This window comes from Streptomyces sp. NPDC047049, assembly GCF_040643995.1.
Taxonomy (GTDB): Bacteria; Actinomycetota; Actinomycetes; order Streptomycetales; family Streptomycetaceae; genus Streptomyces; species Streptomyces mooreae.
In genome coordinates this window covers 112,485-170,155 of record NZ_JBEYVM010000015.1, presented here as the reverse complement: position 1 = coordinate 170,155, position 57,671 = coordinate 112,485, and the positions used below count along the sequence as shown (strand labels likewise).

The following is a 57,671-nucleotide window of genomic DNA, read 5'->3' as shown; positions in this document are numbered from 1 at the left end:
GGAGCTGGACGGCGCCACCGCCACCAAGCGGCTCCAGGAGATCTACGCCGCGCCGATCAAGGAAGAGCTGATCGGGCAGCGGATCAAGGAGGTGCGCGACGCCGGTGTGGTGACCGCCGCCGCGCTGTCGCCGCAGCGTACGGCGCAGTTCTCCAAGGCCGTCGTGGACGCCGGCGTCGACATCTTCGTGATCCGCGGCACCACCGTCTCCGCCGAGCACGTCTCCTCCGCGGCCGAGCCGCTGAACCTCAAGCAGTTCATCTATGAGCTGGACGTCCCGGTCATCGTCGGTGGCTGCGCCACGTACACCGCCGCCCTGCACCTGATGCGGACCGGCGCGGCCGGTGTGCTGGTCGGCTTCGGCGGCGGCGCCGCGCACACCACGCGCAACGTCCTCGGCATCCAGGTCCCGATGGCCACCGCGGTCGCCGATGTCGCCGCCGCCCGCCGCGACTACATGGACGAGTCCGGCGGCCGCTACGTCCACGTCATCGCCGACGGCGGGGTGGGCTGGTCCGGCGACCTCCCCAAGGCGATTGCCTGCGGCGCCGACGCCGTGATGATGGGCTCCCCGCTCGCCCGCGCCACGGACGCGCCCGGCCGCGGCCACCACTGGGGCATGGAAGCGGTCCACGAGGACGTGCCGCGCGGCAAGCGGATGGACCTCGGGGCGGTCGGCACCACCGAGGAGGTGCTGTTGGGGCCGTCGACGGTTCCCGACGGCTCGATGAACTTCTTCGGCGCGCTGCGCCGGGCGATGGCGACGACCGGGTACTCGGAGCTGAAGGAATTCCAGCGGGTGGAAGTTACGGTCGCGCCGTCCCAGCACGACAACCGCTAGGTTCCGCCCGCGGCGGCGTTTCCCGCCTTCGGCGGGTGGGGTTTGTGGGGTGGGGTCCCTGGTTGTGTGGTGGGTGCCGGGTTCGGGGCCTCCGGGGTGGGTTGTCGGACTGCTTCGCTTTACGTCCGACAACCCACCCCTCCGGCCCCGCCCCCTCCCGCCGATTGTGGGGCTCCACCCCGGTAGGGGGGAGGAAAAGACAAAGACCAGTAGCTCGGCCCGCACCATGATGCGGGCCGAGCTACTGGTTTTTAGAACCTTCACCCCCACCGGGCGGGGGTCGCCGTCCCGGGCGGGAGGTGGTGGGCCGGAGGGGCCTGTGTTGTGGACGTAAAGCGAAGCAGTCCACAACACAGGCCCCGGAGGTCCGCCACCGGCACCACCACGAACAGCAAGCGGCCCCCGCCCAACAAACCCCCCCGCCGAAGGCGGGAGACGCACGGCGCCGCAGCCGAAAATGCGGGGTTACAGCCGATGCGCGGCCCCCGTCGGAGTCGCCCCGCGAGTATCCAGCAGCAGCTGCGCCTTCACCGCCAGCCCCTGAAGGTCATACGTCCGGTGCGCCTGTACCAGCACCGTCAGGTCCGCGGCAGCCGCGGCTTCGTACAAGGAGTCGGCCCTGGGCACGGGCCGGCCTAGTACGGACCACTGGGGGACGTACGGATCGTGGTACGTCAGGTGCGCGCCGAGTTCCGTGAGGCGGGAGGCGATTTCGAGGGCAGGTGCGCCGGTCTGGTCGGCGATGTCCGGCTTGTAGGTGACGCCGAGCAGCAGGACGCGGGCGCCGCGGGCGGATTTGCCGTGTTCGTTGAGGAGGGTGGCGCAGCGCTGGATGACGTAGCGCGGCATCCGGCCGTTCACCTCCTGGGCGAGTTCGACCATGCGCAGCGGGTGGTGGCCCGGGGAACGGCCCTTGTGGGAGAGGCAGTTGGGGTCGATGGGGGTGGCGTGGCCGCCCACTCCGGGGCCGGGGCGGAAGGACTGGAAGCCGAACGGCTTGGTCTCCGCGCAGCGGATGACGTCCCACAGGTCGACGCCGATGTCGTGGCAGAAGACCGCCATCTCGTTCATCAGGGCGATGTTGATGTGGCGGTAGTTGGTTTCCAGGAGCTTGGCGGTTTCGGCCTCGCGGGGGCCGCGGGCGCGGACGACCTTGTCGGTGAGGCGGCCGTAGAAGGCGGCGGCGGCCTCCGTGCAGGCGGGGGTGAGGCCGCCGATGACCTTGGGCGTGTTGGCGTACCGGTGGGTGCGGTTGCCGGGGTCGTGGCGGCCGGGGGAGCAGGCGAGGTGGAAGTCGCGGCCGGCGGTGAGGCCGGAGCCCTCCTCCAGGAGGGGGCGCAGGAATTCCTCGGTGGTGCCCGGGTAGGCGGTGGATTCGAGGATCACCGTGGTGTGCGGGCGCAGCTGCGCGGCCAGCGTGCGGGCGGCGTCGGCGAGGGCGGTGAGGTCCGGTGCGCGGTCCTCGCCGGGGGGTGTGGGCGCGCAGAGGACCGCGGTACGGACCCGGCCCAGGGCGGTGGGATCAGTGGTGGTGCGGAAGCCGGCGGAGAGCAGGCGGCGGAGTTCGGTGGCGGAAAGCGGCCCGTCGGCGCCGGAGAGGGCGGCGGCGTGCGGGTCGGGGTCGTATCCGATGGTGCCGATGCCGGCGGTGGTGGCGGCCTGGGCGAGGGGGAGGCCGAGGTGACCGAGTCCGATGACGGCGAGGTCTGCGGGCATGCTGCGGCCGTCCTTCCCGAGCGACTGCGAATGAACGTGGGCGCATGACGTGAGCGGCTGGCGATCGCGCATAAGTAGACTAAGCGGATATTTGACCCAGAATAGGGATTGATGGATCAAGGCGGCGGGGTGTTGTCGCCATGAGCGGAGGGTGGATACCGGAACGCGGCGCGGACAGAATCGACGGACGGGGGGTGTGGCCCCGATCACAGCGGGAGGCAGCGGTGAAGACAGCGATACTGGGACCGGCGCAGCGGGCCGAGGCGCTCGCCCGAATGGCGGAGCGGGAGCTGGACGTTCTCGTGGTCGGCGGCGGAGTCGTCGGCGCGGGGACGGCTCTGGACGCCGCGACCCGCGGCCTGTCCACCGGACTCGTCGAGGCGCGCGACTGGGCCTCGGGCACCTCCAGCCGGTCGAGCAAGCTCATCCACGGCGGTCTGCGGTATCTGGAAATGCTGGACTTCGCGCTGGTGCGGGAGGCGCTGAAGGAACGGGGGCTGCTGCTGGAGCGGCTGGCGCCGCATCTGGTCAAGCCGGTGCCGTTTCTGTATCCGCTGCAGCACAAGGGCTGGGAGCGCTGGTACGCGGGCAGCGGCGTGGCGCTGTACGACACGATGTCCATCTCGTCCGGCCACGGCCGCGGACTGCCCCACCACCGGCATCTGTCCCACAGGCGTGCCCTGCAGGTGGCGCCCTGCCTGAAGAAGGACGCGCTGGTCGGCGCGCTGCAGTACTACGACGCGCAGATGGACGACGCGCGCTATGTGGCGACGATGGTGCGGACCGCGGCTGCCTACGACGCGCAGGTCGCCAACCGGGCGCGGGTGGTGGGCTTTCTGCGCGAGGGCGAGCGGGTGGTCGGCGCGCGGGTACAGGACGTCGAGGGCGGCGGCGAGTACGAGATCCGGGCCCAGCAGGTCGTCAATGCCACCGGGGTGTGGACGGACGACACCCAGGCGCTGATCGGTGAGCGCGGGCAGTTCCATGTCCGGGCGTCGAAGGGCATCCACCTGGTCGTCCCCAAGGACCGGATCCATTCGACGACCGGGCTGATCCTGCGGACGGAGAAGAGCGTCCTGTTCGTCATCCCGTGGGGACGGCACTGGATCGTGGGGACGACGGACACGGACTGGGATCTGGACAAGGCGCATCCGGCGGCCTCCAGCGCGGATATCGACTATCTGCTGGAGCATGTGAATACGGTGCTGGCGACCCCGCTGACCAGGGACGACGTGGAGGGGGTGTACGCGGGACTGCGTCCGCTGCTGGCCGGGGAGTCGGATGCCACCAGCAAGCTGTCGCGGGAGCACACCGTCGCCCATCCGCTGCCGGGGCTGGTGGTGGTCGCGGGCGGCAAGTACACGACGTACCGGGTGATGGCGAAGGACGCGGTGGACGAGGCGGTGCACGGCCTCGACCAACGGGTCGCGGAGAGCGTCACCGAGGACATTCCGCTGGTCGGTGCCGAGGGCTACCGGGCGCTGTGGAACGCGCGGGCCCGGATCGCCGCGCGCGCCGGACTCCATGTGGCGCGCATCGAGCATCTGTTGAACCGGTACGGCTCGCTGACCGAGGAACTGCTGGAGCTGGTGGTCGCCGATCCTTCGCTGGGCGAACCGCTGGCGGCCGCGGACGACTACCTGCGGGCCGAGGCGGTCTACGCCTGCACGCACGAGGGCGCCCGCCACCTCGACGACGTGCTGACCCGGCGCACCCGCATCTCCATCGAGACCTTCGACCGGGGCACCCGCAGCGCCCGCGAGGTGGCCGAGCTGATCGCCCCCGCGCTGGGCTGGGACAACGCCCAGATCGAGAAGGAGATCACGCACTACCGGAAGCGGGTCGAGGCGGAGCGCGAATCCCAGCGGCAGCCGGACGATCTGACGGCGGATGCGGCGCGGCTGGGGGCTCCGGACATCGTGCCGCTGTAGGCCTGCGGGCCCCCTGGGGGCCGGTGGAAGTCTCCTAGGGCCGCCGGGACGCGCAGAACTCCGCGGTCAGTACCGCGGTGCCGTGTGCCGGGTGGGCCAGGGTGTCGGTGTTGAGGCGGTAGCTGACGATGTGGCGGCCGTCGGCGGTGCCGGCGGTCCGGACGTAGGAGCCGTTGATGTCGCCGTTGTGGCCCCAGACCGTGACGCCGCAGGGCAGCCTGGTCGCGTACAGGCCGAGGCCGTAGGCGCCGCCGGTGCCCTTCTCGTTGTGTATCTGGGCCATCTGGCGTGGTGGCAGGAGCCTGCCGCCGAGCAGTGCGGCGAAGAAGCGGTTGAGGTCGCCCAGGGTGGTGACCATCTCGCCGGCCGCGCCCGCCCGGCTGGGGTCCAGGGAGGTGGCGTCCACCCGCCGGCCGCCGGCCCGGGAGTAGGCGCGGCCGTGCGGCTCGGGCAGGACCGGGTCGGTACCGGGGAAGGAGGTGTGGGTGAGCCGGGCGGGGCCGAGGATGCGGCGGCGGATCTCCGTGGCGTACGGGTGTGCGGTGACCGCCTCGATGACCAGGCCGAGCACGAGGTAGTTGGTGTTGGAGTAGGCGTAGTGGGCGCCCGGAGGGGACACCGGCGGGTGGCTGAGGGCGATCCGCAGCAGCTCGGCCGGGGTGTGGCTGTCGTAGCGGTGCGCTCCGAAGCCCTTGCCGAAGAGCTGCCGGGAGAGCCGGGGGTCCTGGGTGTAGTTGAACAATCCGCTCGTGTGGTCCAGCAGCTGGCGGATCGTCACCCTGCGTAGTTCGCTGCGGTCGCCGTCTCCCGCGGCCGGCACGCCGGGCGGGAGGTGCGCGGCGGCGCTGTCGTGCAGCGACAGCCGGCCCTCGGCGACGAGTTGCAGGACGACCGTCGCGACCAGGGTCTTGGTGAGGCTGCCGGCCCGGAAGTGGTCCCGGGGGCGCATCGTGCGGCCACTGCGCAGATCGGCCACGCCGGCCGTCGCGTAGCGCGCGTCGGGGTACCCCGCGCGGGTGGTGAGGGAGGCCGCGCCCGGGGCTCCGTCGTCGACCAGCCGGTGCAGCGCGTGCCGCGTCGTCGCGGGCGGCCGGGCGGGTGCCTCGCGGGTGCGGGCGGCCGGGCGCGGCGTTGCGGTGCAGGCCGTCAGGGCGAGTACGGTCAGGGCGGCGAGAGCACCCGAACGGAGCAGCGCGCGGTGGCGGCCGGCGACCGGCGGCGCGGGGGGAAGCCCGGCGGTCACGGCCGGGCGAGGCGAGCGCTTCGGCATCGGGACTCCCGTTCGTCGGGGCCATCATGACGGGTACGAGCTGTCGTTCCGCATAGACCCGGGCCTTCCGCATGGCCGCGGATGAGGGAGAATGAAGGCTCTGCCAGGGTGGGTTGTCCGAGTTGGGCCAGTTTGGTGATCGATGGGACGTCGAAGCTGCCAACTCGGCTGGATTGCAGAGGGGATGCAGTGGGCGACGAGGTCGAGATGGACGGCAAAGGGGGCAGGCTGCTCGCCGGGCGGTACCGGCTCGCCGATGTTCTCGGCCGGGGCGGCATGGGCACCGTGTGGCGGGCACGCGACGAGGTCCTGGGCCGCACGGTCGCGGTCAAGGAGCTGCGCTTCCCGGGCGGGGTCGAGGAGGACGAGAAGCGTCGTCTGATCACCCGCACCCTGCGCGAGGCCAAGGCGATCGCCCGGATCCGGAACAACGGCGCGGTGACGGTCTATGACGTGGTCGACGAGGACGACCGCCCGTGGATCGTGATGGAGCTGGTCGAGGGCCGCTCGCTGGCCGAGGTCGTCCGCGACGACGGCCCGCTCACCCCGCGCCGCGCCGCCGAGGTCGGGCTGGTCGTGCTCGATGTGCTGCGCGCCGCGCACGCCGAGGGCATCCTGCACCGCGATGTGAAGCCGTCCAACGTCCTGATCTCCGACGACGGCCGGGTCGTGCTGACCGACTTCGGTATCGCCCAGGTCGAGGGCGACCCCTCCGTGACCTCGACCGGCATGCTCGTCGGTGCCCCCTCCTACATCTCCCCGGAGCGCGCCCGCGGCCAGAAGCCGGGCCCGCCGGCCGACATGTGGTCGCTGGGCGGCCTGCTGTACGCCTGCGTCGAGGGCGTTCCGCCGTACGACAAGGGCTCCGCGATCGCCACGCTGACCGCGGTGATGACCGAGCCGGTCGAGCCGCCGAAGAGCGCCGGCGAACTGGAAGAGGTCATCTACGGCCTGCTGGTGAAGGACCCGGCCGCCCGGCTGGACGACGCCGGCGCGCGGGCGCTGCTGGAGGACGTGGTCCACGCTCCCGAGGCGAAGACGCCGGAGCCCCCGATGGACGCGACCCGGGCGATGGCGCTGCCGGCGGTGCCCCTGGAGCGGGCGGAGCCGAAGGCCGCGCCGAAGCCCAAGGCGAAGACGAAGCACACCCCGAAGCCGAAGGCCGCGCCGAAGTCGCGCATGGCGCGGGGGGCGCAGTCCGCCGCCGCGCCGGTGGCGGAGCCGGCGGCCGGGAACGCGAGCACCGGCGGGGGTGGCACGGCGGATGCCGGCACCTCCGCGGGGGCCGGCACGTCCGCGGCTGCCACGGCGGGCACGAGCGCGGTCGGTGGAAGCACGGCCGGCAAGAGCAAGGCCGGCGGCAGCAAGGGGAGCAAGGGGGCCGGTGCCGGTGAGGCCGCCTCGTCGAGCGCGCCGGCGCGGACCGGGCGTCCGCAGTCCACGGCGGCCGGTGCGACGGCCGGTGCGGCGGCGGGCGAGGCGACCGGCTCCGGCGCGGCGGATGCCGGCAATACGGCGGTTTCGGCCGGCCCGGTCGCGGCCCGTCCGGCGGGCGCCCGGCCGGGGTTCGACGCCGAGGCCGCCAAGGAGAAGGTGCGCGGCGCCCTGCAGTCCGTCCGCAATGCCGCCGCCACGATGGCGGCAGCCCGTGCGGACTCCAGATCCGGCGACGGGAGCCGTCCGCCGGCGCGCGCGTCGGTGACCGACGTCGTGCCGCGCCGCACGCTGATCATCGTGGCCGTGGTCGTCGTCCTGGCGGTGCTGGGCACGGTGCTGGCCGTCTCCCTGGGCGGCGACGAGTCGGCGCGGAAGAGCGGCAAGGCGTCCGGCAAGCCGGGCACCTCGTCGTCCGCGAGCCGGGCGAAGCCGTCGACGGACGCGGCCGACACGAGCGGGGACCAGGCGAAGGACCCGGCGAAGGGCCAGGACGCGGCGAGCGAGCAGCCGCCGAATCTCACCCCGGCCGAGGACACCGGCGGCGAGGACGACAACGGTGGCAAGGGCGGCAAGGCCGTACCGAGCGGCTTCACCGAGCTCTCCAACGACAAGTTCCACTTCCGGATGGCGATGCCCAAGGGCTTCCACCAGACCGACACCGCGGGGGAGGGCTCCGGCGCCATATACAGCGCTTCGGGCGGGTTCCCGCGCATCCAGATCGACTACAACGCCGAGCCCGGCACCGATGCGGCGGCCTCCTGGCGCAGCCTGGAGCCGGCCGTGCGCTCCTCCAGCGACGACTACCACCTCATCGGCATCAAGTCGGTGAAGTGGCGGGACTATCCGACCGTCGCCGACTGGTCGTTCACCCGTCGGCAGAGCGGCGAGAAGGTACGGGTCCTCGACCGCGGCTTCCGGGCCGATGACCACCACGGCTACGCCATCATGATCACCTGCAAGGCGGATGCCTGGTCGGACAAGCCCTGCCAGCAGATGATCAAGACCGCGTTCAGGACGTTCGCGCTGAAGGACTGAGCGCCGAAGGACTGAGTAGCCGGCGGATGGAGCGGGGACGGGGCGTGCCCCGGCCGGGGGGCCGGGGCACGGGCCGGACGGAGAACGGAGCGGGTGCGCGCGGAGAGGTTGCGCGTCGTTGTGCCGAGCGGCCCGCAAGCTCCGATGCGGGCACGTATCGTGAGACAGCGAAGACCGTACGCATCCGCAATCGGCGGGAAGACGACCGGAAGTGACCGGAGGCGCCAGCGCCGACGGGCGGCTCCGGCGCGACGGTAGACACAGTGCGCGCTGCGGGGAGGCGTCGTGGACGAGTACGCGGGAAGGGTGCTCGCCGAGCGTTACCGCCTGCCGTTGCGGCCCCTCGGCGACGACGACTTCACCGAGACCCGGGCGTTCGACACCTTCAGCGGGCAGGAGGTGCTGATCCGTCAGGTGCCGCTGCCGGAGGTCGTCGAAGCGGAGGTCGTCGGGGCGGAGGTCGTGGGGGCGGCGACGGCAGGGCCCGGCGAGCGGGCGCCTGGCGAGCGGCGGCCCGGCGGCGGCCGCGTCGGTGCCGGGCGGGGGACGGCGGGGAGCACGGCCGGGGTTGCCGACCGCAGCCCGCGCGATCCTGCCGTACGGCGCGCGCTGGAGGCCGCGACCACGGCCGCGCAGCTGGCCGACCACCCCCGGCTGGAGCAGGTCTTCGACGCCTTCGCGCAGGACGGCAGCCTCTGGATCGTCGCCGAACTCCTCACCGCCCGCCCGCTGTCCGCGCTGCTCGCCGAGCGGCCGCTGTCCCCGCACCGCGCCGCGGAGATCGCCGCGGACCTGCTCACCGCGCTGCGGGTGCTGCACACCAACGGCTGGCTGCACCGCAATATCACCGCCCGTACGGTCCTGGTCTGTGAGGACGGCCGGGCCATCCTGACCGGCCTGGCGGTGGGCGCGGCGCAGGAGGCGCTGTGCGGAGGCGAGGCGTCCGGCGGGGGCGGGAGCGCTTGCGGTGCCCCGGCGGCGGAGCGGCCGGATGGCGACGGGACGGCGGCGGAGGGGCCCGCGTCCGACGGGCCTGATGCCGACGGGGCCGCCTCCGGCGAGGCCGCTTCCGACGGGGCCGCGGCGGACCGGCCCGCCTCCGCCGTGACCTCGTTGGCCAAGCCCCCGGCCGACGGCACCGGCGCCACCGCCACCGCATACGGCCGGCCCTCCGCCGGGCTCGCCGCCGAGCGGGCCCGGCAGACGCGGCTGACCGTCATCGGCCCGGTCACCGAGCGCTGGGCACCGGAGCAGGCCGGACCGGTCCACGAGAACTGGCAGTTGGCGCCGCCGGTTGGCCCGGCCACCGACCTCTGGGCGGTCGGTGCGCTCCTCTACCGGAGCGTGCAGGGGCAGCCGCCGTTCCCGGAGGACAGCGCCGTCGAACTGGCGCAGCTGGTCTGCTCGCAGCCGCCCGCGGTCGCCGAGGAGTGCGGGGCGCTGCGTCCCGTCGTCGAGTCCCTGCTGCGCCAGGACCCCGCCGACCGCCCGGATTTCGAGGAGCTGAGCGGCTGGCTGCGCTCGTTGATCCGTACGGCACCGGAGCCGGAGGCCGGCAGCCGGCTGGTGACGATGCCGGCGTCGCAGGGCGCCGATCCGCGGCGGCTGCCGATTGTGCGGCGCCGCGGTGAACTCGTCCGGAAGGGGCGCCACAAGAAGACCCGGGCGTCCCGGCGGGCCCGGTCGCAGCAGGCACCGGCCGTCGCCGGGGCGGGCGGGACGCCGGCCGCCGTGGCCGCACCGCTCGTCCCACCGGCGCCGGACCCGGAGCGGTCCGCCCCGTTCGCCGCGGCACCCCGTCCGCCCCGTCCCCCGAAGCAGCCCAAGCCGCTCCGGCCGCCCCGGCAGGTCCGGGCGGAGCGGCGTGCCGAGCCGGCTGAGCCCTGGGGGCACGGCGGGGCCGCTGACGGGGAGCTGTACGAGCAGCAGACGCTGGGCGAGGTCGGTCAGGTCGGTCAGGTCGGTCAGGTCGGCCAGGTCGATCAGGTAGGTCATGTGGGCCAGGGGGGCCTGGGTGACGTGTCGCGCCCGGGGCGCCCGGCGCGTGCGCCGCGCCCGCTCGGCCGGCTGCTGCTGACCGTGGTCCTGCTCCTCCTCGTCGGCGCGGTCATCTACGCCATGGCGTTCCTGCCCAAGTCCGGTGAGGACGCCAAGACCGGCGGGGAGGGCGCGGACCGTGCGGGCACCTCGGGCACGGCGCCCGCGTCGCCCGCTCCGCCCCAGGACAAGGGGGAGCGGGAGGGGGACGGCGGCTCGTCCGGCACCGGCGCGCCGCGGGCCACCGGCCCGGCGCGGGTCGCCAAGGGCTTCGAGGTCCGCACCGACCCCGAGGGCTTCCAGGTCGCGGTCCGCAAGGGCTGGCAGCGGCGCGGGGTGAACGACCGGGGCCAGGTGCGGTACGTCGGCGGGGACTACGAGCTGGTGGTGGTGCCCGGCCGCGACACGACGGCACACTCCGGCACCGACCCGATGGCGTACATGCAGAACAAGGAAGCCGAGCTGGCGCCGTACCGCTCCTCCGGCTGGGCCTCGGCCTCCGGTCTGCAGCGGATCGACGTCGGGAAGACGGCGATGGCCGAGGGCACCTTCTCCTGGCGCGACGGCAGCGGACGCGAGGTGTATGTGCGTAACCTCGCGATGATCCACAACGGCCGCTACCACCTCGTCCTCGTCATCGGCCCGGACAGCGGGCGGCACGAGGTGGACGAGCTGTACGAGCAGGCGACGAGCGCCTACCGGCCGCGCTGAGGTGGTGGGCCGGTGGCTCGGCCGTTGGCCGTCACCCGCTCAACTCCCGCTCCAGCGGAGTCCGGATGCGCGGGGTGACCCGGACGTCCCCGAGCCAGGCCGCCAGCCGGGCCGCCTCGGCCGACACCGCCGCGGCGGCTTCGCCGCTTCCCCCGGGCTCCCGGCTCCGCCCGCGCAGGGAGGTGCCCGCACCGTCCGTCAGCAGCCGCCAGACGATCTCGCCGTCCGCGCGCTGGGCCCAGCCGCCGATGATCCGGCCGCACCACCACACCGTCGGCCCGATGTTCCCGCTGCGGTCGAAGAGCTGCGGTACGTGGGCCGGGTCGAGGTACCAGTCGCGGTTCCTCCAGCCCATCGCGGTGGGGTCGAGGGCCGGCAGCAGGGCGGCCCAGGGTTCGGGCGCGGCGACCGGTGCGAGGTCACCGGGCAGCGCGACGCCCAGGGTGCCGTCGTCCAGGTCCACCTCGACGGCGCCGACGGCGGCGAGCGCCTGCCGGGTGGCGGTGAGCGTCCAGCCCGTCCACCACTTGAGATCGTCGACGGTCGCCGGCCCGTACGAGGCGAGCCAGCGGCCGGCGAGTGCGGCGCGTGCCTCGGGAGCCGGTGGCGCGGGCAGTTCGGTGAACGCGGTGCCCGGCCGCCAGCGGTAGGAGCTGCTGGTCCAGCCGCCGCGTGGCCGCCCGCGCCGGATGCGGCCCTCGGCGGCCAGTACCCGCAGGATCCGGCTGGAGACGGCGACCGTGGCCTGGTACGGCTTGCCGGGGGAGTTCACGATGGTGTCGCGCAGGTCGGGTACCTCGGCGGCGAGTTCGGCCGCGGTCGCCTCGCCGCGTGCGCTCAGCGCGGCCAGCGTCCTCGCCTCGACATCGGCCAGCCGCCGTTCGTCCCAGCCCGGGGCGCCCTCGGTGAGCCACTTGACCATCCCCGCCCGCTCCCTGGCGGCGATGGTCTTCGCGGTGGACGAGGCGACGACCGGGGCGAGGGCGGCGCCGACCGCGAAGAGCGTGCGGCGCATGCACAGCAGCCGGACCAGCGACCCCTCGTCGTACAGCGCGCGCTCCACATCGGCCGGGTCCGGAGCGGTCAGCCGGGCGCAGGCCGCCAGATGGACGGTCGCCGGATCGGTGGCATGCAGGCCCACGACCGCATCGGCCACCTCCTCGGTACGGCCCGCCCGGTACGCGGGCGCGAGCAGGTGCCGCCGCCCGAGGCGGGCACGGCGCGCGGCGGTGTCGATACGGGGTCGCGAGTGATTCATGGGGTGACCGTAGGGGGTGAAGAGGACAGCGGGTGTCCGCAGGGGAGCCCGCGGCGGACGCCCGGCCCACGCGAAGAGGGGCGGGTCACGGGGGCACCGGGGGCGGCGGGGCAAGGCGGTGTTTACGCCAGGCCCAGGTCACCTGGCGTCCGCCACCTCGCGCGGTCATGACACCTCCCGGCGCCGCCCGGCCGCGCCGAACCGCTCCCGCAGCTCCCCTTTGAGCACCTTGCGCAGGGTCGCCCCGCGCGGCAGGGCCGCCACTACCTCCAGCTGCTCCGGGAGTTTGTGCGGGGCGAGGCCCAGGGAGCGGAGGTGGGCCGAGACCGCGCCGAGCGTCAACTCCGCCGCCCCCGGCGGCTGTTCGACGACCGCGCAGACCCGTTCCCCGCGCTCCGCGTCCGGCAGTCCGATGACCGCGGCATCGGCCACGCCCGGATGCCGGTGCAGAAGTTCCTCGATCTCCTGAGCGGAGATGTTCTCGCCCTTGCGGATGATGACGTCTTTGAGGCGGCCGGTGATGACGAGGTGGCCGGTGGGGGTGAGGTGGCCGAGGTCGCCCGTGGGCAGAAAGCCGTCCGGGCCGAACGGGTCGGGCTCGTCGAGGTAGCCACGGCAGACGGCCGGGCCGCGCAGGGATATCTCGCCGGTGCCGGGGGCGATCCGGATCTCCATCCCGGCGGGTGGCCGGCCGTCGGTGGTGGCGAGGTGTTCGGGGTTGTCGTGCGGATCGCCCATGGTGACCATCGGAGCCTCGGTCATGGCGTAGCCGTGGGTGAGTTGGCAGCCCAGTACGGCGACGGCCTCGTGGTAGAGCCCTGGGGGTCTGGGCGCCCCGCCGCCGGCCAGCAGCCGTAGCGACGGCAGCATCCGGCGTCCCGGCGGCAGCTTGCGCGCCTCGGCGAGGAAGAGGGAGTAGAAGGCGGTGGAGCCGCCGGCGACGGTGACGCGGTGGCGGCGGTAGGCGGCGAGGGAGCCGGGCAGCGCGAAGTGCTCCAGCAGGACGGCCGGGATGCCGTGCAGCAGGAGCAGGATCGTGTACTCGGGGCCCGCGACATGGGCGTAGGGGAAGGCCATCGAGCCGATGTCGGTGGGGCGAAGGCGCAGCGCGTCGGCCAGGCAGAGGCCGGCCGTGCGCAGGCTGCGGTCGGTGTGCAGGACGCCCTTCGGGCCCGCGGTGGTGCCGGAGGTCCAGAAGATCCACCGGGCCTCGCCGGCGTCGGTGGGCGGCGGGGGCAGGACGGCCGGGTCGGCGTCGGGGAGGGTGTCGTACGCGTCGATGACGGTGAGCGGCCCGGGCAGCGCGGCGGCCAGCCGGTGCGCCATCGCGCGGTGGTCGAAGCCGCGCCAGGTGCCGGGGACGGCGAGGAACGCGGCACGGGTGCGGCGCAGCACCTGGCCCACCTCGTGGTCGCGGTAGAGCGGGATGACCGGGCTCTGGACGGCGCCGATACGGGCCAGGGCGAGGCTGAGCAGCACGGTCTCGATGCAGGTCGGGAGCTGCCAGACGACCCGGCTGCCGGGCCGTACGCCCCGCTCGTACAGGCCGGCCGCGACCCGTTCCGCGCGCCGGTGCAGGGCGCCGAAGGTGAGGTGCCGCTCGTGCCGGGCGGACGCGGCGCCCTGGATGAGGGCGGGTGCGCCGGGGGTGCGGCGGGCGCGCCAGTCGACCAGGTCCCAGAGCGTGGTGCCGGTCATCCGGCCCTCCCATAGAGCTGATGGAGCGTCAGATTCGAGGGTCGAGATTAGAGGCAGGCGCCTTGTCGGTCCAGAGGGGCGGGACTAGCCTGGTTTCTGACGGAGCATCAGAAACGGGTGGGGGTGGCGATGGACCTCACGTACACACCGGAAGAGGAAGACTTCCGGGCCGGGCTGCGCGCCTGGCTCGGCGAGGTGCTGCCGCGGCTCCCCGAGAAGCCCGCCGCGGCCGACTGGCCCGGCCGGCGGGCGTATGACACCGCCTGGCAGCGGATGCTGTACGACGCCGGATATGCGGGCCTGCACTGGCCGCGGGACGCCGGCGGGCAGGGTGCCACGCCCACCCAGCACCTGATCTTCCTGGAGGAGACCGAGCGCGCCGGGGCGCCCTACGTCGGCGCGAACTTCGTCGGGCTGCTGCACGCGGGGCCGACCCTCGCCGTCGAGGGCAGCGCCGCACAGCGCGCCCGCTGGCTGCCGCCGATCCTGCGCGGCGACGAGATCTGGTGCCAGGGCTTCAGCGAACCGGACGCCGGCTCCGACCTCGCCGCGCTGCGGACCAGGGCCGTACGCGACGGGGACAGCTATGTCGTCAGCGGCGCCAAGATCTGGACCTCGCACGCCGAGGTCGCCGACTGGTGCGAACTCCTCGTCCGCACCGATCCGGCCGCACCCCGGCACCGCGGCATCAGCTGGCTGGCGATGCCCATGGACGCACCGGGCGTGACGGTCCGGCCGCTGCGCACCCTGGCCGGTTCGGCGGAGTTCGCCGAGATGTTCCTCGACGAAGTGCGGGTGCCGGTCGGCAACCGCGTCGGCGCGGAGAACGACGGCTGGCGGGTGACGATGGTGACGCTGTCCTTCGAGCGCGGCACCGCCTTCGTCGGCGAGGTGGTGGCCTGCCGCCGGGTGCTCGGTGCGCTGGCCCGGGCCGCGCGCGCCAACGGCCGCTGGGACGACGCCGTGCTGCGCCGCAGGCTGGGCCGGCTGCATGCGGAGTTCGCCGCGCTGTGGCGGCTGATCCAGTGGAATGTCAGCGAGGCGATGGGGGCCCCGCCGGGCGCCGGAAGGCGGGGGAGCGGCGGTGGTGTCCCGGGAACCGGCGGCTCGGTCTTCAAGCTCCGCTATTCGCACGTCCGCCAGGAGCTGTACGACACGGCGGCCCAGGTGCTCGGGGCCGGCGCGCTGGACGCGGACCACGAGTGGGCGGCGGACCGGCTCTCGTCCCTCTCGTACACCATCGCGGCCGGCACCTCGCAGATCCAGCAGAACATCGTCGCCGAGCGGATCCTCGGCCTGCCGAAGGGGCGGTGACCGGGCCGTGGACTTCCAACTCACCGAGAACCAGCGGGCGTTGCGGGATGGCACCCGGGAGCTGCTGGCCGGACGGTTCGGCCGGGAACGGCTGCGGGCCGCGGTGGAGGAACCGGCACTGGACCGTGCGCTGTGGCGCGAGCTGGGCGCGGCCGGGTTCTTCGCGCTGCGGCTGCCGGAGGAGGCCGGCGGAGTGGGGCTCGGGCTGCCGGAAGCGGTGCTGGTCCTGGAGGAGGCCGGGCGCGCGCTGCTGCCGGGGCCGCTGGTGGCGTGCCAACTGCTGGCCGGGACGGTGGACGGGGTCGCGGCCGGCGAGAAGACCGTCGGGCTCTGCGAGGCGGAGCGGGAGCCGGTGCTGTGGGAACACCCGGCGGAGTGCGATGAGTTGATCTTGGTGGAGGGGGGTGCGGGTGACGGGGGCGGTGGGTCCGGTGGCGGGCCTGGGGGCAGGCTCGGGGGCGAGGTTCGGGGTGAGGTCAGGGGGAAAGTCCGGGGGGAAGTCCGGGGCGAACCCAGGGGCGCACACGGGTGCACGGGCGGGGCCTACCGGAGCGCGCCGGACCACGTGGTCTGCGCCCCCTTCGCCTCCGTCGATCCCCTCACCCCGCTCGCCCGCGTCGTGGAGCTGCCGCGTACCGCACCCCTGGCCCTGGACGTCCCCCGGCTCCGCCGTGAGGCCGCGCTGCTCACCGCTGCCCAGCAACTGGGCAGCGCGGCCCGCACGGTCGAGATGGCGGTGGGTCACGCCCGCGAACGCGAGCAGTTCGGTGCGCCCATCGGCTCGTTCCAGGCGGTCAAGCATCTGTGCGCACAGATGCTGGTACGGACTGAAATCGCCCGAAGTGCGGTATACGCGGCGGCAGTCACGGAGAGTGTTCTTGATGTCACGTCCGCGAAGCTGCTGGCCGACGAGGCCGCGGTGCGGAACGCACGCGACTGCCTGCAGGTCCACGGCGGAATGGGCTTCACCTGGGAGGCCGACGTTCATCTGCATCTCAAGCGGGCCTGGTTGCGGGCCGAGCGCTGGGAAGTGGCGTCCGAGGCGGAAGAACTGCTGGCCGCGGGCTTGATCGCCTGACGGTGGCGGCGTGCGGGTCGCGGCGGCGGTGCCTGGTGAGGTGTGCGGGTGCGTGGTGGCGTGCGGTGATGTGTGAGGTCCGGCGCTGTCAGGTCGTGACAGTGCGTATGCGATATGTCGGACTCGCTGGGTGGAAATGGTCACGGAGGGTCGATATCGGGTTGTGTCCTAGGCGTGACTCGTCACAGGGGGGAGCCGGCGTTTCGCTCGGGTACCCTCCGTGGGGTGCGAGTGGTTCTGTGGCGCAACGGGCCCGGTGTCGTCGGAGAGACGGCTCCGGGGTACGGACTGCGCGCCGCTCGCCCTTGGACGGGGGCCGATCGCCCCCCTTGTTCGACTCCCCGCAAAGTGCGTCGCACAGTATGCAGGATCCATACTCCCTTGCGCTGGAATATGCCCGAAGCGCTTGTTGGGGTGACTCAACGTCAACCATGCTGTGCTCCACCGGGGTCACGCACCGTGACTCCGTGGAGGCGCGAGGCGATGTTTCCGCCGGTTCGGATGGTGTGAGCGGTGCAGGTGCTTCAGGTTCAGTTGGACGTACGGCCCGACCCCGCGGAGGTGGGGAGGGCCCGGCGGTGGGCCAGGTCGCGGCTCGTGGGTTCCGGTATAGGGGCCGACGAGCCACTGGCGGAGACGCTGATCCTTTTGATCTCCGAACTCGTCACCAACGCCGTGGTGCACACCGGCGCGGCGGCCGAGCTGCGGATGTGTTTCTCCGGATCGGGTGCCGTGGTCGGGACGGTCCGGGTCGAAGTGGTGGACGCCAGCGCCCGCCCGCCACGCCAGCGGCACGCCGACGGCGACGACACCAACGGCCGCGGCCTGGAGCTGGTCGACGGCCTGGCCGACCGCTGGGGGTGGCAGCAGGAGGGCGGCGGCAAGCGGATCTGGTGCGAGGTGGACCGCAGCCGGCCACTGCTGCTGGCGTCAGGGTCCGATCTGGGGGCCTACGAAGCCTCGCGCGCGGCGCCGCGCGCCGTGACGCACCAGGCCTGACCGCTCCGGGCGGGTGCCCAGACATGGCTCTGCCGCTGGGTGCGATGCCGGCGATGGGTGCGACGAACGCGATGAACGCGACGGATGCGGCACCACGGGTGTAGCGGAATCAGTAACGGAATCAGTCCAGACCAGGTGTTGACGTGGCGTGTTCAGTTGATCACCCTTGAGTGAAGCGATGCGCCGCGAGGGGACGTCGAGGTCGTGGGGGGCCGGGCTTTCGGTCCAGGGCCTTGGCGAGTGCGGATCGCGGCCTGGCAGGGCCCCCGTGACAGCGGGGATGGGTGGCGGTCCGCGGTGCCGTGCTCGGGGCGCGCACGAGCGCATCGCCACCTGGCCGGCCGGGTGCCGTCGGGCCGCCGGCCGTGGGAGTCGGTGGCCCGGCGCGGCCCGGTCAGCGGATTGCGGAGTGCCGCGGCCCGGTCCCGGGCCCGAGGACTACGCGGCCCGGCCGCAGTCGTCGACGGCGTGGTCAGAGGATCGCCACGGGCGCGACCGGCGCCCCGGAGCCTCCGACGAACGGTTCGGCCACCGCGGAGAGCAGGAACGTCCAGCGTCCCGCCTCCGCGCAGGCCGTCGCCAGCTCCTCCAGATTCCAGTTCTGGCCCTGTGGCATGCCCATCTCGACGAGATCGAGCGCATGGACCGGCATCCACAGGTTCTCGACCTCCGGCGGGAAGATCTCGAAGGTCAGGGTGTCATTGGCGACCGCCGCGACATCGCGCGCGTGGAACCACTCCGGGGTGCGCAGCGACAGCCCGGGTGACGGGAACGCGTAGGCCTGCCGGTCGCCGGCCAGGTAGTGCCGCAGCTGCCCGGTCCGTACGAGGACGATGTCGCCGGCCCGTACCGCCGTCCCGGCCTGTTCCTCGGCGGCGTCCAGGTCTTCGGGCGTGATGGCGTGCCCGCCGGGCAGCTGCCCGGTGCGGTGGGCGCGGGCCACGTCCAGGAGGACGCCGCGGGAGACGATCGGGGTGGCCTTCTCCACGCCGAGGCAGCTCGCGCCGTGATGGGCGGTGACCGAGTCGGCGGGGCGGTTGTTGTAGAGCCGTCCCGAGTGGGAGACATGGGCGAGGCCGTCCCAGTGGGTGGCCGCCTGGAGGCCCATCGTGACCGCGTCGTCCGTCGTCGCGACCGTACCGGGGCCGAAGATCTCCTGGTTGATGGCGGTCATGGTGTGCAGCGGGTTGACCCGGCCGGGGATCACGCCGGTCTGTACGCCCTCCTGTTGCAGCGGGAGGGCGAGCGGGACGCGGCGGCCGCTGCGGACGCAGCCGGCGGCCTCCCGTACGACCTGTCCGGTGATCAGGTTGAGGGTCCCGATCTCGTCGTCCGGGCCCCAGCGCCCCCAGTTGTTCACGCGTTCCGCGATGTCATGGAACTCCTTCGGCAGGGGCATGGGCCCTCCTTCAGATGGCCGGGTTCGGTACGCCCCGGGTCTTGTGTTCGTCCGGTGTCTGCTCAAAAATCTAACGGTCCGTCAGAAACTGCGGGAAGGGTCACGGCATGGGGAACTTCTTGGCCGGCAAAGTGATCGCCGTAACGGGAGCGGGCCGCGGTATCGGCCGGGCGGTGGCTCTCGCCTGTGCGGACCAGGGCGCCAAGGTGATCGTCAACGACTACGGGGTCTCCGTCGACGGTGCCGGACCCAGCAGCGAGGTCGCCGAATCGGTGGTGAAGGAGATCGAGGCCGCCGGGGGCGAGGCGGTCGCGGTGGCCGACGACGTGTCCACCATGGCCGGCGGCCAGCGGATCGTGGACACCGCGCTGGCGCAGTACGGACGGATCGACGGTGTGGTGTGCGTGGCCGGGATCCTGCGGGAACGGATGCTCTTCAACATGTCCGAGGAGGAGTGGGACCCGGTGGTCGCCACCCACCTCAAGGGCACGTTCACGGTCTTCCGGGCGGCGTCGGCCGTCATGCGCCGGCAAGGCTCAGGCACCCTGGTGGGCTTCACCAGCGGGAACCACCAGGGTTCGGTGTCCCAGGCCAACTACGCGTCCGCGAAGGGCGGGATCATCTCGCTGGTGCGGAGCGCCGCGCTGGGACTGCACAAATACGGGGTGACGGCCAATGCGGTGGCTCCGGTGGCACGGACACGGATGTCGGCGAACGTCCCGATGAAGCTGACGGAGATCGGTGAGCCGGAGGACGTGGCGGCGCTGGTCGTCTATCTGCTGAGCGACCGGGCCCGGGAGATCACCGGGCAGGTGTACACGGTCGCCGGACCCAAGATCGCCGTGTGGGCCCAGCCGAGGGAGCTTCGCTCCGTGTACGCCGACGGGGGCGGCTGGACGCCGGAGCGGGTGGCGGAGGTGCTGCCGGGGTCGGTCGGGGCCGATCCCATGCCGATGCTGGCGCAGGTTTCGGAGATGGCGAGGGCGGCGGGGGCGGAGGCGCGGCCCAACGCGTAGGGGTTTCCTGCGGCTTTGGCCGTCCCGCCGTGGGGGTTGCTCGCCGTTCCGCTGCGCTTTGCCTCTGGCCCACGTTTTTGGCTTTGCCACCGTGGCGCCTGGCGGCGGGCCGGGTCCGCTGCGCAGGCCCGTCCCCTCCCGTGGGTGGAGAAGTGATCGTGGGTGGGGGCGGGTGAGGGAGGTCGTTGTGGACTTTGAGTTCGGGAGTGGGGACGAGGGGTTTCGGACGGAGGCTCGTGAGTGGCTTGCGGGGCATCTCGTGGGTGTCTATGCCGAGTTGGCGGGGCGCGGCGGGCCCGGGAGTGAGCACGAGGGGGCCGAGGAGCGGCGGGCTTGGGAGCGGGAGTTGGGGGCCGGTGGGTGGATCGGGCTCGGGTGGGAGGGGACGGAGGGGGCGTACGGGAACCGTACGGCGAGCCTGACTCAGCAGGTGGTGTGGGCCGAGGAGTATGCGCGGGCCAGGGCGCCGGGGCGGGTGGGGCACATCGGGGAGAACCTGCTGGCGCCGACGCTGCTCGCGTACGGGGACGAGGCGCAGCGGCGGCGGTTCCTGCCGGCCATCGCCCGGGGGGAGGAGCTGTGGTGCCAGGGCTACAGCGAGCCGGACGCGGGGTCGGATCTGGCGGGGCTGCGGACGGTGGCGGTCCGGGACGGTGCCGGCTACCGCGTCAGCGGGCAGAAGATCTGGACGTCGCTGGCCGGCGAGGCCGACTGGTGCTTCGTGCTGGCGCGGACGGATCCGGCCGGGCGGCGCCACCGGGGGCTCTCGTTCCTGCTGGTGGCGATGGATCAGCCGGGGCGCATCGAGGTGCGGCCGATCCGGCAGATGTCGGGAACGGCGGAGTTCAACGAGGTGTTCTTCGACGGGGCGGTGGCCGGGCATGTGGTGGGCGGCGAGGGAGCGGGCTGGCGGGTGGCCATGGGGCTGCTCGCACGCGAGCGCGGGGTGTCCACCCTCGTCCAGCAGATCGGGTTCGCGGCGGAGCTGGCCGAGGTCGTCGGGGAGGCGGTGCGCTGCGGTGCGCTGAGGGACCCGGTGCTGCGTGACCAGCTCGTCCGGCAGTGGGCCGAGTTGAAGGTCATGCGGTGGAACGCGCTGCGGACCCTGGGAGCGGCCGGGGACGCCGGTGCGCCGAGCGTGGCGAAGCTGCTGTGGGGTGGCTGGCACCAGCGGCTGGGGGAGCTGGCGATGCGGGTGCGCGGGGCCGCCGCGGCGCTGGGCCCGGCCGACTGGACCGCCCAGGCGCCGTACGAACTCGACGCGCTGCAAAGGCTGTTCCTGTTCACCCGGGCCGACACCCTCTACGGCGGCTCGGACGAGATCCAGCGCAACATCATCGCCGAGCGGGTGCTCGGCCTGCCCAGAGTGGAGCGGATATGAGGGGCGTCATCTTCGACGGCGAACAGCCCCGGGTCGTGGACGATCTGGAGGTGCGCGGTCCGGGGCCGGGCGAGGTGCTGGTCGGTATCCGGGCCGCGGGGCTGTGCCACAGCGACCTGTCGGTGGTCGACGGGACGATTCCGTTCCCGGTGCCGGTGGTGCTGGGGCACGAGGGGGCGGGGGTGGTCGAGGCCGTGGGCGCGGGCGTCGGCCATGTGGTGCCCGGCGACCATGTCGCGCTGTCGACGCTGGCCAACTGCGGGGTGTGCGCGGAGTGCGACCGGGGGCGGCCGACGATGTGCCGGAAGGCGATCGGGATGCCCCAGAAGCCGTTTCGCCGGGGCGAATCCGAGCTGTTCAGCTTCGCGTCCAATTCGGCGTTCGCGGAGCGTACGGTCGTCAAGGCGGTGCAGGCGGTGAAGATCGGCGAGGATATTCCGCTGACGTCGGCCGCGCTGATCGGGTGCGGGGTGCTGACCGGGGTCGGGGCGGTGCTCAACCGGGCGCGGGTGGACCGGGGCGACTCGGTCGTGGTGATCGGGGCCGGCGGCATCGGCCTCAATGTGCTCCAGGGCGCACGGATCGCCGGGGCTTCGGTGATCGTCGCGGTGGACGCCAACCCCGCGAAGGAGACGGTGGCGCGGCAGTTCGGGGCGACCCACTTCCTCGACGCGTCGGCGGCGCCGGACGGCGTCAAGGCGGTGAAGGAGATCCTGCCGACCGGCGCCGACCATGCCTTCGAGTGCGTGGGCAGCACCCGGCTGATCCGGCAGGCCGTCGACCTGCTGGACCGGCACGGACAGGCGGTGCTGCTCGGGGTGCCGCCGGCCACCGCGGAGGCCTCGTTCCGGGTGTCGTCGATGTATCTGGACAAGTCGATCCTGGGCTGCCGCTACGGGTCGGCCCGCCCGCAGCGGGACATCGCGCTCTACGCCCGGCTCTACCGCGAAGGACGGCTGCTGCTCGACGAGTTGGTGACGAAGACCTACCCGGTGGAGGACTTCGCGAAGGCGGCGGACGATGCCCACCACGGGCGGGTGGCGCGGGCGGTGCTGACCTTCGGGTGAGGCGTGCCGGCCGGCATCGGCCCGGTCCTGAGGAACCCCGGCCCCTGGCGGATCACTCCGTTACCGGGGCTCTTGCAGAAAGCCCCGGCGTTCATGCCGAGGATGGATGCTTCTCAGGATTGCTCTGATCTGCACTCTGGATCGGGCGTTTTTGCTGTTCGATGTATTGGCGGACGATCGCCAGCGGTGCGCCGCCGCAGGATGCCGAGAAGTACGAGGGCGACCACAGGTGCCCGTGCATGATGGCGGGGTTGGTGCGGCCGGTGAACTCTCCCCCAGCCTTCGGCCGGGAGGTGCCCGCAGGCGTATCCGGCGGGCGGAGACGCCTTTGAGGCTGTTGACCAGCTTGGAGACGGCGGTCTTGGGCGGGTAGTTGATCAGGAGGTGGACGTGATCGCGCTCGCCGTTGAACTCCTTCAGTTCCGCCTCGAAGTCCTCGCACACCTTACGCATGATCTTTTCGCAGCGTGTCAGCATCTCGTCGTTGAAGACTCCGCATCGGCACTTCGTCACAAAGACCAAGTACACATGCATCGCCGAAACAACGTGCCTGCCCCGTCTGTAATCGTTCTTCCCCTCCATGAAACCAATCGCAGTAGGGTCTTGGATGTGCAGCTGCGCTACAACTACCGGGCCTACCCGGACGCCACCCAGCATCGTGCGCTGGCGGGTGCGTTCGGGTGTGCCCGCGTGGTGTGGAACGACTGCCTGCGCGACCGCAAGGAAGCGCACGCGAGAGGGCTGCCGTATGTGAAGTCCGCGGATCTGTCCCGGCTTCGCATCACCCAGGCCAAGCGCACCGAGGAACGCGCCTGGCTCGCCGACGTGTCAGCGGTCGTCCTGCAACAATCCCTTCGGGACCTCGACACCGCCTACAAGAACTTCTTCGACTCGGTCAAGGGAACGCGGCAGGGCCGGAAGGTCGGGCCGCCCCGGTACAAGTCGAAGAAAGACACCCGGCAGTCGGTCCGCCTCAACACCAACGCCTTCTCCCTCCAGGACGACGGCACGGTGTACGTGGCCAAGGTCGGCAACCTCAAGGTCAAGTGGTCCCGTCGGCTTCCGGCCGCACCCACGTCCCTGACCGTCACCAAAGACAGCTCCGGCCGGTACTTCCTCAGCTTCGTCGTGGACACCGAGCCGGACATCCTCCCCAGCCTGCAGACCGAGGCCGGTATCGACCTCGGCTTGTCCGCCTTCGCGGTCCTGTCCGACGGCAGCAAGATCGACAGCCCTCGCTTCCTGCGCCGGGCGGAAAAGAAGCTCAAGCGACTTCAGCGGGAGCTGGCACGCAAGGCCAAGGGATCGAAGAACCGGGCCAAGGCCCGCATCAAGGTCGCACGCCAGCACGCCAAGGTAGCCAACCGGCGCCGGGACTGGCACCACAAGGCTTCCACGCAGATCATTCGCGACAACCAAGCGGTGTACGTGGAAGACCTCGCGGTGTCCGGCCTCGGCCGCACCCGGCTCGCCAAGTCCGTGCATGACGCGGGATGGTCCGCGTTCGTCGGCATGCTGGAGTACAAGGCGGTCAAGCACGGCCGTACCTTCGCCAAGGTGAACCGTGCTTTCCCGTCCTCTCAGGTCTGTTCGGCCTGCGGATTCCGGGACGGTCCCAAGCCCCTTCACGTCCGGCAGTGGACGTGCGGCGAGTGCGGCACCGTGCACGACCGCGACCACAACGCAGCACGCAACGTCCTCTTCGAAGGACGCCGTATCGTCGCCGCCGGGCGGGCGGAGACACCAAACGCCTCGTGGAGCGCCGGTAAGACCAGGACGAAAGTCCCGGCACAGCGCGTTGAAGCAGGAAGCCCCCGGAAGGGTCAGACGACCCAGGCCGGAATCCCTGGACTCTAGGCCAGGGAGCACGTCAAGGGCAGGCACTCGGCGAGCAGGCCGACGATGTCGCGCCAGGCCCGCTGCGCGTGCAGTGGGTGGTAGCCGACGCCGGGGCGCACGGTGTGGTCGACCGATGGGTGGTGGAAGGCGTGCAGGGCTCCGCCGTAGACCGCGAGGCGCCAGTCGACGCCCGCGGCCTGCATCTCGGCGGTGAACGCCTCCCGTTGCGCGGGCGACATGATCGGGTCCTCCGATCCGACCCCGGCCCACACGGGGCAGCGGATGCGCGCCGCCTCGCCCGGCCGGCCCGTGGTCAGCGCGTTGACCGTCCCGATCGCCCGCAGGCCGACGCCGTCGCGCCCGAGTTCCAGCCCGATGGCGCCCCCGGTGCCGTAGCCGATGGCGGCGATCCGGTCGGGGTCGGTCCGCGGTTCGGCACGCAGCACGTCGAGCGCCGCGTGGCCGATGTCCCGCATCCGGTCGGGGTCGGCGAGCAGCGGCATGCAACGGGCCAGCATCTCCTCGGGGTCGCCCAGATAGCGCCCGCCGTGGAGGTCGAAGGCCAGCGCCACGTATCCCAGTTCGGCCAGGGCATCGGCCCGGCGGCGCTCGACGTCGCTGAGCCCCGTCCCCTCGGGCCCGACCAGGACCGCGGGCCGGCGGCCGGCACCGGTGGGAAGCGCGAGGTGCCCGATCATCGTGAGGTTGTCGGCTCGGTAGGTGACCGTACGCGTGGTGATCGTCGTCATGAGGTGGACGGTAGTGACCGCCGAGCCTGGTGGGGCCGGTGTTCACTGCGGGCGGATGGTGGTCTGTCCCGGCTGTGCCACCGCACCGGCCGTGCTCACCCGCGGAGCTGCCCGAAGGCACCCCGGTGGAAGAGCAGCGGGCCGTCCTCGGCGGCGGCCGGGTCCGTGCCGAGGGCTTCGACCCGGCCGACCACGATCAGATGGTCGCCGCCGGTGTGCACGGCGTGGACGGTGCAGTCGATCCAGGCGGGGACGTCCGCCAGCCGGGGCGAGCCGGTCGCGGGGGCCGCTCCGTAGTGGACCCCGGCGAACTTGTCGCCGCCGCTGACCGCGAACCCCCGGCACAGCGCGCCCTGTCCGGCGCCGAGGACGTTGACGCAGAACACCCCGGCGCGGGCGATCCGCGGCCAGGTGGTCGACGTACGCGCCACCATGAACGTCACCAGCGGCGGGTCGAGGGAGAGCGAGGCGAAGGACTGGCAGGCGAAACCGGCCGGTCCCGGCTCGCCGGGGGACGTGATGACCGTGACGCCGCTGGCGAAGTGCCCCAGGACGGAGCGGAACGCGGCGGGGTCCAACGGGGCGCGCTCGTCGTCGCGTACGGCCCGCAGGGCGGGGCGCGGACGTGGCCCGGCGGGTGCGGCGGCCGGTGCGGCGGCCGTGGTGGGCGCGCCGACGGAGCGCAGGTACCGCACGGCCGTGGCCGCCATTGCAGCGTGTCCCATCATGCCCCCATTGAATCTGATGGAGCGTCAGATGTGAAGCTGTGCGGGGCGGCGGCCACTCGCACGTGTGGTTTGCCGGGCGACCATGGCCGGTCTTGGGGGATTCGGGGGAGATTGAGGGGCGGATTCCTGATTGCGTGTCGATCGCACGGGTAGCGTCCACTCGGCCGCGTCCGTAGCCGAACACGGGGGAGAGTTCCGGTACATGGCCGATGCCAGAGCGTCATCAGCTTCGTCCGCCGCGTCACCCACCTTCGACGAGGTCTTCTGCGGGCTGTTGCCCCGGCTCTACCGGCGGGCGGTGATGCTGGCCGGATCGAGACAGTCCGCGGAGGACGTGGTGCATGAGGCCTACCTCAAACTCGCGGCGCGTCCGCAGCGCTTCCTCGCCCATCCGGAGCCGTACGCCTACGCCTTCACCGCCGTGCTCAACGTCGCCCGGGACGCCTACCGCAAGGACCGGCGCCAGGTGCTGGTCGACGCGATGGACGGGGTCGAGGAATCCGGTGCGGGCGGGGCGGGCGGCGGCGCCGGTACGGGGCCCGGCGGGGTGGCCGGCGGCTGGGACGGCGGGGTGGAGCGGCGGCAGGCCGAGATCGAGGCGGTGCGGCTGCTGGGGAAGCTCTCGCACCGGCAGGCCGGGATCGTCATCCTGGTCGACCTCGACGGCTACACCCTCGACCAGGCCGCGAAGATCATGAAGGTGCACCGTGGTACCGCCGCCCGCCATCGCGCCCGTGCGCTGGACCGGCTGCGCGCCTACCTCGTGGCATCGGAGCACGGGCAGGCGGGGAGGTGAGCGGCGCGGTGGGAGTGGGGCCACGGTACGACAGCGGTGCGGGCTCAGCGGGCGGTGGCCGGGACTTCGGCGGCGGCCGGGGCGGCGGCGCCGGGGACGACGCCGAGGCGCTGCTGCGGGCACGGCTCCGGCTCGCGGACGAACAGATCGAGACACCGCCCGGCCTGTGGGACCGCATCAGGGACTCCGGCACCGCTCCGGCGCCCGCCGTGGTCGCACTGCCCCGGCGACGGCCGTACGCGGTCGCGCTCGTGGTGGCGGCGGCGGTGGCCGTGGTGGCGCTGGGGGTGTGGTGGCTGGTTCGCCCCGGGCCCGTGACGCTCCAGCCGGCGGGCCCGCCCCCGACGGTGAAGGTCACGGTCTACAACAGTGAACAGGCCTGCCGTACGGGCCGCTCCCTGGAGTGCGCCCTCCGGCTGGCCAGGGACCCGCGCGCCGAGTACGCCGCGCGCGGCAACTCCGCCGGCCGGGTCTGGCACGGCGATGACCTGGCCGCGCACTGTGTGGTGACCGACGGCCGGATGGTCCGCGACGAAGCCGGTGTCACCTCCACCCGCTGGTATCTGGTCACCAGCGGGCAGGGGGTGCGGGGGTGGCTGCCGGGGGTGCGGACACGGAACACCCGTGAGGTGCGGGAGTGTCCGGCGGGGCAGGAGTAGGCGGTTCGCGCGCGTCGGGCTCGGGGCTTCGGTCCCTGCGGGCCGGGCTTAGGCCCTGTCGTGCCGGCTCGGCTCTCCTGGCGGGTCCGGCTCCGGTTTCAGGCCCTGCGCGTCCGGCTCGGGGCTTCGGTCCCGGCGCGTCCGGCTCGGGTCACCGGCCCCGGTAGACCGGGGGGCGTCGCTGCACGAAGGAGGCGATCCCCTCCTGTGCGTCCGCCGTCGTCATATTGATCTCCTGGGCGGTGGCCTCGGCGGCGAGGGCCGTGGCCCGGCCGGCGTCGAGCGAGGCGTTGACCAGTTGTTTGGTCAGGGCCAGTGCCCGGGTCGGGCCCGCCGCCAGCCGCTGGGCCCACTCCCGGGCCGTCCCCGCCAGCTCGGGGTCCGGGACCACGCGGTTGACCAGTCCCAGCCGGGCCGCTTCGGCGGCCGGTACGGCGTCGCCGAAGAACATCAGCTCCTTGGCGCGCTGCGGGCCGATCAGCCGGGGCAGGAGGTAGGCCCCGCCGCCGTCCGGGACCAGGCCGCGGCGTACGAACACCTCGATGAAGGACGCCGATTCGGCAGCCAGTACCAGGTCGCAGGCGAGCGCGAGATGGGCGCCGAGCCCGGCCGCGGTGCCGTTGACGGCGGCGATGACCGGCTTCTCGCAGTCCAGCACCGCCGCGATGAGCCGCTGGGCGCCGTCGCGGATCATCCGGGCGACATCGCCGGCGACCCGTTCGCCCGACGACGTCGCTCCGCGGAGATCGGCACCCGCACAGAAGCCCCGGCCGGTCGCGGTGAGGACCACGGCCCGTACGTCCGGGTCGGCGGAGGCCTCGGCGAGCCGTGCGATGAGGTGTTCGCGCTGGTCACGGGTGAGGGCGTTCCTCACCTCCGGCCGGTTGAGGGTGATCCACGAGACGCCGTTGTCAGTGGTGTGCAGTATCAATGAATCGACGGGGGCCGCGCGGTCGGGGGGATCGACACGGGCGGTGCCGTCGGCGGCCCGGCCGGGGCCTGCGGCGGGGGGGACGGAAGCGGGGGACGGTGAGGGCGTCATGGGGGAACGGCTCCCAAGGGTGCGGTCGTGGTGGGGACGGCGGGCCGCGGCGTGGCGAGTGCGCCTGCGGGTGAGGGTGCGGGTTCTGTTGCGGGTGCGGCGGCGGTGCCAGGGACAGTTACGGCTGCGACCGAGCCTGTGCTTGCGCCCGCGGTGGCAGCTGCGGTTGCCGTTGCCGGTGCGGTCGCCGTTGCGGCTGTGGTGGCGTGCGTGGTCAAGGACAGATGGCCAGCGCGTCGAGGGCCACGGCGCCCTCCCCGCGGGGCAGGACCACCAGCGGATTGATGTCCAACTCCGCCAGCTGACCGTCGAGTTCGAGCGCCATCCGCTGCACCCTGAGCACGACCTCGACCAGCGCGTCGATGTCCGCGGGCGGTGCGCCGCGTACACCCTCCAGGAGGGCGCGGCCGCGGAGCTCGCCGAGCATCGCGCGCGCCTGGTCCTCACCGAAGGGCGGGATGCCCACGGCCACGTCCTGCAGGACCTCCACGAGCACCCCGCCGAGGCCGACCGTGACCGTCGGCCCGAAGAGGCTGTCGTGGGTGATGCCGACGACCGTCTCGACGCCGCGCTCGATCATCTGGCAGACCAGTACACCGTCCAGCGGGATGTCCTCGTAACGCGCGATGTCGGTGAGTTCGCGGTATGCGTCCCTGACCTGGCTGGCCGAGGTCAGGCCGACCTTGACCAGGCCGAGTTCGGTCTTGTGCGCCAGCTGCGGCCCGGAAGCCTTCATCACCACGGGGTAGCCGACCAGGCTCGCCGACCGTACGGCCGCCGCCGCGCTGGTCACCAGCTGTTCGCGCGGGACCCGGATGCCGTAGGCGCGCAGCAGCTGTTTGGCCGCGTGCTCACTCAGCGGTTCGCCCGGGCGCATCAGGGCCTGGGCCTTGCGCGCGGACGGGGACGGTATGCGGGGGGCGTCCTCGAAGGGGGAGCGGTAGCCGGCCGTGAAGCGGTGGTGGTCCAGATAGGCGCGGACGGCGGTGATGCAGTTGGCGAAGGTCCGGAAGGTCGCCACCCGTGAGGAGCCGAGAAGGGTGCCGCGGTAGGCGTCCTCGGTGCCGACCGGCGAGCCCCACACCACACACACCAGCTTGTCGGTCTGCTCCGCCGCTTCCACCAGATCCCGGGCGAGCTTGTCGCTCATGGGCGGGAAGGGGCCGGTGATCGGGCAGATCAGCACGCCGATGGACGGGTCGGCCAGGATCGCGTCGATGATCTTGCGGCCGCGCCAGTCGCCGACCGGGTGCCCGCCGTTGTCGATCGGATTGGCGACGTTCAGGTAGTCCGGTATCCACTGGTGCAGCTCGGCCTGCTTGGCGTCACCGAGGGTGGGCAGCGACAACCCCGCGGCCGTCGCCAGGTCGGAGAAGTGCGCGCCGGTGCCCCCGGAGATCGAATAGACGGCTACGCCCTCCGCGGTGGGCTTCTTGGCCCGGGCCAGCAGCGCCGCGGTGTCCTGCAGCTCGTCGAGCCCGTCCACCCGGATGACGCCGAACTGCCGCATCGCCGAGTCCACGACGCTGTCGGCGCCGGTGAGCTTGCCGGTGTGCGAGAGGGCCGTCCGGGCGCCGGTCTCGGTACGTCCGACCTTGACGGCGACGACCGGCACCCGGTGGCGGGCGGCGCGGTCGGCGGCCAGCAGGAAACTGCGGCCGTCCTTGAGGCCTTCCACATACGCGGCGATGGCGCCCACCTCGGGGCGGGTGGCGAAGTAGGAGAGGAAGTCGGCGGTCTCCAGATCGGCCTCGTTGCCGGTGGGGGCCCAGTGCGAGAGGCGGATGCCCAGTTCCTGAAGGCTGAAGACCGGGCGGCCCTGGTGGCCTGACTGCGTGATCAGGGCGATCGCCGGGCCGTCCAGGTCCTCGCGGAACCGCTCGAAGGCGTTGAGGTTGGTGTTCGGCCCGAGCAGCCGCAGACCGGAGCGCTCGACGACCTCGGCCAGCCGGGCCTGGGCCGCCGCGCCGCGCTCGCCGGTCTCGGCGAATCCGGAGGCGAAGGCCACGGCGAACTTCACCTTGGCCTCCCCGAGTTGTTCGATGACCGGAAGGGGGGCGCCGACGAGGAGTACGGCGAGGTCGACGGTCTCCGGCAACTCGGCGACGGCTGCGTGGCACGGCCGCCCGAAGACCTGGACGCGTCCCGGATTGACGAGGTGGAGCCGGGCGCCGACACGCTCCGACCAGGCGATCAGCTGGCGGGTGATCCCCGTGTTGGGCCGGCCCTCGCTGTCCGAGGCGCCGATCACGGCCACGGACTCGGGCCGGAAGAACCGGTCCAGGTCGAGCGCCGGGGCGTGCAGCGGGCGCCCGCTGACATCGCGGTCGACCGCCCCGGCGCCCTGTCCGCCGTCGCCGGGGTGCGGTTCACTGATGCCGTGCACGGTGTGTGGTGGTTGCTCCCCACAGGCCATGACGCGGGCCGGCCGGGAGTGAGTGGTGAGGGTGCCGTGAGTCGATCCAAGCATCGCAGACGCCCGCTCCTGTGTGAGGCCTCTCGTTCTCATCAACTGACGCACAGTCAGATTACTGAACTGACGCCACGTCAGGAATGGGCGTGCACGGTAAAGCTTGCGGGTGCGGGTGCGGGTGCGGGTGCGGGGGGGCGTTCGGGGTGCGGGGGTCGTGGGTGCCTCGGCGGCGGTCGTGGCGAGTGGCTGCCGGTGGCTGCCGGTCGCGGCTCCCGAGTGGGGGTGGATTGTGTATGGCCCCTTGCGCGTCGAGTTCCGTATCGGTTGAACTGACGTACCGTCAGGTGCAGGGCGATCGAATCGGTGGGGGTGTTCGCGTCATGGCCGGGACTGCTGGGGCGGGAGGGGCGCGGGGCGCTGTGCCGCGTGGTGCGCGCAGTGCGGTGCGTTTCGATCTGCCGGAGGTGGATGCCTTCACCAGGCCGTACTGGGACGCGGCGGCCGAGGGACGGCTGCTGCTGCGTCGCTGCCGGGCGGCGGGGTGCGGGGCGGTGCATCACTACCCGCGCGAGTTCTGCCCGTACTGCTGGAGCGAGGATGTCGGCTGGGTGCCGGCCGCCGGAGGCGCCACTCTCTATACCTGGTCCGTCGTGCACCGTAACGATCTCCCGCCGTTCGGCGAGCGGGTTCCGTATGTCGCGGCCGTGGTCGATCTCGTCGAAGGCCCCCGGATGATGACCGAGGTCACCGACTGTCCGGAGGCGGAACTGCGGATCGCGATGCCGCTCGTGGTGCACTTCCGTCGCGAGGGCCAAGGCGAAGGTGAGGGTGCGGGCGGGACGGTCGCCCTCCCTGTCTTCCGGCCTGCGTGATGCCGGCGCGTCCCTGAGCCCCTGAGTCCCTGAGCCCCTGGGTCCCCGCCCCCCGCCTCTGCGCTCGCGCGTCCCGTGCCGCCGTTCAGCGCCGCGGCGAAATGCGGTGGCGGGCCCGCCGGGTCCGAGGGATGCTGTGGCCGTGTTGATTCGTGAGGCGACCGCGGGCGACTGGCCTGCTATCTGGCCCTTCCTCCACGCCATCGTGGCGGCCGGGGAGACCTATACGTACCCGCGGGACCTCGATGAAGCCACGGCCCGCGAGATGTGGATGCTGACGGCGCCCGGCCGGACGGTCGTCGCCGTCGACGAATCCGGCACGGTGCTCGGTACGGCCAAGATGAACCCCAACCACATGGGTGGCGCCGCGCATATCGCCGGTGCGAGCTTCATGGTCGACCCGCAGTGCGGCGGACGCGGCGTCGGCCGGGCTCTGGGGGAGCACGTACTCGCCTGGGCGCGCGCCGAGGGCTATCGCGCGATGCAGTTCAACGCCGTCGTGGAGACCAATACGGGCGCCGTCGCCCTCTGGGAGTCCCTGGGCTTCCGGATCATGACGACCCTCCCCGAGGGTTTCCTGCACCCCACCAAGGGCTATGTGGGGCTGCACATCATGTACCAGCAGCTGTGAGGGCGGGCGGACCGGCCGGCCGCGTGGCTCATGGCCAGAGCAGTTCCTTCCGCCAGCCGTCGCCCTCGTAGCGGTAGTTGAGGCGTACATGGCGGCGCTGTGCGTCGCCCTGGAAGAACTCGACCTCCTCGGCACGCAGCACATACAGCGTCCAGCTCGGCACCGGTGCCTCCGGCTCACGGCGGGCGCGCTCCCACGCGGCCTCCGAGGCGCGCGCCAGCTCCGCCGTCGAGCCGAGCACCTCGCTCTGCCGCCCGACCAGCGCCGCGGCCAGCGCGCCCGTGGAACGGTGGTGCAGATCGGCCGCGCTCTCCTCGGGACCCGCCGCGGTCACCGATCCCCGGACCCGCACCTGACGGCCGACCGCCGCCCAGTAGAAACCGAGCGCCGCCCGCGGCCGTGCGGCCAGTTCGCGGCCCTTGCGGCTGCCGCGGTGCGAGGCGAAGTGCCAGCCGCGCTCATCGGCGTCGTGCAGCATCAGGGTTCGCACGGAGGGGTCACCGGCCGCGTCCGCCGTGGCGAGCGTCATGGTGTGGGGCTCGGGGACACCGGCCTCGGCGGCCTCCCGCAGCCACTGCCGGAACAGCGGCAGCGGGTCGTCCGGTGCTGTGGCCACGTCGAACGCCGGCAGCTCGACGTCCCAGACCCGCAGCCCGCGCAACAGCTCCCGGAACGCGCGGGCCTCCGCGGCGCCTCCGGCGTCCCCGGCCTCCCTGGCGTCCCGCGCGTCCCCGGGGCCCGTGGCGTCGGCATGGTGCGCGGTGGCGCCGGCGGGAACGGCATCCGGCGTGTGCTGGTGCCCGGCCTGATCAGTCATGCCAGGCAGCGTACGCGGACCGTACGACGGCGGGAGCCGGACCGGCGGCACCGACCCGGTGGCGGAGGGTGCCGGATGGCGCCGAGTGGTCCTTGAGCGTGATCGCGTTGGCTCCCCGCTGTGCATCCCCGGCGAGACGCTGCGCGTTCCCGGCGGGGGAACTCACCGCCCTGCTGCGGCCCCGGCCCCTACGGGAAAGCCCTTAGCCCCGCCCCAGCACCACCGTCCCCGACGAACAGAACCAGCCACCCGTGCCCGAGGCGACCGCAAGCTGGGGCAAGGCGCCGCCGGACTTGCGTACCTGGCGGTCCGGGCCGGCCTCGCCGCGGAGCTGGCGTACCGCCTCGACCAGCAGGAACAGGCCGCGCATGCCGGGATGGCAGGCGGCCAGCCCACCCCCGTCGGTATTGACCGGCAATTCCCCGTCCCGCAGCAGCCGCCCCTTCTCGACGAAGGCGCCGCCCTCGCCCTTGGCGCAGAAGCCCAGGTCCTCCAGCGTCACCAGGGTCATATAGGTGAAGGCGTCGTAGAGCTCGGCGAGGTCGATCTCGGAGGGGCGGACACCGGCCCGTTCGAAGGCCAGCCGGCCGGAGACCGCCGCGGGCGAGACGGTGAAGTCGTCCCACTCCGACATGGTGGTGTGCGAGACCGAGGTGCCGGAACCGAGTACCCATACCGGGGGCTTGGCGAGATCCTGGACGTAGTCCTCGGCGACGAGCAGCACCGCGCAGCCGCCGTCGGAGCGGATGCAGCAGTGCAGCTTGGTGAACGGGTCGGCGATCACCGGGCCGGAGAGGACGTCGTCGACGGTGATCGGGTCGCGGTACATGGCGTCCGGGTTGGCTGCCGCGTTGGCGCGTGCCTGGACGGCTATCTGGGCCAACTGCGCCAGGGTGGTGCCGTATTGGTGCATATGGCGGCGTGCCGCCATGGCGTATTTGGCGATCAGGGTGTGCCCGTAGGGGACCTCGAACTGGAGCGGGCCGCGGGACCCGAAGGAGAGGTTCGCGGTACGGCGTCCCGCCTTGATGTCGGCGCGGGCGGTGGAACCGTAGACGAGGAGGACGGCGTCCGCGTGGCCTGCGGCGATCGCGTCGGCGGCGTGCGCGGCCAGCACTTCCCAGGTGGAACCGCCGACCGAGGTCGAGTCGACCCAGGTGGGGCGCAGTCCCAGGTACTCGGCGACTTCGACGGGGGCGAGGGTGCCCAGACCGGCCGAGGCGAAGCCGTCGATCACCGAACGGTCCAGGCCGCTGTCGGCGAGTGCCCGGCGGGCGGCCTGGGCGTGCAGGGCGTACGGGGTGGCCTCGTCCACGCGCCCGCAGTCGGACAGGGCCACTCCGGCGACGGCGACCTTGCGATGTGCGTGACCACGGTAACGGGTCCCTGGAGTCATGAATCTGACGGTACATCAGGTTCGGTGTCGGTTCGAGGGTGCGTGCAGGGCGTGCAGGGCGTGCAGGACGTGCAGGACGTGCAGGGCGTGCAGGGCCGGCCGGGGCCTGAGGGGCATCGCAGTCCTCCGGTGCCGGCCCGGGGGAGGCGGAAGCGAAAGCGGGATGATTATCCGAGAATCGGAGATACGGAAGCGGGGTTCAAATGCTTTCCCCGGAAGGGTATTCTCCCTTCGCTGTGTGTATTTCACCGGCGCCACTTCAGCCGGTTTACTGCTCGCTGTTGCCCATGCGGTGAAGCAGGCATTTCCGTGTGCGGGACAAGGACGTCCCGTCTGCCTCAGGGAGTGTCATGTTCGCCTATTCCTCAGAAGTTCCGGCGCCCGGCCGGGCGCGCAACCCCGGATTAAGCGCCGCTTTCTCGGCGGGGGCCGTGATTCCCGTGGGTGCCACACCCGGGGGAATTTCCCTTTCCCCTGGCGGAGCCCGCGCATATGTGGCCAACCAGGGCTCGAATACGGTGAGCGTGATCGATACCGCCACCGATACCGTCACCAGCACCATCCCGACGGGCGCCGGCCCCTCCTTCGTGGCGATCAGCCCGGACGGAACCCGCGGCTACGTGACCGTCTCCGGCGACGGTCTCGTCAGTGTGCTCGACACCGCCTCGAACGCCATCGTCGCGAACATCCCCGTAGCGGCGGGACCGGCGATGGCCGCGGTCACCCCGGACGGCACCCGCCTTTATGTGACGCAGCAGGCCGGCAACACGGTGAGCGTGATCGACACGGCCACCGACACCGTCACCGGCACCATCACCGTCGGGGCCGGACCGATCGGGGCTGCCCTGACCCCGGACGGGACCCGCCTCTACGTGGCGTGCCTCTTCTCCGGCGCCGTCAGCGTGATCGATACCGCCACGGACACCGTCGCCGCCACGGTCCCCGTCGGCGGCGTCCCCATCCTGCTGACGGTCACCCCGGACGGGGCCCATGTCTACGTCACGAACGTCGCCACCTCCACGGTGAGCGTGATCGATACCGCGGCCGGCGCCGTGACCGCCACCATCGGCGTCAGCGCCCAGCCGCGCTTCGTGGCGGTGAGCCCCGACGGCGCCCATGTGTACGTGGCGAATGCCTTCCCGGACACGGTGAGCGTGATCGACACCGCCACCCACGCCGTCGTCGAGAACATCGGGGTGGGAGACGGCCCCACCGGCATCGCGGTCTTCCCCGACGGAACGCGTGCCTACGTGAGCAACTCCGGCGCCGGAACCGTCGGTGTCATGGCGACGACGGTGATTCCCGACCAGGGGAGCACGGCAGGCGGAACGAAGGTGACCCTCACCGGTCACCACCTGGCCCCTGCCGATGCCGTGCGCTTCGGTACCGCCCAGGCCGCCATCACCGCCAATACGGCGACCTCGCTGACCGTCACCGCTCCCGCCGGATCCGGCGCCGTCCCCGTGACGGTCACCACCCCGGGCGGCACCGGCACCCTCGGGTCCTTCTACTACGTGCCGTTGCCCGCCCTCACCGGTATCAGCCCCGCCGCGGGCCCCGTCGCCGGCAGCGACCAGGAGATCGTCCTCACCGGCCGCAACCTGGCCGGGGCGATCAATGTGTACTTCGGCCCCACCCGAGCCGTCATCCAAAGCGTGTCCGACACCCAGGTCACCGTCAGGGCCGCCGGTGCCCCGGGGCCGGGCGGCGTCGCCGTCACCGTGTTCACCGCAGGCGGCAGCGCCGACGGGCTGACGTACACCTACGTCAGCCCGGCCACCCTCACCGGCGTCAGCCCCGACACGGGACCGACCTCCGGCGGCACCGCGGTGACCCTCACCGGCACCGGCCTGTCCTCCACCGACCAGGTCACCTTCCACGGCGTCCCGGCGCCCTTCGAGATCGTCTCCGACACCACGGTGACCGCCACGTCCCCGCCCAGCGGCACCCCCGGCACCTTCGACGTCACGGCCTCCGGCCCCGGAGGCTCACCTTCCGGATCGTTCACCTACGTCTCCGGCCCCGGTATCTGATCCTTCCGCGCGTCGCGACCGGCCTGCCGGGTGGCGGACCAGGCAGGCCGGAGCGGCCCCTGGAACACCGGACGCCCGGCGGGCGAGGGGCCCGGATGCGCGGCGGGTCAGGGAGCCGGGATGCCCGGCTTCATGGCATCCCGGCGATATCGGTCCGGTCATCACTCCGCCATTACCGCATTTCATGTCCTAGCCAATGCATTTCCCTTCCAGTCCCAGAGGAGAAAACCGTGCGTCACTTCAAGCATGTCGCTCTGAGTGCGGTCACCGGATTTGCTGCACTCCTTTTCTGCGCACCCTCGGCGTCGGCAGCCACCGGCAGTGGCTCCGGGCCCAATCCCCCGAGAGAGGAAGTCTTCCAGCTGGTCGCGAAGCAGACTCAGGGCGGCTTCGTCGATGTGGACGGGTCGGGCGGGCCGAGCCTGGGGGACGAATTCGTCGTCAGCGGCAATCTCCTCCGTGGCAGCAGCGTGGTCGGCACCTACAGCGAGATCTGCACGCTGACCCGCTTCGATCCGGTTGACCAGTTCGACCTGCAGTGCGCGGGCGATCTGGCCCTCTCCCAGGGGCAGCTCACCGTGCAGGGCCGGTTCAACGTGACCACCGCCGGCCCCGGCAACATCGACCTGGCGATCACCGGGGGCACGGGCCGCTACCGCACGGCTCACGGCTACATCCACGCCGTCAATGTCAGCGACACGGAAACGCAACTCACGGTCCATCTCATCCTCTGACGGGAGGGGCGGCGCCCCATAACGGCCCTCGCCCTCGTCGTCGTCCTCGCCCTCTCTTCGAACCTCGCCCTCGCCCCCGGCTTCGGCCGCAGGGCGAGGGCGAGCGCCGTTATGGGGCGCCGTCATCGAGCGCCCCGTCACCGCCGTCATCGGGCGCCGCCCTCGTGAGCCGTGAAGAGCGCGCGCCGCCCCCGGGCCCCGACGACTTGCGGACTCGGCCTAGGAAAGTGCACCCCCCGTCCCTACTATGACGGCCCGTCAGATCGATAGCGGGAGTGAGCCAGCCCGTCGGAACGGACGGGGGGTGTCGCACGGCCGGGAGGAGCCCGCGATGGATGCCGCATTCACCGAGGAGCAGCACGAAATCCGCCGCACCCTGCGCGAACTGCTACTCAAACACTGCGGTCCGGACCAGGTGAAGGCGGCCGTACGCACCCCGCCCGGGTACGACCCGCAGTTGTGGCACCGGCTCGCCGCCGAGCTCGGCCTGCCCGGTCTGGCGCTGCCCGCCGCATACGGCGGGGTGGGCTGCGGGCCCACCGAACTTGCCCTGGCCTGCGAGGAGACCGGTCGCGCCGTCCTTCCCTCGCCGCTGATCGCCACCGCCGCACTGGCCGCGCCGCTGCTCCTCGCACTGGGCAGCGAACGCCAGCGCGGCGAACTGCTGCCGGGCCTCGCCGCCGGGGAGCTGACCGGAACGCTCGCCGTACCGGCCGGGCAGCTGGCCACCGCACTGGGGCTGACCGGGCCGAATGACGGCGACTGGGCGGGCGGCGGCCGGGCCGGCGGGGTTCAGGCGCGGAGGCAGGACGGAACGTGGCGGCTGTACGGGGAGGCCGGGCAGGTGCTGAACGGCCACACCGCGGAGGTGCTGGTGGTGGCCGCACACACCGGTGGGTTCGCGCGCAGCCGTACCCTGCTCTTCCTCGTGCGGGCGGCGGCGCTCGGCCCGGCGGCCCGGCCGGAGCGCCGGCCCGCGCACGCCGAGGGGGCAGGTGCGCCCGGTACGGCCGGTCTGCTGCGGATCCGGCAGACCGCGCTGGACGAGACCCGGCCGCTGGCACGCCTCGAACTGCGGAACGTGCCGGCCGAGTTGCTCGGGGACGTGGACGGGGAGGGCTCCCCGTACGGGGAGGGTTACCCGTACGGGGACGGGTGCGGCGACGGGACGGCGGTGGCCGCCGCGCTCGCCGCGACCGGGATGACGGCGGCCGCGGTGCTGGCCGCCGAGGCGGTCGGGGCGGCTGACGCGGCGCTGGCCCGTACCGTCGCCTACGTCCGGGAGCGCGAGCAGTTCGGCCGGCCCATCGGCTCCTTCCAGGCGGTGCAGCACCGGCTCGCCGATCTGTATGTGACGCTGCAGGCGGCGCGTTCGGCGACGTACTACGCGGCCTGGGCGGCGGGCGGCGGACGGGCCGGGGGCCAGGGCGCCCCGGGGGCGTCCGGTGCGGCCGAGCCCGGTGCGGGGGCGCTGGCGTTGGCGCAGGCGCTGGAGGCGCTGCGTGCGGTGGCGGCCGAGGCGGTGCAACTGCACGGCGGCATCGGCTTCACCTGGGAGCACGAGGCGCATCTGTACTTCAAGCGTGCGGCCGGTGACGAACTGCTGCTGGGGCCCGTACACCGGCTCCGGGCGCGGGCCGCCGAGGAGGCGGGGCTGTTCACGGGCGGGGCGGGGGCGGCCGGCGGAGGCAGAAAGGGCAGCGGTGACCGGGGGGCCCGGGAGAGCGGAGGGCAGCCCGGCGGTGACCGTGGGGCAGGTGAAAACGGGGGGCCGCCCGTGCGCCGCGAGGCCGGTGAGGCGCCGGCGGGAGCCCGTACGCCAGGGGCGGTGGAGGCCTGATGCCGCGGGGCGAGCGATGGCTCCAGAAGCTCTCCGCGACCCGTACGTTCGCCCGGACCGCACCGCATGTCATCCCCGCTCTGGACCGTGCGGTGCACCGGCTGACCCGTGGAAAGGTGCTGCTCAGCGCCCGGATGCTGCCCGGTGTGGTGTTGACCGCGACCGGGGCCAGGAGCGGGCTGCCGCGGCGTACTCCGCTGGCGTGCCTGCCGGAGGAGGACGGCGGCTGGCTGCTGGTCGGCAGCAACTTCGGACGGCCGGGGCATCCGGCGTGGACCGGCAACCTGCTGAAGAACCCGGAGGCCGAGGTGAGTTGGCGCGGCCGGGACATCCCGGTGCGGGCGCGGCTGCTCACCGGTGAGGAACGTGCGCAGGCCTGGCGGGCGGCGCTGGAGTTCTGGCCGCCGTACGCCACGTACCAGGCGCGGGTGGCGCGGGAGATCCGGCTCTTCCGGCTGGAGCGGCGGTGAGCCGGCCGGTGCGCAGCGGGCTTCCCCCTTGTCCCTCCGCTTTACCGCGTCCCTCCGTTTCCTCATGCACACAGCGGGCGCCGCGGCCAACCCTGAAAGGGGCCGCGCGGCGCCCGCTGCGTGTGCGGTACAGCTATGGCAGGACGGATACCGGACAGACGGCGAACCACCCCGATAACTCCGGGACTTCGAGGTGCGGAAGTCGCGACAGCAGCTTCATCGGCCGCTTCCTCTTCCTCGGATGTCTTCCCGGAAGCCTTCTCGGTGGCTTCGCTATTCGCTGCTATTCGCTCTTCGCTATTTGGTCGGCTTCTTGCCGGTGACGCCGAGGTGCACCAGCAGCGCCAGATTCGGCTTGAGCTCGGCCTGCTTCACGCCCCAGCTCTGGAAACCCTTCTGGTGCCCGGCGACCGCCGCCAGCATCGCGACAAGTGAGCCGGCCATCGCGGGCGCACTCACGTCCTTGTCGAGCTTGCCCTTGCTCTGCAGTTCCTTGATCGAATCCGTAAGGGAGTTGGTGACGGCATTGAGGATCTTCATGCGGATCTTGTAGAACCGCTTGTCGCCCTCGGCCGCGCCCAGGTCGATCACGCGCAAAATCGCGTCGTGCTTCCGCCAGAAGGAGAGGAAGCCCTCGACCAGGTCCTCTGCCGCCTGCCACGCGGACTTGCCCACCCAGGAGCGTCCGGCGACAAGATCCGTCAGAGTGGCGCCTTCTTTGGCCATCTCCTCGGCGATTTCGAGGACGGCGCCCTCGACGTCCGGGAAGTACTGATAGAACGTTGCGGGTGAAGTCCCCGCTTTTCGGGCTACATCGATGACCTTGACGTCCCGATAGGGGGACGAACTGAGCATTTCACTGAGGCAGTCCAGAAGCTTTTGCCGCGTCGCCTGTCCGCGGCGGCCGGCAACTCTGCCGTCGACGGTTCGAACTTGTCCTGTCATGCCGTCAGCTTACCGAGGGGTGATCGGAGCGCGATTTGGCTGCCTGCAAATGGGGATGGGGGAGTTCGGGGTGCGGAGCCCCCGTGAGTGTGCTGCTGGCGGGCCCGTCCGTGACCGTGCCGTGCGCCGCCCTGCTTGGTCCGAACCGGTGAAGAGTGTTATCAACAGGCTGTGGACAACTTTGGTGGATAAGTGGTCACCGTCCGTGCGGCAAGTATCCCGAGACGGCCGCCAGTTGAACATTGACTCCGCCGCTTCACCGTTCGCAGGCTCCGGTAAAATCGTTCACGCGTGCGAATTCTCGACGGGTGAATCGTACAAAACGGAGCTAGCTTGGACATCTGGCCGCCGTGGCGGTCGGCACTCCGGCCTGCCCGGATGCCGGATACGGCGCCACGCCAGGTGTCATGACACCGAAATGACCTTCGAACGCGCAGAATTGAGCCGCTGGGCCGGGAGCGACGACGGGGGAGGGCATGACCGGTGGGGGTGGTTTGACCGTCGGGGACGGCGTGACGGGTCGGGGGAGGGCGTGCGCGGTCGGACGCGCATCATGGTTTTGGCCGTCACGGCCATTACAGCCATTACGGCCACTACGGCCACCGGGTGTCGCGGAGGGCGAACCGCTTCTCCAGTAGTCCCGTCAAACGGAGTGGTGAACGTCCGCACTTCGGGCGGTGTCGCGCGTGGTGGGTCGGTAACTTGCCGGTAACCCGCGCGGTATCCACTCGTCAGGGGACGTATCGCAGCACGTCAGGCGTGGTTGGGTTACATCGGGTAACGGTCCCGGTGCCGGCCGCGGAGGGCATGCCGTGACACGGCGGACGGGCCCCGGGTTCGCAACCGTCGGCCCGGCCAGGAACAATCAGCACGCGTACGGCCGTTTCGACAGTCCTCGCCGCAGGCGGGGAGACGCTGCACGGGGCAGTGGCTCTCGGCGGCTCGTGGCTTTTGAGAGTCTCTTTTTACGCCCCACGGGGAGGTGGCAGGCAAGTGGTGGATCAGCTGAAGCAGCTGACGCAGCACGATCCCCGGCGGATCGGCCCGTTCGAGGTGCTCGGCCGTCTCGGGGCCGGCGGCATGGGACTGGTCTATCTGGCGCGCTCGGCGTCCGGCCGGCGCGTGGCGATCAAGACGGTGCGTACCGAGCTCGCCGAGGACCAGCTGTTCCGGGTCCGCTTCACGCGCGAGGTCGAGGCGGCCCGCGCGGTCAGCGGTTTCTACACGGCCGCGGTGGTGGACGCCGATCCGCGCGCGGCAGTGCCCTGGCTCGCGACGGCCTATGTCCCCGCGCCCTCCCTCGAGGAAATAGTCAATGAGTGCGGGCCGCTCCCGGCCCAGGCGGTGCGGTGGCTGGCGGCCGGGATCGCCGAGGCGCTGCAGTCCATCCACGGCGCCGGCCTGGTGCACCGTGACCTGAAACCGTCGAACGTGCTGGTCGTCGAGGACGGCCCCCGGGTGATCGACTTCGGGATCGCCTCCGGGGTGTCCAACACCCGGCTGACGATGACCAACGTCGCCGTGGGCACCCCCGCCTACATGTCGCCCGAGCAGGCCCGTGACTCGCGCAGCGTGACGGGCGCGAGCGATGTCTTCTCCCTCGGCTCGACGCTGGTCTTCGCCGCCACCGGTCATGCGCCCTTCCATGGCGCCAACCCCGTCGAGACCGTCTTCATGCTGCTGCGTGAGGGGCCCGACCTGGCCGGGCTGCCGGACGAACTGCGTCCGCTGATGGAGTCCTGTATGCAGATGGAGGCGGGCCAGCGGCCGTCCCCCGCCGATCTGCAGTCCCAGCTCGCACCGCATCTCTTCGGCTCCGGCAGCGACGACAGCGGTACCGCCTCGGCCTGGCTGCCGCCCGGAGCGGTGGCGCTCATCGAAGGCCGCCGCGGCGGCCGCTCCACCGTGGCGAACGGCGGCCAGCGGGCCGGCTCCGGGCGCGGCACCGGCCGTGCCGCGCCGGCCGCGCCGCCGCATCCGCCCGTCCCGTCGTCCCCGCCCGCGGCGCCTCCGGTGCCCGCGGCGCAGCCGGCCCAGGCGCCGCCGCGGCCGGAGAGCGCACCGGTCGGCGCGGAGTCCGGCTGGCCCGGCCATGTCGGCGCGGGCCCCGGCGCGCACCGGGGCACCGACCCGCGCGGCGGCAACCCCGGCCCGATGCCGCAGCCCGCGGCGCTCGGCCCGGACGTCTCGACGGCCCGGGTGACCCCGGTCTCCGCGGCGCCGCCCACCGCCCCGCCGTCGTCCGCCGCTTCGCCGTCCCCCGCCGCCGCACTGTCCACCGCGCCGCCGGCCGTCTCCGGGGACGGTGCCGCCGGTCCCGTACACCTGGGCGGATCGGCCGCTCCGATAGGGCCGGGGCCGCGCGCCGACGCCCCGGGCCCGCAGCCGCGTGGGCAGGCCGGTGCCGCGACGAACTGGGTACGGCCGCCCGGTACCGGCCCCGTGACCGGTGTGCCGGCGCAGGGTCCGGCCGGCGGTGCCGCGGCCGCGGAGAGCCCGGCCCGCGGCGAGGCCGCGCCGCCCCCGCCGCCCGAGGCGCCGCCCGCCGAGCCCGGCCGCTGGCGGCCCTGGCGGTTCCGGATGTCGAACGACGTGTGGGGCACCCCGGCCGTCGCCGACGACCTGCTGTACGTCACGTCCTTCGAGGTGCATGCGCTCGATGTGGCCAGCGGGCGCCGCAAGTTCAAGACCCGTGACGTCGCCTGGGCGATGGCGGTCGCGGACGGCCGGATCCATGCCTCGGACGGCCCGAGCCTGTACGCGCTGAACGCCGACGACGGCGCCGAGCACTGGCGGCTGCACACCGAGGGCTGGGTCTACGCCCTCCGGGCCGACCGCGGGACCGTGGTCACCAGCACCCGGGGCGGCGGAGTCCAGGCCTGGGAGGCGGCCACCGGCGAACGGCTGTGGGAGATCGGTGGCGTCCAGACCGACTTCGAGACCGCCGAGGCCGCACCCGTGGTGCACGACGGCACGGTCTTCGTCTGGGCCGACGCACGCCTGAAGGCGCTGGAGGCGCGGACCGGCGCCGAGCGCTGGTCGTACCCGGTGGGCGACGCCGCGTCCTGCGGCGGGGTGCCGGTACGGCTGCTGCCCGCGTCGGACGGCGTGGTCTACGTCGTGGCCGGCACCCGGGTGCTGGCGATCGACATCGCCCGCGGCGATGTGCGCTGGCACTTCGAGGCGCCCGCGGTGTTCCTGAGCCCGCCCGCCTTCGCCCCCGGCCCGGCCGTCACCGGCGGCGGGGTCTATCTGGCGGACTACCTCGGCACGGTCTACGCGCTGGACCCGGCGGACGGCCGCGACCGCTGGCGGATCGCCACCGAGGCGCGGCAGTCCACCGAACCGGTACTGGTCGCCCATGGCGCGGTCCACCTGGGCAGCGGTAAGGCGCTCTACACACTGGACGCGGTGACCGGCACCCCGCGCTGGCGGTTCCAGGCCGGCGCGGAGGTCGTCGGCGCACCGGTCGTCGCGGAGGGCCGGGTGCACTTCGGCTCGGCCGACCACTGCCTCTACACGCTCGATGCGATGGGCGGCCAGCTGCGCTGGAAGCTGGCGACCGGCGGCGAGATCACCGGCTCGCCGGTGGCGGTCGGCGGTGTGGTGTACGCCTGCAGCAAGGACCGCTGTGTGTACGCGCTGGACGCGGCCAAGGGGACGGGGCTGGCGCGGCGGGCGTGAGGTGGCGGGCGTGAGCCCGCCGTGTTGCGCCGCTACTCCCGGTCTTCCGGGGGCTGTTCGGGCCTATGGGATGGTCCGGGCTGCTCGCCCTGGGCGCTTTGGCTGCCCTGTCCGGACTGTCCGGGCTGGGAGGGGGGCGGCGGCTGCCGTTGCTCCTTGCCCCACTCCACGGGAGGCGTGGCGGGCTGCTGATGGGCCGGCATGGTGGGCGGCGGCGGTGGCGGTGGCGCCTGTGGATGTGGCTGTTGTGGCTGTTGCTGTGGCCCGGGTGGCTGCTGGTGCTGCGCGGGCGGAGGGGGCGGCGGTGTGACCGGCAGGGGAGAGGTGGGGGTGTCCTCGTACGGGCCGGGGGCGCCGCGGCCGGGTCCGCTCGGGTAGGGCTCGGGGTTCCACTCCTCCGCCCCCGGACGGCCCGCGTCCCATGGCTCGGGCGTCCCCGGGGGGTAGGGCGTGTACGGGTCGTAGGGTGCGCGCCGGCCGTAGGGGTCGTCGTGTGCGGAGGGTCCGTAGCGCCCGTCGTCGTACTGCTGCTCGTCATAGCCGCGGCCCCGGACCCGTCGGCCGCGGCCGCGCATGATCAGGGCGCCGAGCAGCAGCAGTGCGCCGCCGCCCAGTGCACTGGCCACGCCCACCCCGAGGCCGCGGGCGCCGGCCGTCAGCTCGCTGGTGGCCTGCCCCTGGCGGACCATCCACAGGATCGTGAAACCGAGTACCACCAGCCCCGCGACGGTGATCAGTGCCCGGGAGCGCAGGGCAACCCCGATGAGGGTCAGCAGGGCGGCGAACGCCATGGGCAGGAGGACGGAGCCGAAGAGCGCGGCGCCGTTGCGGGTGATGCCGTTGAAGAGGTCTTCGATCCGCACGTCGCTGCCGTGACGGCCGTCGTACCAGGGACGGAAGGGGCTCCATACGGCGGCCGCCGCTCCGGCGAGGGCGATCAGCGACCCCAGAACGTTGCGCACCACGGGCGTCGCCTCGCTTCGAGTCGTCCGGTCATCCTCCGTGACCGACGCTACGCCGGACCCTCCGCGCCCGCGAGAGAAGTACGTCTGGGAGACGTACGCCCGCAAGGGTCATCTGACCAGTGGCCCGCTGCCCTGGCTGCCGTCCTGCTCGCCGTCCTGGCCGCTGTCCCGCCCGCCCTTCCGGCCGCCGTGGCCAGGCCGGGCGGCGAACAGCCCGGCCTGGCGGTCCGCGGGCAGATTGCCCAGCGCGATCAGCTGGGGGGCGAGCGCCAGGGCCTGTGCCCTGGCCGCCTCCTTGGCCGCCCACAGGGCGCGTACGGTGCCCTGGACCGGCTCGGTCGGCCGGTCGGCGAGCACGGCCGCGCGACGCAGCGCCACCTCGGCCGCGGCGCCGGGCGCGGTCAGCTCGGAGACCAGCCCGATCTCGTACGCACGGGCCGCGCCCAGCCGCTCCGCGGTCCCCATCAGGGCCATCCGGGCGACTTCCCCCAGGGGCATCCGCTGCGCCATGAGGATGGACTCGTACGCGCTGACCATCCCGTAGGTGGTGTGCGGGTCGAAGAAGGTGGAGTTCTCGGAGGCGATGAGGAAATCGGCCTCGCCCAGGAGGTAGAAGGCGCCGCCGCAGGCCATTCCGTCGACGGCGGCGATGACCGGCTTCCACAGGTCGTTGGCCTTCGGGCCGATGTGGAGCAGCGGGTCGTCGATGGAGTAGGGCGAGGGCGGCTGGGGGCCGCCGGCGGCGGAGCGGTCGAGGCCGGTGGAGAACGCCCGGCCGCCGGCGCCGGTGACCACCGCGGCCCGTACGGTGTCGTCGAAGCGGAACGCCCGCCAGGTGGCGGCGAGTTCGGCGGCCGTGCCGAGGTCGATGGCGTTGTGCCGCTCGGGCCGGTCGAGGGTGACCAGCGCGACCCCGTCCTCGGTCCGGGTGCGGATCGTCATGGGCGCTCCAGGAGCCAGCGGGGTACGGTCACGCCTCCCGGCATGGCGTGGAAGGCGGCCTTCACCGGGGCGCCGATGCGCAGCCGCGCCGGGTCGACGGAGTTGAGGGGGGCGTCGGCGTCGGCGACGAGGTTGCCGACCAGGCGGATGTGCGGGGCGTCGGCCAGCTCCACGACGATCGCGTTGTAGCCCGGCAGGGCGGCGTACGCGGGCAGCAGCGGCGGATGCGGCAGCACATAGGACCAGATGCGGCCGCGGCCGCTCATCCGCTGCCAGTGCGCGGCGAACGACTGGCAGTGCGGACAGCAGGGCCGGGGCGGGAAGCGCAGTTCGTCGCAGCCGGAGCAGGCCTGGATGCGCAGTTCGCCCTTGGCGGCGTACTCCCAGAAGGGCGCGCCGTCGTCGTCTGCGACGGGAAGCAGCAGGCCGGCGGCGCTGTCGGGCCGATTGTCAGTGGCGGGTGTCACGATCGGGGACAGGGCGTCGCGAACGGACTCGGCGGACTCGGCGGACTCGGCCGTCGGGGCCGAGGGGGTCGACGGGGCCGACAGGGCAGAGGGGGCGGGCACAGTGGACTCGACGGACACAGCGGACTCGGCGGGCTCGGCGGACTCGACGGCGTCACGGGCGCTCATGGCGTATCAACTCCTCAGCAGCAGGGCCGAGGTGGGGACGCCCTCGCCCGCGGTGACCAGGCAGGTGGCGGCGCCGGGTACCTGCGCGGTGCTGGTGCCGCGCAGTTGCCTGACGCCTTCGGTGATGAGGTTGAAACCGTGGACGTACGCCTCGGAGAGGCCGCCGCCACCGGTGTTGAGGGGGAGCCGGCCGCCGATCTCCAGCGCGCCGCCCTCGGTGAAGGCCGCGCCCTCGCCGCGCCCGCAGAAGCCGTATCCCTCCAGGGAGAGGGGGATCAGGGGGGTGAAGGCGTCATAGATCTGTGCCACGTCGACGTCCTGCGGTCCGAGGTCGGCGCCCTTCCACAGCTGCCGGGCGGCGGTCCAGGCAGGGCCGGTGAGCGGGTCGTCGTTCCAGTAGTTGACCATGCCGTGGTGCTGGGCGGGCAGGCCCTGGGCTGCGGAGTGGACGTAGACGGGCCGCTGCCGGCAGTCGCGGGCCCGCTCGGCGGAGACCACGACACAGGCCAGTGCGCCGTCCGTCTCCAGGCAGTTGTCGAAGAGGCAGAGCGGCTCGCTGATCCAGCGGGCGGTCATATACATCTCGCGGGTCAGCGGGCGCTCGTACATCATCGCGGCCGGGTTCTGGTTGGCACGGTTGCGGCAGGCGAGCGCGACGTTGAAGAGGTGGTCGCGGGTGGCGCCGTATTCGTGCATGTAGCGGCGGGCCAGCATGCCGATCTCGTCGGCCGGGCGCAGCAGTCCGAAGGGCCGGGTCCACTGTCCCGGGGTGGGCAGCTGGACCTGGGTGTTCTTCCAGGGGCGCGGTCCCGAACCGCGCTTGCGGGACCGCCAGGCGATGCCGACGTTCGCCTGGCCGGTGGCGATGGCGGCGGCCAGATGGGCCACCGTCGCGCAGGAACCGCCGCCGCCGTAGCCGACCTTGGAGAAGTGGGTGACGTCCCCGGCGCCGATGGCCTTGGCTATCTCGACCTCGTCGGTCTCCTCCATGGTGTAGGAGGCGAAGGCGTCCACCTCCGAGGGGGCGATTCCGGCGTCGTCCAGCGCCGCGACGATCGCCCGGCAGGCCAAGGCCTTCTCGGAGGCACCGAGTCGTTTGGCGAACGGTGTCTGCCCGATGCCGGCTATCGCCGTAGCGTCCTTGAGGGTCGCCCCCATCGCCACCTCCACGGTCGGTCGTCAGTACTGACAGCGGAGGAGGCTACCGCTAATCTGACGGGCAGTCAGCTAGTGGCACAGGGCTCTTCGGCGGGAGGCGACGCGATGCGCGACGACCTGGAGGCGCGGGCGGATCTGGAGCCTCAGTGGGGCCTGGAGTCTCGGAGCGGCCTGGAGGCCCAGGAGGACCTGGAGACGCGGGCGGGTGCGGAGACGCGGGCGGATCTGGAGTACGGCACCATCCCCCGGCTGGTGCGGGCGGCCGCCCGGCGCTACGCCTCCCGGGAGGCCGTGGTCGAGGGCCGTACCCGGGTGTCGTACGCCGAACTCGGCGCGCGGGTGGAGGAGGCCGCGGCCGCCTGTATCGCCTCGGGGGTCGCGCCCGGCGACCGCGTCGCCGTATGGGCGCCCAACACCCTCGACTGGATCGTCTCCGCCCTCGGGGCCGTCACCGCCGGAGCCGTCCTCGTCCCCGTCAACACCCGCTTCAAGGGCACCGAGGCCGCCTACGTCCTGCGCCGCACCCGCGCCAAGCTCCTCTTCGTCACCGGCACCTTCCTCGGCACGTCCTACGTCGCCTCGCTCCGCCGCGCCGCCCAGGAAGGCCCCGGCCGCGGCCCGCTGCCCGGACTGCCGCGCCTGGAGAAGGTCGTGGTGCTCTCCGAGGATGCCCCCGCCGACTTCGCCACCTGGCCGGACTTCCTCGCCGGCGGCGCGGCGGTGTCCCCGGAAACGGTCCGTGGCCGGGCCGATGCGCTGCTCCCCGGCGCCCCCTCGGACATCGTCTTCACCTCCGGCACCACCGGACGCCCCAAGGGCGCGGTGATCACGCACGCCCAGACCCTGCGCGCCTACGCCGTGTGGTGCGAACTGGCCGGCCTCCGTGCGGGCGACCGCTATCTGATCGTCAACCCGTTCTTCCACACCTTCGGCTACAAGGCCGGGATCATCGCCTGTCTGCTGCGCGGCGCGACGATGGTGCCGCAGCCGGTCTTCGGCGTGGAGACCGCGCTCGCCAATATCGCCGCCGAGCGGATCTCCGTACTCCCCGGCCCGCCCACCCTCCACCAGCAGCTCCTCGACCACCCCGCCCGCGGCCTGCACGACCTCTCCGCGCTGCGCGTGGTGGTCACCGGCGCGGCCGTGGTCCCCCTGGAGCTGGTCGAGCGGCTGCGCAGCGAGCTGCAGGTCTCCACCGTCCTGACGGCGTACGGCCTGTCCGAGAGCTCCGGCGTCGTCACGATGTGCCGCCGCGGCGATCCGCCCGAGGTCATCGCCACGACCTCGGGCCGGGCCATACCCGGCACCGAGGTCCGGGTCGTCGACGCCGCGGGCGGCCCGCTGCCGCCCGGCGAACCCGGCGAGGTGCACGTCCGCGGCTACCACGTGATGTCCGGCTACTTCGAGGACCCGGCCGCCACGGCCCAGGTGATCACCCCCGACGGCTGGCTGCGCACCGGCGATGTGGGCGTCCTGGACGCGGCGGGCAACCTCCGGATCACCGACCGCATCAAGGACATGTTCATCGTCGGCGGCTTCAACGCCTATCCCGCCGAAATAGAGCAACTCCTCGGCCGCCACCCGGACATCGCCGAGGTCGCCGTCGTCGGCATACCCGACCCCCGCCTCGGCGAGGTCGGCAAGGCCTATGCGGTCCGCCGCGCCGGCTCCCTGCTCACCGCCGACGACCTGATCGCCTGGTCCCGCCGCGAGATGGCCAACTACAAGGTCCCGCGGGAGGTCGCCTTCGTCACCGCCCTCCCGCGCAACGCCAGCGGCAAGATCCTCAAGACCCTGCTGCAGAACGGAGCCCCGGGGCCGGCCCCGGCGTGATCCGATTGCGCTGCCGTTCGGGCTGCTTTACCGCCGAGGCTGCCGTACGACGCAGGCGACAGCACGGCCGTGGCTGCCGTCCACCGAGGTGGCCGCGGTACCGCCGATGCCGTCGGCTACGACCCCGGTTACGGCCCCGGTTACGGCCCCGGCTACGACCCCGGCGGCGCCCAGTCGGGCCGACGGCCGCTGAGCGCCACCGCCTGATCGAGGAGCGGTGCGCCCGCTGCCACCGCCACCGGTGGGCCGAACGGCCCGCGCTCCGGGCTCTCGGCAAACTGCGTGAGCAGCGCATACGAGACCCCGAGACTGGCGGTGTCGGGCGCGTACTCCTGGCCGGTGGCGCGCGCCAGGTCCCAGCCGTGCAGTACCAGCTCGTTGAGCGCGATCCGGCCCGCCATGGCCGCGGGAAGGGACACGCCGCCCGCCTGGGTCTCGCCCTCCCAGGCCTCCGGGGCGTGCCAGGCCTCCACCATGCCCTGCAGATTCCGGTCCAGCTCGGTGCGCCAGCCGGGCTCCACATCGGGCTCCGTCGCGCCGGGGCTGACGCTCGTCATCGGCCCGAGGTTCTTGCGCGCCGCCTCCTGGAACGCCGCGGCCAGGCCGACGAGGTGGCCCAGCAGATGGCGCACCGCGTACGCCTCGCAGGGGGTGGGGGCATCGAGCTGTTCATCGGCGGTCCGGGCCGCCAGCTGCGACACCAGCCGGGCCTGCGCCGCGAAGTCGATCGTCTCGGTCATCGTCCGGGTCCTTCCGTCCTGCCGGGGGCGTCCTGCCGGGGCCGGCCCCGGACGCGTACCGCGCACACCTCCGGCGCCACTCCCAGTGAAGACTCCACCGGCCCCCGGAACTCATCGCCACACCGCAGCGACGCCCCCGGCTACGTCGTATACCGCTCCCGCAGCGACGCCTTGAGCACCTTGTCCAGCGGCCCGCCGCGCGGCAGCTCACCGACGATCTCCAGCTGCTCCGGCAGCTTCTGCGTCATCAGCCCGGCCGCCCGCAGATGCGCGGTCAGCGCAGCCAGGCTCAGCGGCGGCGCGGCCGGATCGGCGGGCGTGACCACCGCGCACACCCGCTCGCCGCGCTCCCGGTCCGGCAGCCCGATCACCGCGGCGTCCGCCACCGCCGGATGGGTGCGCACCAGCTCCTCGATCTCCTGCGCGGAGATGTTCTCGCCCTTGCGGATGATGATGTCCTTCAGCCGCCCGGTCAGCACCAGATGCCCGTCAGGACGCAGATACCCCAGGTCACCGGTGCGGAAGGAGCCATCGGGGGCAAACGCCGCGGCGGTCAGCGCCGGGTCCGTGTACCGCTGGAAGAGCATCGCCCCCTTGAGTGTCACCTCACCGGATTCCCCGGTTGCGGCCTCGCTCCCGTCCGGCAGGACGATCCGGACCTGTGCCCCGACCACCGGCTTGCCCACGGTCCGCGACAGCTGCTCATCGCTGTCGTACGGCGTGCCCATCGTGATCATCGGACACTCGGTCATGCCGTACCCGTGCACGATCGCGCAGTCCAGCTCCCGCCCGGCGGCCGCATACAGCTCCGGGGGCATCGGGGCCCCGCCGCCGGACAGCAGCCGCAGCGAGGGAATCAACCGCCCGGCTTGCGGCTGCCGCTGCCGATAGCGCCGCGACTCATCGAGAAACGCCTGGTAGAAGGCGGTGCTGCCGCCGGCCATCGTCACCCCGTGACGCCGGTAGACGGCGGCCGCGCGGCCCGGCTCGAAGCTCTCCAGAATGACCGCGGGAAACCCGCTGACCAGCATGGCGATGACATAGTCCGGGCCGGCGATATGCGCGTAGGGAAAGGCGATCGAGCCGATGTCGTCCGCGGACATCCCGAGCGCGGTGGCCAGTCCGATGCCACCGGCGAGGAGAGTGGCGTCGGTGTGCTCGACGCCCTTGGGCGACGAGGTGGTGCCTGAGGTGTAGTAGACCCAGCTCGCCCGGCCGGGGCCATCGCCTTGCCCCTCGCCCGCTCCGGCAGGGGCGCCCCATGCCTCCGGATCCCCTTGCGGCAACCCGCCCGCCACCGAGACCACCCGCACCCCGTCCCCGGCGAGCTTCCGCACCATCGCGGTGTGGTCGAACCCCCGCCACACGCCCGGTACGAGCACGAACTCCGCCGCCGACTCCGCCAGGATGAAACCGACCTCGCGCTCCCGGTGCAGCGGGATGACCGGCGTTTGTACGGCCCCGAGCCGAGCCAGCGCCAGCGAGGCGACCACCGTCTCGATCCGCGTCGGCAACTGCCAGACCACCCGCGTCCCGGCCCCGATCCCCAGTTCCCGGAACCCGGTCGCCACCCGCAGCGCCTCGTCGCGCACCCCGTCGAAGGTGACGCTCCGCCCGTCCCCGTCGAAGAACATCGGCGCCCCGCGCGAGACCCGCGCCCGGTACTCGACCAGCTCCCAGAGCGTGTGGATACGGGCGAGTTCGAACACGGCGCGCCTCCTGGCTGTGAGCAGGGCGGAACGTGGCCGGGCCCGGCGGGATCACCGGGGGCGGATGGCGCGACTGTAGCAGCGAACTGACGAAGCGTCAGGAGTCGTGCGGGGAGGGAAGTGCTGTGTATGTACGGGAATCCCTCGCGCGACAAGGGCGCGCCCGTGAAGTCAGGCCGGGCACCGGCGGAGATGCGTCGGCAGCGGAGCCTCTGTGGTGCTCCGCTGCCGAGTTGCCCCGATCAGGGACGGTGACGGTCCTTGGCGTCAACCGAACCGACGATCGGGACGTGGTGGTCCAGAGTGGTGTTGTGGGCGACGGGGTGGTGGGAATCGGCCACCGCTGGTGTGGCGGTGGCCATGCCGGCGGTTATTGCAGCCGCAATGGCGCCAAGGGCAAGGGCTTTCTTTGCGTGGGTCATGAGTGCCGCGTGAGTCATTCCGGTTCCTTTGTGGAGGAGGAGATGATGGTTGACAGAATTGCCTACGGAGCGAAGTTAGCGACTGCACAGGGGCGTCAAGAGTGCGTATTTGATCGAGTGACCGAAAAGCGCTGCAGGACGGCTGAATGGCGAAATTGCTGCGGACATGCCGCAAGGGCCGGTTCCGATGGCTCCCCTCCTGCCATCAGAACCGGCCCCTGAGATCCCCCGTTGACTCCGGCCGAACTCGGCTATTACCTCGGCTCGATGATGGGCGTGTGGTTGTCCGAGGGCAGCAAGTCCCCGGGCTTCCTGGCGACCTTCTTCTTGGCCAGCCCAGGAGTGGCTACCGGCGTGTGGTTGTCCAGGGGCTTGATGACGTCACGTTCGTTCGGCTCTGGAGCCTGGTTCTCGGTGGTCACGCTGATCAACTCCTGTGTATGGGCGCTTTGTGGTCCCCCCGGCCGGCAACTCCCCCGTGGGCTGCCGGACGGGCGAACCTGGGCCGAACACCTTACGGTGGGGCCGCGTCACCGAGCCGCTTGCCCCCCGAGGCGGCGGTTCGATGAGTAAGAGACTGGCGTGCCGCGATGAACGATCGATAAACGTCTCTGATAACGCCTCTGACCAGGTGCTATGCGATAGTGGCCAGGCTGATGAGGGCCTGTACCTCAGAGGTGTCCGGCGCGCCCAGTCGTTCGTAGATGGAGAGCGCGTCCTGCCAGCAGGCGCGTGCCCGCCCCGTGTGCCCCAGTTCGTTGAGCGTACGGCCCAACAGCGTAAGGACGTTCGCCCGCCACCACTCCCCGCCCACGCCGCGCAGCGCGGTAAGGGCCTGCTCGGCACTGGTGGCCGCCTGGGTGGGACGGTGGTCGGCGAGGTAGATCTCCGCCAGCCTGAAGTGTGTCATGGCCGCCCAGAACCGCTGCCTGCTGTCCTGGAATATGGCCAGGGCCTGGGTGAGCTGGTCGGTTGCCTCCTCCAGCCGGCTGGCGTGGGTGTACGCAAGCCCCAGCGCGTACATGCCATTTGCCAGCCGTCGCTGCGCGCCGAGCTGGCGGTAGATCGCAATGCCTTCCTGAGCAAGCCGGATCGCGCTGTCCATGCGTCCCGTGTTCAGGTGGACACGGGAGAGATTGCACAGGGCGCTCGCTTCGGACTGCTTGTTGCTGTCGTCGCGGAAAGCGGAGAGTGCCTGCGTGAGATAGGCCTCGGCGTCACCGTAACGCTGCTGGGTGGTGGCGATGATCCCGCGGTCGTTCGGTGCGTAGGACGAGGAGAAGGGGTCCTCGGCGGCCAGCCCGAGGAGCATCGCCGACTTGGCGTGTTCCTCGGCCTCGTCGAGACGGCCGGCCAGGGTGTGGACGTTGGTGAGAGCGGTGTGGATACGCGCCTCGGCGTGCTGGTCCTGGGACTCCCGGGCGGAGGCGAGCAGGGCGGCGTTGGCCTGCTCGTACTGCAGCGCGTCGGCGCCGGACTCGGCCAGGTCGCGGGTCAGCAGCAGGAGATCCACCGCGCGCCGCAGGGACCCGGCGTCCTTCGACTGCTGGGCGCACGCAAGGATGCCGCCCGCTTCACTGAACAGCCAGCTCAGCGCCGTCGCACGGTCGGTGAAGGCAAGTCCGGGGTGACGCGTGGGCTCCATGTGGTCGACCAACCGGTCCCCGGGCCGCTCCAGGGCGTACATCCGGGCGGCGGTGGCCAGGTAGAAGTCCAGCAGCCGCGACAGGGCCGCCGCCCGTTCGGTGGGCGGGTGTTCGTCACGCTCCGCGCAGGCACGCGCGTACAGCCGGACCAGATCGTGGAAGCGGTAGCGGCCGGGGGCGGCGGACTCCAGCAGGCTGGCGTCGACGAGGGATTCGACCTGGTCCTCCGCGGACTCGATGTCGAGGTCGAGGAGGGCTGCCGCCGCGGCGAGCGAGATGTCCGGTCCGTCGGCAAGGCCCAGCAACCGGAAAGCGCGCGCCTGATGGGGCTCCAGCTGGCCGTAGCCCAGTTCGAAGGTGGCCTTGACGGCGAGGTCGCCCGCGCGCAGCTCGTCCAGCCTGCGACGTTCGTCCGCGAGCTTGCTGGCCAGGGTGGATACCGTCCACGTACGGCGCGAGGCCAGCCGGGAGGCAGCGATACGGATGGCCAGCGGGAGGAAGCCGCAGGCGCCGACGACGGCCATGGCGGCCTGCCGCTCCGAGGTGACGCGCTCGACGCCGACGATGCGGGTGAAGAGGGTCAGAGCCTCCTCGGGGCTCATCACATCCAGGTCGATCAGATGGGCACCGGCCAGGTCGATCATGCGGGCGCGGCCGGTGATCAGCGCCGCACAGCCCTCCGCCCCGGGCAGCAAGGGTCTGACCTGCGCCGCGTCCCGCGCGTTGTCCAGCAGAGCCAGTACCCGCCGGCCGGCCAGGGTGGACCGGTAGAGCGCGGACCGCTCCTCCAGACCGTCGGGGATGGCGGAATCGGGAGTGCCCAGGGCACGCAGGAAGGCCCCGAGCACCGCTTCGGGCTCGGACGGAGTGTGACCGGCGCCCTGGAGGTCGACATAGAGCTGCCCGTCGGGGAAGTGTTCGCGGGCGGCATGCGCCACATGCACGGCGAGGGTCGTCTTCCCGACGCCGCCGATGCCGGTGAGCGCGGAGACGGCCATGACGCTGCCCTCGGCGGTCGCCAGCTGCTGGCTGAGTTCGGTGACGAAGGCGTCGCGTCCGGTGAAGTCGGCGACCGTTGCGGGGAGTTGCTGTGGGCGTACCGCCACCTGATCGGGGGCGTCCGGACCGTCGACGACGACCGCCGGGGCGTCCAGATCCGTGTCGGCCTGCAGAATGCGCTGCTGGAGGTCGGAGAGGGAGGCGCAGGGGTCGACGCCCAGTTCGTCGGCGAGCAGCCGGCGGGTGTCCGCGTACACCGCGAGCGCTTCGGCCTGCCGCCCGCTGCGGTACAGCGCCAGCATGAGCAGTTCGCGAAGCCGCTCGCGCAGTGGGTGGGCGGCGGTGAGCGCGGTCAGGTCGGACACCACATCGGCGTGGCAGCCGGCCTCCAGAACGAGTTCGAGACGGGTCTCCGTGAGGGAGAGCCGCCACTCCTCGAGCCGGGTGCGCTGGGTTTCCGCGTACGGACCGGCCAGCCCGGCCAGTGGTTCGCCGTCCCACAGGGCCAGGGCCTCGTCGAGGAGTTCCCGGGCGCGGACGCGGTCACCGGACGCCTTGGCCTTCTCCGCCTCGGCGGCGTACTGCTCGGCGTGGTCGTGGTCGAGGTCCAGCGGGCGGCCGTCCACCGGACGGATGGCGTAGCCGCCGGACTCGCTGACCAGGGCGTCGGCGTCTGCGCCCAGCGCTTTGCGGAGCCGGGAGGCGTAGGTGCGCAGCGCCGCGAGCGCGGCATGCGGTGGCTCGTCGCCCCACAGCGCGTCGACGAGTTCGGGCGCGGTGGCGGTACGTCCGCCGCGCAGCAGTAGTGCGGCGAGCAGTGCACGCTGCTGCGGGGAGCCCGCCGCCAGCGGCGTTGTGCCACGCCAGGCCCGTACCGGACCGAGCACGGAGAAGCGGAGCCGCTCCCGCCCCGGACCGTCGTCCATGGTGTCCCCCCTGCCGTATGCCGTCTGTTCGCGCTGTGCGCACTACCTCGCTGTGCGCAACGGTCAGTCTGCCTTGTCGCGCCCGCTTACGTCAGTAGGGGTCCGGACCGTGCACAAAGCCTCCTCGGCCGATCGGTGCCGGGGCGGGATGGCACAGGGTGGGGGCGCGGAGGCGAAACTTTCGTGCGCCCCTCTTGCGGATCCGTGCACGGCGGCATTACTGACGGATCGTCAGATCGGCGCTACCGTATCCGCCATGGAGACCTTCCCCAAGATCATTTCGGTGGATGACCACACGGTGGAGCCCCCGCACGTCTGGCGGGACCGGCTTCCGTCGAAGTACCACGACATCGGCCCGCGCATCGTCCGGGCGCCCGTGAAGGAGATGACCTTCGTGGGCGGCAAGTTCGCCCCGACGATGGGCGCCGCGGGGGACGACGGCCCGATAGCCGATTGGTGGGTCTACGAAGACCTGCGCCGGCCGCTGACCCGTCTCGACACCGCCGTCGGCTACTCCCGCGACGACATCAAGCTCGAAGGCATCACCTACGAACAGATGCGTCCGGGCTCGTTCAGCGTGCCCGAACGGCTGGCCGACATGGACGTCAACCACGTCCAGTCCGCGCTCTGCTTCCCGACCTTCCCCCGCTTCTGCGGTCAGACCTTCACCGAGGCCGAGGACCGCGAACTGGGGCTGCTGGGCGTGCGTGCGTACAACGACTGGATGGTGGAGGAGTGGTGCGGCCCGCAGGCGCAGGGGCGGCTGATCCCGCTGACCCTCATCCCCCTGTGGGACGCGGAGCTGGCCGCCGCGGAGGTGCGGCGCAACGCGGCCCGTGGGGTGCGGGCGGTCTGCTTCAGTGAGATCCCGCCCCATCTGGGGCTGCCCAGCATCCACACCGACTACTGGGACCCCTTCCTGCGCGCCTGCGACGAGACCGGCACGGTCGTCGCGATGCACATCGGCTCCTCGTCGAAGATGCCCTCGACCTCGGCCGACGCCCCGCCCGCCGTCGGCTCCACGATCACCTTCGCCAACTGCTGCTTCTCGATGGTGGACTGGCTGATGAGCGGCAAATTCGACCGCTTCCCGAACCTGAAGGTCATGTACGCCGAGGGCCAGATCGGCTGGATTCCGTACATCCTCGAACGCGCGGACGTGGTCTGGGAGGAGAACCGCGGCTGGGGCGGCGTCGCCGACAAGGTCTTCCGCCCGCCGTCCGAGCTCTTCGCCGAGCACGTCTACGGCTGCTTCTTCGACGACGCCTTCGGCCTGCGGAACCTGGACGCGGTCGGCGTCGGCAACGTCCTCTACGAGACGGACTACCCGCACTCCGACTCGACCTGGCCGAAGTCGAAGGAGGTCGGCGAATCGCAGATGGGACACCTCGCGCCGGACGTCGTGGAACAGATCGTTCGGGGGAACGCGATTTCGCTGCTGGGGTTGACGGGGGAGGGGCTGTGGGGGCCGTCGGCGGGGGGAGCCTGAGGCGGGGGCGTGGGCCGGCGGGGCGCAGAACACCGAACGGGCGGCGGCATCCTCGATGCCACCGCCCGACAGCCGGTCAGCCGCAGGCGGCCGGCGGCACGGTCACAGGAACTTTCCGGAGCCGGCCTTGCCGTGCAGGAGGCCCGGGAGGGCCCTCGCGTCGTTGGGGGAGAACCAGGCGCGCAGGCCGCGGTAGTTGGCCTTCTCGAACACGCCGTAGGTCCTGTTCTGGTCTCCGTTCAGGACGTAGCGCACATGGTCCTTGAGGGGCTTTCCGACGCCGGGGCCCACCCCTTCGAACTTCACCTTGGAGAAGTCCTTGGCCACGGCGGCATTGCCCTTGCGAACCCAGTTGGCGCCCGGACCCTTGG

The 57,671-nt window shown here is 72.3% G+C and carries 43 protein-coding genes and 1 pseudogene (2 of these 44 cut by a window edge); 22 read left to right on the top strand and 22 right to left on the bottom strand.

All coding sequences use genetic code 11. From position 1 onward, the window contains the following. Positions 1 to 841, top strand: the 3' portion of a protein-coding gene (locus tag ABZ851_RS27545; protein WP_260639313.1) for a GuaB3 family IMP dehydrogenase-related protein. 287 nt of this gene lie to the left of the window's left edge; only the last 841 of its 1,128 coding nucleotides appear in the window; its start codon lies beyond the left edge, outside the window; its stop codon occupies positions 839 to 841. A gap of 465 nt (positions 842 to 1,306) precedes the next feature. Here ABZ851_RS27545 and ABZ851_RS27540 read toward each other — a convergent pair whose 3' ends face one another. Further along, positions 1,307 to 2,557: a nucleotide sugar dehydrogenase gene (locus tag ABZ851_RS27540; RefSeq protein ID WP_361132768.1), complete on the bottom strand. Its 1,251-nt coding sequence runs from the start codon at positions 2,555 to 2,557 to the stop codon at positions 1,307 to 1,309. 224 nt (positions 2,558 to 2,781) lie between these two features. On the opposite strand from ABZ851_RS27540, the gene ABZ851_RS27535 reads away from it, so the two are divergent. Then, positions 2,782 to 4,488, top strand: coding sequence for a glycerol-3-phosphate dehydrogenase/oxidase (locus ABZ851_RS27535; protein ID WP_361132765.1), 1,707 nt, complete (start codon positions 2,782 to 2,784; stop codon positions 4,486 to 4,488). A gap of 34 nt (positions 4,489 to 4,522) precedes the next feature. Here the strand turns inward: ABZ851_RS27535 and ABZ851_RS27530 are convergent, their stop codons facing one another. Further along, positions 4,523 to 5,758, bottom strand: a complete 1,236-nt coding sequence (locus ABZ851_RS27530; protein ID WP_361132762.1) for a serine hydrolase domain-containing protein — start codon at positions 5,756 to 5,758, stop codon at positions 4,523 to 4,525. 189 nt (positions 5,759 to 5,947) lie between these two features. On the opposite strand from ABZ851_RS27530, the gene ABZ851_RS27525 reads away from it, so the two are divergent. Then, positions 5,948 to 8,230, top strand: a complete 2,283-nt coding sequence (locus ABZ851_RS27525) for a serine/threonine-protein kinase (RefSeq protein WP_361132759.1) — start codon at positions 5,948 to 5,950, stop codon at positions 8,228 to 8,230. 285 nt (positions 8,231 to 8,515) lie between these two features. Continuing rightward, positions 8,516 to 10,978: a protein kinase gene (locus tag ABZ851_RS27520; protein ID WP_361132756.1), complete on the top strand. Its 2,463-nt coding sequence runs from the start codon at positions 8,516 to 8,518 to the stop codon at positions 10,976 to 10,978. A gap of 31 nt (positions 10,979 to 11,009) precedes the next feature. Here the strand turns inward: ABZ851_RS27520 and ABZ851_RS27515 are convergent, their stop codons facing one another. Both ABZ851_RS27515 and ABZ851_RS27510 read right to left on the bottom strand, forming a co-directional pair. Further along, positions 11,010 to 12,236 carry a winged helix DNA-binding domain-containing protein gene (locus tag ABZ851_RS27515; RefSeq protein ID WP_361132753.1) on the bottom strand — a complete coding sequence of 409 codons (1,227 nt, stop codon included), beginning with the start codon at positions 12,234 to 12,236 and terminating at the stop codon, positions 11,010 to 11,012. Between the two features lie 165 nt (positions 12,237 to 12,401). Next, a complete protein-coding gene (locus ABZ851_RS27510) occupies positions 12,402 to 13,934 on the bottom strand; it encodes an AMP-binding protein (RefSeq protein WP_361132750.1) in 1,533 nt (510 codons plus the stop codon). A gap of 129 nt (positions 13,935 to 14,063) precedes the next feature. On the opposite strand from ABZ851_RS27510, the gene ABZ851_RS27505 reads away from it, so the two are divergent. The 3 genes from ABZ851_RS27505 (at position 14,064) to ABZ851_RS27495 (ending at position 17,325) form a co-directional block, all read left to right on the top strand. After that, the gene (locus ABZ851_RS27505; RefSeq protein ID WP_361132747.1) at positions 14,064 to 15,248 is read left to right on the top strand and encodes an acyl-CoA dehydrogenase family protein; all 1,185 of its coding nucleotides are present in this window, start codon (positions 14,064 to 14,066) and stop codon (positions 15,246 to 15,248) included. 7 nt (positions 15,249 to 15,255) lie between these two features. After that, positions 15,256 to 16,326 carry an acyl-CoA dehydrogenase family protein gene (locus ABZ851_RS27500; protein ID WP_361132744.1) on the top strand — a complete coding sequence of 357 codons (1,071 nt, stop codon included), beginning with the start codon at positions 15,256 to 15,258 and terminating at the stop codon, positions 16,324 to 16,326. A gap of 513 nt (positions 16,327 to 16,839) precedes the next feature. Next, positions 16,840 to 17,325, top strand: coding sequence for an ATP-binding protein (locus ABZ851_RS27495; protein ID WP_361132741.1), 486 nt, complete (start codon positions 16,840 to 16,842; stop codon positions 17,323 to 17,325). Between the two features lie 472 nt (positions 17,326 to 17,797). Here ABZ851_RS27495 and ABZ851_RS27490 read toward each other — a convergent pair whose 3' ends face one another. Then, entirely contained in the window at positions 17,798 to 18,724 is a 927-nt protein-coding gene (locus ABZ851_RS27490; RefSeq protein ID WP_361132738.1) for a cyclase family protein, read from the bottom strand. 107 nt (positions 18,725 to 18,831) lie between these two features. Between ABZ851_RS27490 and ABZ851_RS27485 the strand changes: the two genes are divergently transcribed. From ABZ851_RS27485 to ABZ851_RS27475, 3 genes are all read left to right on the top strand, one after another. Beyond that, a complete protein-coding gene (locus ABZ851_RS27485; protein WP_361132735.1) occupies positions 18,832 to 19,740 on the top strand; it encodes an SDR family oxidoreductase in 909 nt (302 codons plus the stop codon). Between the two features lie 187 nt (positions 19,741 to 19,927). Next, positions 19,928 to 21,121: an acyl-CoA dehydrogenase family protein gene (locus ABZ851_RS27480; RefSeq protein WP_361132732.1), complete on the top strand. Its 1,194-nt coding sequence runs from the start codon at positions 19,928 to 19,930 to the stop codon at positions 21,119 to 21,121. Beyond that, positions 21,118 to 22,188, top strand: coding sequence for a Zn-dependent alcohol dehydrogenase (locus tag ABZ851_RS27475; RefSeq protein ID WP_361132729.1), 1,071 nt, complete (start codon positions 21,118 to 21,120; stop codon positions 22,186 to 22,188). The genes ABZ851_RS27480 and ABZ851_RS27475 overlap by 4 nt, the downstream gene beginning before the upstream one ends. Before the next feature lie 91 nt (positions 22,189 to 22,279). Here ABZ851_RS27475 and tnpA read toward each other — a convergent pair. Continuing rightward, positions 22,280 to 22,770 (bottom strand): annotated as a pseudogene (gene tnpA / locus ABZ851_RS27470) (IS200/IS605 family transposase). A 27-nt stretch (positions 22,771 to 22,797) separates the two neighbouring features. Here tnpA and ABZ851_RS27465 point away from each other — a divergent pair. Beyond that, entirely contained in the window at positions 22,798 to 24,045 is a 1,248-nt protein-coding gene (locus ABZ851_RS27465) for an RNA-guided endonuclease TnpB family protein (RefSeq protein WP_361132813.1), read from the top strand. Here the strand turns inward: ABZ851_RS27465 and ABZ851_RS27460 are convergent. Together ABZ851_RS27460 and ABZ851_RS27455 are read right to left on the bottom strand one after the other, a co-directional pair. Then, positions 24,042 to 24,776 (bottom strand): dienelactone hydrolase family protein, encoded by a 735-nt coding sequence (locus tag ABZ851_RS27460; protein ID WP_361132726.1) that lies wholly within the window; start codon positions 24,774 to 24,776, stop codon positions 24,042 to 24,044. The two genes, ABZ851_RS27465 and ABZ851_RS27460, sit on opposite strands and share 4 nt — an antisense overlap. 95 nt (positions 24,777 to 24,871) lie before the next feature. Continuing rightward, positions 24,872 to 25,486, bottom strand: coding sequence for a flavin reductase family protein (locus ABZ851_RS27455; protein ID WP_361132810.1), 615 nt, complete (start codon positions 25,484 to 25,486; stop codon positions 24,872 to 24,874). A 220-nt stretch (positions 25,487 to 25,706) separates the two neighbouring features. Here ABZ851_RS27455 and ABZ851_RS27450 point away from each other — a divergent pair, with 220 nt between their 5' ends. Further along, a complete protein-coding gene (locus ABZ851_RS27450; protein ID WP_361132723.1) occupies positions 25,707 to 26,300 on the top strand; it encodes an RNA polymerase sigma factor in 594 nt (197 codons plus the stop codon). Positions 26,301 to 26,308: 8 nt separating this feature from the next. Beyond that, entirely contained in the window at positions 26,309 to 26,959 is a 651-nt protein-coding gene (locus ABZ851_RS27445; protein ID WP_361132720.1) for a hypothetical protein, read from the top strand. Positions 26,960 to 27,110: 151 nt separating this feature from the next. Here the strand turns inward: ABZ851_RS27445 and ABZ851_RS27440 are convergent, their stop codons facing one another. Both ABZ851_RS27440 and ABZ851_RS27435 read right to left on the bottom strand, forming a co-directional pair. After that, complete coding sequence (locus ABZ851_RS27440; protein WP_361132717.1) at positions 27,111 to 28,001, bottom strand: enoyl-CoA hydratase-related protein; 891 nt, start codon at positions 27,999 to 28,001, stop codon at positions 27,111 to 27,113. 214 nt (positions 28,002 to 28,215) lie between these two features. After that, a complete protein-coding gene (locus ABZ851_RS27435; RefSeq protein ID WP_361132714.1) occupies positions 28,216 to 30,471 on the bottom strand; it encodes an acetate--CoA ligase family protein in 2,256 nt (751 codons plus the stop codon). A gap of 386 nt (positions 30,472 to 30,857) precedes the next feature. Between ABZ851_RS27435 and ABZ851_RS27430 the strand changes: the two genes are divergently transcribed. Further along, positions 30,858 to 31,286 (top strand): OB-fold domain-containing protein, encoded by a 429-nt coding sequence (locus ABZ851_RS27430; protein WP_361132711.1) that lies wholly within the window; start codon positions 30,858 to 30,860, stop codon positions 31,284 to 31,286. Positions 31,287 to 31,428: 142 nt separating this feature from the next. Continuing rightward, a complete protein-coding gene (locus ABZ851_RS27425; RefSeq protein WP_336053567.1) occupies positions 31,429 to 31,917 on the top strand; it encodes a GNAT family N-acetyltransferase in 489 nt (162 codons plus the stop codon). Positions 31,918 to 31,945: 28 nt separating this feature from the next. Here ABZ851_RS27425 and ABZ851_RS27420 read toward each other — a convergent pair whose 3' ends face one another. After that, positions 31,946 to 32,734 carry a pyridoxal 5'-phosphate synthase gene (locus tag ABZ851_RS27420; protein ID WP_361132708.1) on the bottom strand — a complete coding sequence of 263 codons (789 nt, stop codon included), beginning with the start codon at positions 32,732 to 32,734 and terminating at the stop codon, positions 31,946 to 31,948. A gap of 202 nt (positions 32,735 to 32,936) precedes the next feature. After that, positions 32,937 to 34,130, bottom strand: a complete 1,194-nt coding sequence (locus ABZ851_RS27415; RefSeq protein ID WP_361132705.1) for an acetyl-CoA acetyltransferase — start codon at positions 34,128 to 34,130, stop codon at positions 32,937 to 32,939. A 350-nt stretch (positions 34,131 to 34,480) separates the two neighbouring features. On the opposite strand from ABZ851_RS27415, the gene ABZ851_RS27410 reads away from it, so the two are divergent. From ABZ851_RS27410 to ABZ851_RS27395, 4 genes are all read left to right on the top strand, one after another. Continuing rightward, positions 34,481 to 36,163 carry an IPT/TIG domain-containing protein gene (locus ABZ851_RS27410; RefSeq protein WP_361132702.1) on the top strand — a complete coding sequence of 561 codons (1,683 nt, stop codon included), beginning with the start codon at positions 34,481 to 34,483 and terminating at the stop codon, positions 36,161 to 36,163. A gap of 230 nt (positions 36,164 to 36,393) precedes the next feature. Then, on the top strand, positions 36,394 to 36,897 hold the full coding sequence (locus tag ABZ851_RS27405; RefSeq protein ID WP_361132699.1) for a dirigent protein: 504 nt from the start codon (positions 36,394 to 36,396) through the stop codon (positions 36,895 to 36,897). A 331-nt stretch (positions 36,898 to 37,228) separates the two neighbouring features. After that, a complete protein-coding gene (locus ABZ851_RS27400; RefSeq protein WP_361132696.1) occupies positions 37,229 to 38,737 on the top strand; it encodes an acyl-CoA dehydrogenase family protein in 1,509 nt (502 codons plus the stop codon). Then, complete coding sequence (locus ABZ851_RS27395) at positions 38,737 to 39,207, top strand: nitroreductase family deazaflavin-dependent oxidoreductase (RefSeq protein WP_361132693.1); 471 nt, start codon at positions 38,737 to 38,739, stop codon at positions 39,205 to 39,207. The genes ABZ851_RS27400 and ABZ851_RS27395 overlap by 1 nt, the downstream gene beginning before the upstream one ends. A gap of 297 nt (positions 39,208 to 39,504) precedes the next feature. Here ABZ851_RS27395 and ABZ851_RS27390 read toward each other — a convergent pair whose 3' ends face one another. After that, entirely contained in the window at positions 39,505 to 40,152 is a 648-nt protein-coding gene (locus tag ABZ851_RS27390) for a TetR family transcriptional regulator (RefSeq protein ID WP_088798341.1), read from the bottom strand. Positions 40,153 to 41,145: 993 nt separating this feature from the next. Here ABZ851_RS27390 and ABZ851_RS27385 point away from each other — a divergent pair. Then, complete coding sequence (locus ABZ851_RS27385; protein WP_361132690.1) at positions 41,146 to 43,836, top strand: PQQ-binding-like beta-propeller repeat protein; 2,691 nt, start codon at positions 41,146 to 41,148, stop codon at positions 43,834 to 43,836. 32 nt (positions 43,837 to 43,868) lie between these two features. On the opposite strand, the gene ABZ851_RS27380 is transcribed toward ABZ851_RS27385, so the two are convergent. From ABZ851_RS27380 to ABZ851_RS27365, 4 genes are all read right to left on the bottom strand, one after another. Next, positions 43,869 to 44,801 carry a hypothetical protein gene (locus ABZ851_RS27380; RefSeq protein WP_361132687.1) on the bottom strand — a complete coding sequence of 311 codons (933 nt, stop codon included), beginning with the start codon at positions 44,799 to 44,801 and terminating at the stop codon, positions 43,869 to 43,871. 108 nt (positions 44,802 to 44,909) lie between these two features. Then, positions 44,910 to 45,743 (bottom strand): enoyl-CoA hydratase/isomerase family protein, encoded by an 834-nt coding sequence (locus ABZ851_RS27375; protein ID WP_361132684.1) that lies wholly within the window; start codon positions 45,741 to 45,743, stop codon positions 44,910 to 44,912. Beyond that, on the bottom strand, positions 45,740 to 46,222 hold the full coding sequence (locus ABZ851_RS27370) for an OB-fold domain-containing protein (protein WP_361132807.1): 483 nt from the start codon (positions 46,220 to 46,222) through the stop codon (positions 45,740 to 45,742). The genes ABZ851_RS27375 and ABZ851_RS27370 overlap by 4 nt, the downstream gene beginning before the upstream one ends. Before the next feature lie 162 nt (positions 46,223 to 46,384). Further along, positions 46,385 to 47,536 (bottom strand): lipid-transfer protein, encoded by a 1,152-nt coding sequence (locus ABZ851_RS27365; RefSeq protein ID WP_361132681.1) that lies wholly within the window; start codon positions 47,534 to 47,536, stop codon positions 46,385 to 46,387. 105 nt (positions 47,537 to 47,641) lie between these two features. On the opposite strand from ABZ851_RS27365, the gene ABZ851_RS27360 reads away from it, so the two are divergent. Next, positions 47,642 to 49,369: a FadD3 family acyl-CoA ligase gene (locus tag ABZ851_RS27360; RefSeq protein WP_361132678.1), complete on the top strand. Its 1,728-nt coding sequence runs from the start codon at positions 47,642 to 47,644 to the stop codon at positions 49,367 to 49,369. Positions 49,370 to 49,521: 152 nt separating this feature from the next. Here the strand turns inward: ABZ851_RS27360 and ABZ851_RS27355 are convergent, their stop codons facing one another. The 4 genes from ABZ851_RS27355 to ABZ851_RS27340 form a co-directional block, all read right to left on the bottom strand. Continuing rightward, positions 49,522 to 50,109, bottom strand: a complete 588-nt coding sequence (locus tag ABZ851_RS27355; protein ID WP_361132675.1) for a TIGR03086 family metal-binding protein — start codon at positions 50,107 to 50,109, stop codon at positions 49,522 to 49,524. A 140-nt stretch (positions 50,110 to 50,249) separates the two neighbouring features. Continuing rightward, positions 50,250 to 51,818 carry an AMP-binding protein gene (locus tag ABZ851_RS27350; RefSeq protein ID WP_361132672.1) on the bottom strand — a complete coding sequence of 523 codons (1,569 nt, stop codon included), beginning with the start codon at positions 51,816 to 51,818 and terminating at the stop codon, positions 50,250 to 50,252. A 676-nt stretch (positions 51,819 to 52,494) separates the two neighbouring features. Further along, on the bottom strand, positions 52,495 to 52,662 hold the full coding sequence (locus ABZ851_RS27345; protein ID WP_361132669.1) for a hypothetical protein: 168 nt from the start codon (positions 52,660 to 52,662) through the stop codon (positions 52,495 to 52,497). Positions 52,663 to 52,874: 212 nt separating this feature from the next. After that, on the bottom strand, positions 52,875 to 55,811 hold the full coding sequence (locus ABZ851_RS27340; RefSeq protein WP_361132666.1) for a BTAD domain-containing putative transcriptional regulator: 2,937 nt from the start codon (positions 55,809 to 55,811) through the stop codon (positions 52,875 to 52,877). Positions 55,812 to 56,067: 256 nt separating this feature from the next. Between ABZ851_RS27340 and ABZ851_RS27335 the strand changes: the two genes are divergently transcribed. Continuing rightward, on the top strand, positions 56,068 to 57,300 hold the full coding sequence (locus ABZ851_RS27335; RefSeq protein ID WP_361132663.1) for an amidohydrolase family protein: 1,233 nt from the start codon (positions 56,068 to 56,070) through the stop codon (positions 57,298 to 57,300). 102 nt (positions 57,301 to 57,402) lie between these two features. Here the strand turns inward: ABZ851_RS27335 and ABZ851_RS27330 are convergent, their stop codons facing one another. Continuing rightward, positions 57,403 to 57,671, bottom strand: partial view of a peptidase inhibitor family I36 protein gene (locus ABZ851_RS27330; protein ID WP_361132660.1) — the 3' end only. 274 nt of this gene lie beyond the right edge of the window; only the last 269 of its 543 coding nucleotides appear in the window; its start codon lies beyond the right edge, outside the window; its stop codon occupies positions 57,403 to 57,405.

What these genes read in the sequence shown, in the direction of transcription:
- ABZ851_RS27455 (WP_361132810.1), bottom strand. Translation starts at nt 25,486, where the DNA reads ATGGCGGCCACGGCCGTGCGGTACCTGCGCTCCGTCGGCGCGCCCACC.
- ABZ851_RS27395 (WP_361132693.1), top strand. Translation starts at nt 38,737, where the DNA reads ATGCCGCGGGGCGAGCGATGGCTCCAGAAGCTCTCCGCGACCCGTACG.
- ABZ851_RS27505 (WP_361132747.1), top strand. Translation starts at nt 14,064, where the DNA reads ATGGACCTCACGTACACACCGGAAGAGGAAGACTTCCGGGCCGGGCTG.
- ABZ851_RS27420 (WP_361132708.1), bottom strand. Translation starts at nt 32,734, where the DNA reads ATGACTGATCAGGCCGGGCACCAGCACACGCCGGATGCCGTTCCCGCC.
- ABZ851_RS27485 (WP_361132735.1), top strand. Translation starts at nt 18,832, where the DNA reads ATGGGGAACTTCTTGGCCGGCAAAGTGATCGCCGTAACGGGAGCGGGC.
- ABZ851_RS27360 (WP_361132678.1), top strand. Translation starts at nt 47,642, where the DNA reads ATGCGCGACGACCTGGAGGCGCGGGCGGATCTGGAGCCTCAGTGGGGC.
- ABZ851_RS27415 (WP_361132705.1), bottom strand. Translation starts at nt 34,130, where the DNA reads ATGACTCCAGGGACCCGTTACCGTGGTCACGCACATCGCAAGGTCGCC.
- ABZ851_RS27540 (WP_361132768.1), bottom strand. Translation starts at nt 2,557, where the DNA reads ATGCCCGCAGACCTCGCCGTCATCGGACTCGGTCACCTCGGCCTCCCC.
- ABZ851_RS27355 (WP_361132675.1), bottom strand. Translation starts at nt 50,109, where the DNA reads ATGACCGAGACGATCGACTTCGCGGCGCAGGCCCGGCTGGTGTCGCAG.
- ABZ851_RS27450 (WP_361132723.1), top strand. Translation starts at nt 25,707, where the DNA reads ATGGCCGATGCCAGAGCGTCATCAGCTTCGTCCGCCGCGTCACCCACC.
- ABZ851_RS27490 (WP_361132738.1), bottom strand. Translation starts at nt 18,724, where the DNA reads ATGCCCCTGCCGAAGGAGTTCCATGACATCGCGGAACGCGTGAACAAC.
- ABZ851_RS27435 (WP_361132714.1), bottom strand. Translation starts at nt 30,471, where the DNA reads ATGCTTGGATCGACTCACGGCACCCTCACCACTCACTCCCGGCCGGCC.
- ABZ851_RS27375 (WP_361132684.1), bottom strand. Translation starts at nt 45,743, where the DNA reads ATGACGATCCGCACCCGGACCGAGGACGGGGTCGCGCTGGTCACCCTC.
- ABZ851_RS27340 (WP_361132666.1), bottom strand. Translation starts at nt 55,811, where the DNA reads ATGGACGACGGTCCGGGGCGGGAGCGGCTCCGCTTCTCCGTGCTCGGT.
- ABZ851_RS27400 (WP_361132696.1), top strand. Translation starts at nt 37,229, where the DNA reads ATGGATGCCGCATTCACCGAGGAGCAGCACGAAATCCGCCGCACCCTG.
- ABZ851_RS27440 (WP_361132717.1), bottom strand. Translation starts at nt 28,001, where the DNA reads ATGACGCCCTCACCGTCCCCCGCTTCCGTCCCCCCCGCCGCAGGCCCC.
- ABZ851_RS27515 (WP_361132753.1), bottom strand. Translation starts at nt 12,236, where the DNA reads ATGAATCACTCGCGACCCCGTATCGACACCGCCGCGCGCCGTGCCCGC.
- ABZ851_RS27510 (WP_361132750.1), bottom strand. Translation starts at nt 13,934, where the DNA reads ATGACCGGCACCACGCTCTGGGACCTGGTCGACTGGCGCGCCCGCCGC.
- ABZ851_RS27365 (WP_361132681.1), bottom strand. Translation starts at nt 47,536, where the DNA reads ATGGGGGCGACCCTCAAGGACGCTACGGCGATAGCCGGCATCGGGCAG.
- ABZ851_RS27475 (WP_361132729.1), top strand. Translation starts at nt 21,118, where the DNA reads ATGAGGGGCGTCATCTTCGACGGCGAACAGCCCCGGGTCGTGGACGAT.
- ABZ851_RS27390 (WP_088798341.1), bottom strand. Translation starts at nt 40,152, where the DNA reads ATGACAGGACAAGTTCGAACCGTCGACGGCAGAGTTGCCGGCCGCCGC.
- ABZ851_RS27530 (WP_361132762.1), bottom strand. Translation starts at nt 5,758, where the DNA reads ATGCCGAAGCGCTCGCCTCGCCCGGCCGTGACCGCCGGGCTTCCCCCC.
- ABZ851_RS27460 (WP_361132726.1), bottom strand. Translation starts at nt 24,776, where the DNA reads ATGACGACGATCACCACGCGTACGGTCACCTACCGAGCCGACAACCTC.
- ABZ851_RS27335 (WP_361132663.1), top strand. Translation starts at nt 56,068, where the DNA reads ATGGAGACCTTCCCCAAGATCATTTCGGTGGATGACCACACGGTGGAG.
- ABZ851_RS27410 (WP_361132702.1), top strand. Translation starts at nt 34,481, where the DNA reads ATGTTCGCCTATTCCTCAGAAGTTCCGGCGCCCGGCCGGGCGCGCAAC.